Source organism: Phenylobacterium sp. (assembly GCF_041919955.1).
Taxonomy (GTDB): Bacteria; Pseudomonadota; Alphaproteobacteria; order Caulobacterales; family Caulobacteraceae; genus Phenylobacterium.
The window spans coordinates 54,163-103,145 of the sequence record NZ_JAYRSU010000016.1; the positions used below are offsets into that span (position 1 = coordinate 54,163).

47 protein-coding genes and 1 tRNA gene (1 of these 48 running past the window's edge) are annotated in these 48,983 nt (G+C 69.2%); 23 read left to right on the top strand and 25 right to left on the bottom strand.

All coding sequences use genetic code 11. From position 1 onward, the window contains the following. The 4 genes in view from ACE3T2_RS14190 to hemC are tightly spaced (at most 50 nt apart) and all read right to left on the bottom strand, a layout consistent with a single transcriptional unit that may run on beyond the window. A protein-coding gene (locus tag ACE3T2_RS14190) for a heme biosynthesis HemY N-terminal domain-containing protein (RefSeq protein WP_374658434.1) crosses the window boundary here: on the bottom strand, positions 1-1,149 show its 5' portion. 378 nt of this gene lie to the left of the window's left edge; 1,149 of the gene's 1,527 nt are visible here — the first part of the coding sequence; it begins with the start codon at positions 1,147-1,149; its stop codon lies beyond the left edge, outside the window. Then, positions 1,146-1,982, bottom strand: a complete 837-nt coding sequence (locus tag ACE3T2_RS14195) for a COG4223 family protein (protein WP_374658436.1) — start codon at positions 1,980-1,982, stop codon at positions 1,146-1,148. Before ACE3T2_RS14195 ends, ACE3T2_RS14190 begins: the two co-directional genes overlap by 4 nt. Further along, positions 1,979-2,686, bottom strand: coding sequence for a uroporphyrinogen-III synthase (locus ACE3T2_RS14200; protein WP_374658438.1), 708 nt, complete (start codon positions 2,684-2,686; stop codon positions 1,979-1,981). The genes ACE3T2_RS14195 and ACE3T2_RS14200 overlap by 4 nt, the downstream gene beginning before the upstream one ends. A gap of 50 nt (positions 2,687-2,736) precedes the next feature. Continuing rightward, a complete protein-coding gene (hemC, locus tag ACE3T2_RS14205) occupies positions 2,737-3,705 on the bottom strand; it encodes a hydroxymethylbilane synthase (RefSeq protein WP_374658440.1) in 969 nt (322 codons plus the stop codon). A gap of 82 nt (positions 3,706-3,787) precedes the next feature. Between hemC and tsaD the strand changes: the two genes are divergently transcribed. From tsaD to ACE3T2_RS14230, 5 genes are read left to right on the top strand one after another with little or no spacing between them, the layout of a single operon-like run. Next, the gene (tsaD, locus tag ACE3T2_RS14210) at positions 3,788-4,879 is read left to right on the top strand and encodes a tRNA (adenosine(37)-N6)-threonylcarbamoyltransferase complex transferase subunit TsaD (protein ID WP_374658442.1); all 1,092 of its coding nucleotides are present in this window, start codon (positions 3,788-3,790) and stop codon (positions 4,877-4,879) included. Beyond that, positions 4,876-5,865 (top strand): NAD(P)H-dependent glycerol-3-phosphate dehydrogenase, encoded by a 990-nt coding sequence (locus ACE3T2_RS14215; protein ID WP_374658444.1) that lies wholly within the window; start codon positions 4,876-4,878, stop codon positions 5,863-5,865. Before tsaD ends, ACE3T2_RS14215 begins: the two co-directional genes overlap by 4 nt. 12 nt (positions 5,866-5,877) lie before the next feature. After that, complete coding sequence (locus ACE3T2_RS14220) at positions 5,878-6,168, top strand: YciI family protein (protein WP_374658446.1); 291 nt, start codon at positions 5,878-5,880, stop codon at positions 6,166-6,168. Further along, complete coding sequence (locus ACE3T2_RS14225; RefSeq protein ID WP_374658448.1) at positions 6,168-6,533, top strand: Rieske (2Fe-2S) protein; 366 nt, start codon at positions 6,168-6,170, stop codon at positions 6,531-6,533. The genes ACE3T2_RS14220 and ACE3T2_RS14225 overlap by 1 nt, the downstream gene beginning before the upstream one ends. A 57-nt stretch (positions 6,534-6,590) precedes the next feature. Beyond that, positions 6,591-7,307: a class I SAM-dependent methyltransferase gene (locus ACE3T2_RS14230; protein WP_374658450.1), complete on the top strand. Its 717-nt coding sequence runs from the start codon at positions 6,591-6,593 to the stop codon at positions 7,305-7,307. Here ACE3T2_RS14230 and ACE3T2_RS14235 read toward each other — a convergent pair. Both ACE3T2_RS14235 and ACE3T2_RS14240 read right to left on the bottom strand, forming a co-directional pair. Beyond that, complete coding sequence (locus tag ACE3T2_RS14235) at positions 7,304-8,059, bottom strand: creatininase family protein (protein ID WP_374658452.1); 756 nt, start codon at positions 8,057-8,059, stop codon at positions 7,304-7,306. The genes ACE3T2_RS14230 and ACE3T2_RS14235 overlap by 4 nt on opposite strands. Before the next feature lie 92 nt (positions 8,060-8,151). Further along, entirely contained in the window at positions 8,152-9,729 is a 1,578-nt protein-coding gene (locus ACE3T2_RS14240) for a M28 family metallopeptidase (RefSeq protein ID WP_374658454.1), read from the bottom strand. A gap of 234 nt (positions 9,730-9,963) precedes the next feature. Here ACE3T2_RS14240 and acs point away from each other — a divergent pair, with 234 nt between their 5' ends. From acs to ACE3T2_RS14265, 5 genes are all read left to right on the top strand, one after another. Further along, entirely contained in the window at positions 9,964-11,847 is a 1,884-nt protein-coding gene (acs, locus tag ACE3T2_RS14245) for an acetate--CoA ligase (protein WP_374658535.1), read from the top strand. A 30-nt stretch (positions 11,848-11,877) separates the two neighbouring features. Continuing rightward, entirely contained in the window at positions 11,878-12,414 is a 537-nt protein-coding gene (locus ACE3T2_RS14250; protein ID WP_374658456.1) for an SRPBCC family protein, read from the top strand. A gap of 69 nt (positions 12,415-12,483) precedes the next feature. Beyond that, positions 12,484-13,464 (top strand): small ribosomal subunit Rsm22 family protein, encoded by a 981-nt coding sequence (locus tag ACE3T2_RS14255; RefSeq protein WP_374658458.1) that lies wholly within the window; start codon positions 12,484-12,486, stop codon positions 13,462-13,464. A gap of 114 nt (positions 13,465-13,578) precedes the next feature. Beyond that, positions 13,579-14,562, top strand: coding sequence for an NADP-dependent oxidoreductase (locus ACE3T2_RS14260; RefSeq protein ID WP_374658460.1), 984 nt, complete (start codon positions 13,579-13,581; stop codon positions 14,560-14,562). 244 nt (positions 14,563-14,806) lie between these two features. Beyond that, positions 14,807-17,614 (top strand): M16 family metallopeptidase, encoded by a 2,808-nt coding sequence (locus ACE3T2_RS14265; RefSeq protein WP_374658462.1) that lies wholly within the window; start codon positions 14,807-14,809, stop codon positions 17,612-17,614. A 65-nt stretch (positions 17,615-17,679) separates the two neighbouring features. Here the strand turns inward: ACE3T2_RS14265 and ACE3T2_RS14270 are convergent, their stop codons facing one another. The 4 genes from ACE3T2_RS14270 to ACE3T2_RS14285 all read right to left on the bottom strand — a co-directional run bounded on the left by ACE3T2_RS14270 (position 17,680) and on the right by ACE3T2_RS14285 (position 23,416). Next, positions 17,680-18,978, bottom strand: coding sequence for an Hsp70 family protein (locus ACE3T2_RS14270; protein ID WP_374658464.1), 1,299 nt, complete (start codon positions 18,976-18,978; stop codon positions 17,680-17,682). Positions 18,979-19,072: 94 nt separating this feature from the next. After that, positions 19,073-21,361 (bottom strand): NADP-dependent malic enzyme, encoded by a 2,289-nt coding sequence (locus ACE3T2_RS14275; RefSeq protein ID WP_374658466.1) that lies wholly within the window; start codon positions 21,359-21,361, stop codon positions 19,073-19,075. 101 nt (positions 21,362-21,462) lie between these two features. After that, positions 21,463-22,761 carry a S41 family peptidase gene (locus ACE3T2_RS14280; protein ID WP_374658469.1) on the bottom strand — a complete coding sequence of 433 codons (1,299 nt, stop codon included), beginning with the start codon at positions 22,759-22,761 and terminating at the stop codon, positions 21,463-21,465. 43 nt (positions 22,762-22,804) lie between these two features. Further along, positions 22,805-23,416: a TetR/AcrR family transcriptional regulator gene (locus tag ACE3T2_RS14285; protein ID WP_374658471.1), complete on the bottom strand. Its 612-nt coding sequence runs from the start codon at positions 23,414-23,416 to the stop codon at positions 22,805-22,807. Positions 23,417-23,487: 71 nt separating this feature from the next. Here ACE3T2_RS14285 and ACE3T2_RS14290 point away from each other — a divergent pair, with 71 nt between their 5' ends. Continuing rightward, positions 23,488-24,114 (top strand): glutathione binding-like protein, encoded by a 627-nt coding sequence (locus ACE3T2_RS14290; RefSeq protein WP_374658473.1) that lies wholly within the window; start codon positions 23,488-23,490, stop codon positions 24,112-24,114. A 21-nt stretch (positions 24,115-24,135) separates the two neighbouring features. Here the strand turns inward: ACE3T2_RS14290 and ACE3T2_RS14295 are convergent, their stop codons facing one another. The 4 genes from ACE3T2_RS14295 to ACE3T2_RS14310 all read right to left on the bottom strand — a co-directional run bounded on the left by ACE3T2_RS14295 (position 24,136) and on the right by ACE3T2_RS14310 (position 28,210). After that, on the bottom strand, positions 24,136-24,321 hold the full coding sequence (locus ACE3T2_RS14295) for a hypothetical protein (RefSeq protein WP_374658475.1): 186 nt from the start codon (positions 24,319-24,321) through the stop codon (positions 24,136-24,138). A 112-nt stretch (positions 24,322-24,433) separates the two neighbouring features. Then, entirely contained in the window at positions 24,434-25,993 is a 1,560-nt protein-coding gene (locus ACE3T2_RS14300) for a sensor histidine kinase (protein ID WP_374658477.1), read from the bottom strand. Then, the gene (locus ACE3T2_RS14305) at positions 25,990-26,688 is read right to left on the bottom strand and encodes a response regulator (protein WP_374658479.1); all 699 of its coding nucleotides are present in this window, start codon (positions 26,686-26,688) and stop codon (positions 25,990-25,992) included. Before ACE3T2_RS14305 ends, ACE3T2_RS14300 begins: the two co-directional genes overlap by 4 nt. 4 nt (positions 26,689-26,692) lie before the next feature. Beyond that, positions 26,693-28,210 (bottom strand): DUF4173 domain-containing protein, encoded by a 1,518-nt coding sequence (locus ACE3T2_RS14310; RefSeq protein ID WP_374658481.1) that lies wholly within the window; start codon positions 28,208-28,210, stop codon positions 26,693-26,695. A gap of 269 nt (positions 28,211-28,479) precedes the next feature. Between ACE3T2_RS14310 and dapB the strand changes: the two genes are divergently transcribed. From dapB to dut, 3 genes are all read left to right on the top strand, one after another. Next, positions 28,480-29,250 carry a 4-hydroxy-tetrahydrodipicolinate reductase gene (gene dapB / locus ACE3T2_RS14315; RefSeq protein WP_374658537.1) on the top strand — a complete coding sequence of 257 codons (771 nt, stop codon included), beginning with the start codon at positions 28,480-28,482 and terminating at the stop codon, positions 29,248-29,250. After that, positions 29,250-30,677, top strand: a complete 1,428-nt coding sequence (locus ACE3T2_RS14320; RefSeq protein WP_374658483.1) for an amidase family protein — start codon at positions 29,250-29,252, stop codon at positions 30,675-30,677. The genes dapB and ACE3T2_RS14320 overlap by 1 nt, the downstream gene beginning before the upstream one ends. Positions 30,678-30,890: 213 nt before the next feature. Beyond that, positions 30,891-31,343: a dUTP diphosphatase gene (gene dut, locus ACE3T2_RS14325; RefSeq protein ID WP_374658485.1), complete on the top strand. Its 453-nt coding sequence runs from the start codon at positions 30,891-30,893 to the stop codon at positions 31,341-31,343. Here the strand turns inward: dut and glcF are convergent. From glcF to ACE3T2_RS14340, 3 genes are read right to left on the bottom strand one after another with little or no spacing between them, the layout of a single operon-like run. Further along, positions 31,340-32,632: a glycolate oxidase subunit GlcF gene (gene glcF, locus ACE3T2_RS14330; protein WP_374658487.1), complete on the bottom strand. Its 1,293-nt coding sequence runs from the start codon at positions 32,630-32,632 to the stop codon at positions 31,340-31,342. The two genes, dut and glcF, sit on opposite strands and share 4 nt — an antisense overlap. Then, complete coding sequence (locus ACE3T2_RS14335) at positions 32,632-33,855, bottom strand: FAD-binding protein (RefSeq protein WP_374658489.1); 1,224 nt, start codon at positions 33,853-33,855, stop codon at positions 32,632-32,634. The genes glcF and ACE3T2_RS14335 overlap by 1 nt, the downstream gene beginning before the upstream one ends. A gap of 2 nt (positions 33,856-33,857) precedes the next feature. Then, complete coding sequence (locus ACE3T2_RS14340) at positions 33,858-35,384, bottom strand: FAD-linked oxidase C-terminal domain-containing protein (RefSeq protein ID WP_374658491.1); 1,527 nt, start codon at positions 35,382-35,384, stop codon at positions 33,858-33,860. A gap of 159 nt (positions 35,385-35,543) precedes the next feature. On the opposite strand from ACE3T2_RS14340, the gene ACE3T2_RS14345 reads away from it, so the two are divergent. Together ACE3T2_RS14345 and ACE3T2_RS14350 are read left to right on the top strand one after the other, a co-directional pair. Next, a complete protein-coding gene (locus tag ACE3T2_RS14345; protein WP_374658493.1) occupies positions 35,544-35,915 on the top strand; it encodes a cytochrome c family protein in 372 nt (123 codons plus the stop codon). A 9-nt stretch (positions 35,916-35,924) separates the two neighbouring features. Then, on the top strand, positions 35,925-36,395 hold the full coding sequence (locus ACE3T2_RS14350; protein ID WP_374658495.1) for a hypothetical protein: 471 nt from the start codon (positions 35,925-35,927) through the stop codon (positions 36,393-36,395). 77 nt (positions 36,396-36,472) lie between these two features. Here ACE3T2_RS14350 and coaBC read toward each other — a convergent pair whose 3' ends face one another. Beyond that, positions 36,473-37,681, bottom strand: coding sequence for a bifunctional phosphopantothenoylcysteine decarboxylase/phosphopantothenate--cysteine ligase CoaBC (coaBC, locus tag ACE3T2_RS14355; RefSeq protein WP_374658497.1), 1,209 nt, complete (start codon positions 37,679-37,681; stop codon positions 36,473-36,475). Between the two features lie 181 nt (positions 37,682-37,862). On the opposite strand from coaBC, the gene ACE3T2_RS14360 reads away from it, so the two are divergent. After that, positions 37,863-38,411, top strand: coding sequence for a hypothetical protein (locus ACE3T2_RS14360; RefSeq protein WP_374658499.1), 549 nt, complete (start codon positions 37,863-37,865; stop codon positions 38,409-38,411). A gap of 12 nt (positions 38,412-38,423) precedes the next feature. Here ACE3T2_RS14360 and ACE3T2_RS14365 read toward each other — a convergent pair whose 3' ends face one another. From ACE3T2_RS14365 to ACE3T2_RS14380, 4 genes are all read right to left on the bottom strand, one after another. Further along, a complete protein-coding gene (locus ACE3T2_RS14365) occupies positions 38,424-38,627 on the bottom strand; it encodes a Trm112 family protein (protein WP_374658501.1) in 204 nt (67 codons plus the stop codon). Between the two features lie 9 nt (positions 38,628-38,636). Further along, a complete protein-coding gene (locus ACE3T2_RS14370; protein WP_374658503.1) occupies positions 38,637-39,302 on the bottom strand; it encodes an LON peptidase substrate-binding domain-containing protein in 666 nt (221 codons plus the stop codon). 14 nt (positions 39,303-39,316) lie between these two features. After that, positions 39,317-40,213, bottom strand: a complete 897-nt coding sequence (locus ACE3T2_RS14375; RefSeq protein WP_374658505.1) for a tetratricopeptide repeat protein — start codon at positions 40,211-40,213, stop codon at positions 39,317-39,319. A gap of 95 nt (positions 40,214-40,308) precedes the next feature. Then, complete coding sequence (locus ACE3T2_RS14380) at positions 40,309-40,821, bottom strand: prolyl-tRNA synthetase associated domain-containing protein (RefSeq protein WP_374658507.1); 513 nt, start codon at positions 40,819-40,821, stop codon at positions 40,309-40,311. A 94-nt stretch (positions 40,822-40,915) separates the two neighbouring features. Between ACE3T2_RS14380 and ACE3T2_RS14385 the strand changes: the two genes are divergently transcribed. Continuing rightward, on the top strand, positions 40,916-41,656 hold the full coding sequence (locus tag ACE3T2_RS14385; protein ID WP_374658509.1) for a DUF6065 family protein: 741 nt from the start codon (positions 40,916-40,918) through the stop codon (positions 41,654-41,656). A gap of 175 nt (positions 41,657-41,831) precedes the next feature. Beyond that, positions 41,832-41,906, top strand: a tRNA-Gly gene (locus tag ACE3T2_RS14390). Between the two features lie 250 nt (positions 41,907-42,156). Here the strand turns inward: ACE3T2_RS14390 and ACE3T2_RS14395 are convergent. Further along, the gene (locus ACE3T2_RS14395) at positions 42,157-42,420 is read right to left on the bottom strand and encodes a helix-turn-helix domain-containing protein (protein WP_374658511.1); all 264 of its coding nucleotides are present in this window, start codon (positions 42,418-42,420) and stop codon (positions 42,157-42,159) included. A gap of 88 nt (positions 42,421-42,508) precedes the next feature. On the opposite strand from ACE3T2_RS14395, the gene ACE3T2_RS14400 reads away from it, so the two are divergent. Then, the gene (locus ACE3T2_RS14400; RefSeq protein ID WP_374658513.1) at positions 42,509-43,075 is read left to right on the top strand and encodes a hypothetical protein; all 567 of its coding nucleotides are present in this window, start codon (positions 42,509-42,511) and stop codon (positions 43,073-43,075) included. Positions 43,076-43,639: 564 nt separating this feature from the next. Here the strand turns inward: ACE3T2_RS14400 and ACE3T2_RS14405 are convergent. Together ACE3T2_RS14405 and ACE3T2_RS14410 are read right to left on the bottom strand one after the other, a co-directional pair. Beyond that, a complete protein-coding gene (locus ACE3T2_RS14405) occupies positions 43,640-44,980 on the bottom strand; it encodes a hypothetical protein (protein ID WP_374658515.1) in 1,341 nt (446 codons plus the stop codon). A 446-nt stretch (positions 44,981-45,426) separates the two neighbouring features. Then, a complete protein-coding gene (locus ACE3T2_RS14410; RefSeq protein ID WP_374658517.1) occupies positions 45,427-46,674 on the bottom strand; it encodes a tyrosine-type recombinase/integrase in 1,248 nt (415 codons plus the stop codon). A gap of 437 nt (positions 46,675-47,111) precedes the next feature. On the opposite strand from ACE3T2_RS14410, the gene ACE3T2_RS14415 reads away from it, so the two are divergent. The 3 genes from ACE3T2_RS14415 to ACE3T2_RS14425 all read left to right on the top strand — a co-directional run bounded on the left by ACE3T2_RS14415 (position 47,112) and on the right by ACE3T2_RS14425 (position 48,976). Further along, positions 47,112-47,495, top strand: coding sequence for a hypothetical protein (locus ACE3T2_RS14415; protein ID WP_374658519.1), 384 nt, complete (start codon positions 47,112-47,114; stop codon positions 47,493-47,495). Positions 47,496-47,505: 10 nt separating this feature from the next. Beyond that, complete coding sequence (locus ACE3T2_RS14420) at positions 47,506-48,324, top strand: DUF3313 domain-containing protein (protein ID WP_374658521.1); 819 nt, start codon at positions 47,506-47,508, stop codon at positions 48,322-48,324. 334 nt (positions 48,325-48,658) lie between these two features. Further along, positions 48,659-48,976, top strand: a complete 318-nt coding sequence (locus tag ACE3T2_RS14425; RefSeq protein WP_374658523.1) for a hypothetical protein — start codon at positions 48,659-48,661, stop codon at positions 48,974-48,976. The last annotated feature ends 7 nt before the right edge of the window (positions 48,977-48,983 follow it).

The following is a 48,983-nucleotide window of genomic DNA, read 5'->3' on the forward strand; positions in this document are numbered from 1 at the left end:
CTCGTCCGGCTGGCCGGCGGCGAAGGCGGCCCGCGCGAACAGGCCGGCGATCCGCGCCGTCACCGGTTCAGCCTTCAGCGCCTCGGCGGCCTCCAGGGCGGCGGCCGCGTCGCCCCGCACCAGGTCCTGTTCGACGACCAGGATGCGGCTCTCGCGCGCGCCGGGGTTGAGGCTCGCCAGCCGGCGCAGACGGTCGGCCCGCTGGCGCGGCGTCTCGTCGGTGCGCAGGTCGCGATAGGCGAGCCACAGGGCGGGGTGCGGCGCGATCTTCCAGGCGTTCTCGATGACCTGGACGGCGCGGCTGGGCTTGCCTTCGTCGGCCAGCAAACGCGCGGCCATCACCACGCCAGGGGCGAAGCCGGGCTGCAGCCGCGCCGCCTCGACGGCGAACTCCAGCGCCTGCTCGCGGCGCTTCAAGTCTGGATCGGCTTCGCCCTGGGCCGCTGAGGCGGCGAGCAGCGCGGCCCGCGCCCGGTCGGCGACGATCGGCGGCACGATCTTGCGGTCGGCCGCGCCCTTGGCGAGGTCGCGCGCCCCGGCCCAGTCGCCCGCCTCGAGCCGGGCGTCCAGCAGGGCTCGCCAGGCCCACCGCGCGGTCCGCGCCTCGTCATAGGCAGCCTGCGCCTGGGCGCTGGCGCCCTCGCGGTCGCCGCGCGCCAGCGAAAGCTGCATCAGGCCCTTTCGCCCGGCCAGCCGCATGTCGGGCAGGTTCAGCATCGCTTCGTAAGCGGCCTGGGCCGCGCCGGCGTCGCCCGCCGCCTCGGCCGCCTGAGCCGCCAGCAGCCGCGCCAGTCCGGGCGCATCGTCGGCCAGGTCCGCAGCCTTCAGGGCCAGACGACGCGCCTCGGCGCCCTCGCCGGCGGCGACGGCGACAAAGCCGCGGGTCAGCACCTCGTTGGCCTGGCGACGCCGGGTCTCAGCCCGCGCCCGCTCGGCCCGCTGCGGGGCCTCGGCCGCCCATAACAGCAGCCGCCAGGCCAGCATGCCGCACAGCGTCACGAAGAGGGTGATCAGCACGAAGGCGGCCGCCGTCATGTCGGCCCGCCAGCCCAGCCAGACCAGGGTCGCATGGCCCGGCTCGCCGGTGATGGCCAGCACGGCGGTCGCCAGGGCGGCGACCAGCAGCACGATCAGCGCCGCGCGGATCATGTCCCGGCCTGGGACAGGCGGCCCAGCTCCTCCATCGCCTGGGCGCGGACGGCGGCGATGTCGCGGTCGAGCTTGGCGCGCCGCTCAGCCCGGTCGCGCCAGGGCCCCAGCGCATCCTTGGCCGCAGCCGGCAGAGCTTCCAGGGTCTTCAGCGCCGCCGCCACGTCGCCGTCCTGCATCTGCTGCTCGGCCCGCGCCAGGCGGGCGTCGGCGGAATCGCCCGGCACCTCGCCGACCCGGCGCAGAGCCACGACGCGCGAGAGGGCATAGCCGACACGCTCCAGCACCCCGGCGCCGTCCCCCGGCGCGCGCGCGGCCGAAGCGGCCTTGGCGGCGTAGTCGGGGAAGCTCGCGGCCAGGGCCGCTCGGGTCGGCGCCCCACGCTCGGCGTCCAGCGCCAAGCTGCGCAGGTCCAGGCCCGGGGCCGCGCGCGCCAGGGCCTTCACCTCGTCTGCGAATGGACGGGAACTCTGGGCGGCGTCGGCAAGAGCTCCGGCCGCCAGCACCGCGGCGGCGGCCGTGGCCAGGCGCCCACGATCGGCTTCCAGCAGATCGACCCGGTGCTCGATGTCGGCGTCGGCGCGCTCGATCGGCGCATCGGGCGGGGCGATCGGCGCCGGCGGCTCTAAGGGTTGGACAGCGGCCAGGGGCTGCGGGCGTTCGAGCGCGCCGGGGGCCGGCTTGGCGGGATAGAGCTGCGGCCCGAACCGCGCCAGGCCGTAGCCGGCCGCCAGGCAGGCGAGGCCGAACGCCACCACCACCCATGCGCCGCGCCGCGAGGGCCGGCGTGCATACGACCCCGGATCGCGGGGCGCAGTCAGCTCGTCGCTCATGAGGCTCGATCTATCAGATTCAGCATAGCGGCTTCGAGGGGAAAGGGAGCGCTGGCGCGCGCCGCCACCTGGGCGCGCGCCAGCGGCTTCAGCACCGCCTTCGACAGGGCGAGCACCCGCAGCTGGGGCTGCGGGGAGGCCCGCAACACCGCGGCTAGCGCCTTGGCCGCCTTCGGCGAGTGGGCGAGCACGACATCCATTTCCGACAGCCGGGCGAGCTGTCGGTCGGTCAGCCGGACCGGAACCGTGTCGTAGAGCGTCAGGGTTCGCACCTCGATCTTCACGCGGGCGAGCGCCCCGGCCAGATCGCCGGCCGGCTCGGCCGCTCCAGGATGCAGCACCGCGCCGCCGATTTCGGCCCGGCGCGCGGCGATCCCCTCGGCCAGGGCGTCGACGTCGCCGTCCGCCGACAGCACCCGCTGGAAGCCTGCATCGCGCGCCGCCTGGGCGGTCGCCGCGCCGACTGCGAACACCCGCAGCGAACGGTCCGGGCAGGCCTCGGCGAAGGCGCGCAGCCCGTTGGCGCTGGTGAAGGCCAGGGCCCTGACGCCGGAAAGGTCGATCTTGACGTCGGGCAGCGGTCGCACCGTCAGCAGCGGCGCGACGAACGGTTCGTGCCCCAAGGCCCGCACCCGCGCAGCCGTAGCGTCGGCGCCGGGCTGGGCGCGGGTGATCCAGACGTTGAGCGGTCGGGCGGCGGTCATCTTCACCTGCAACCCTGGCGGCGCGCGCCGCCTCTGGCAATCGGAAGCCGCTACTGCGGCGGCAGGATCAGGTCGCCGCCGTCGCGCTTGACGGCGTCGCCCAGCGACAGGCCAAGGTCGCGCGCTGCGGCCTGCGGATCGGCCGAGGCGGCCAGCTCGGCCGAGCCCTCGTGCCGGAACCGGTGGACGCCGTCGGCCGACAGCGCCTCGACGATCAGGTGCAGCGATCCGCCCGCCAACCGCGCATGAGCGCCGATGGCGGTCTTGCACGAGCCTTCCAGCGCCACCAGCGCACCGCGCTCGGCGGCGACGGCTACGGCGGTCGGAGCGTGGCGGATCGCCTCCAGCCACGGCGCGCCGATGTCGGAAATCCGAGTCTCGATGGCCAGGGCGCCCTGGCCGGGGGCGGGCGGGCGCTCCAGCGGATCGAGCAGACTCTGCGGCAGGTCGCCCAGTCCCAGACGCTTGAGACCCGACAGCGCCAGCAGGATGCCGTCGGCCTCTCCCGCCGCCAGCTTGGCCAGGCGCGTGTCGACATTGCCGCGCAGCATGCGCACGTCGAGGTCGGGGCGCAGATGCAGCGCCTGGGCCTGCCGCCGCAGCGAGGCGGTGCCCAGGACCGCGCCCTGCGGCAGGTCTTCGATCCGTGCGACCTTGTGGCTCAGGAAGGCGTCGCGCGGATCCTCGCGCTCGGGGATCGCAGCGATGCAGAGCCCCTCGGGCAACAAGGCCGGCATGTCCTTCATCGAATGCACGGCGCAGTCGATGGCGCCCGAGGCCAACGCCTCCTCGATCTCCTTGGTGAACAGCCCCTTGCCGCCGATTTCCAGCAACCGGCGATCCTGCACCCGGTCGCCCGTGGTGGTGATCACGATCAGCGGCGCGACCGCGTCGACTTCCGCCTGGTTCGTCGGGTCCGCGCCCAGGGCGGCGGCGATCCGGCGTTGGACCATGCCCGATTGGGCCAGGGAGAGCTTGGAGCCGCGGGCTCCGATCCGGACGGGCTGTTGCGTGGGCACGACGCGCAGTCTACCTCGGCGTTGCGATAAGGAAGCCCCGGCCTATAGGACCGCGCCGGGCGCCGCAACCGTTGGGAGCCGCGTGAGCCAGACCCTGACCGTCCTCGGCCTAGAGACAAGCTGCGACGAGACTGCGGCCTCGGTCGTGCGCCTGGACGCCGACGGGGCCGTCGAGGTGCTGTCCTCGGTGATCGGAACCCAGTTCGCCCAGCACGCCCCCTATGGCGGCGTCGTGCCCGAGATCGCCGCCCGCGCACATGTCGAGACCATCGACGCCGTCGCCGCCCAGGCCATGCAGGAGGCCGGACTCGGCTATGGCGACCTCTCCGGCGTCGCGGCCACGGCGGGGCCCGGCCTGGTCGGCGGGGTGATGGTCGGGCTGTCGTTCGGCAAGGCGGTGGCGCTGTCCAGGGGCCTGCCGCTGGTGGCGGTGAACCACCTCGAGGGCCACGCCGTCTCGGCCCGGCTGACCGCCGACATTCCCTATCCATTCCTGCTGCTGCTGGTCTCCGGCGGCCATTGCCAGTTGCTGGCCGTCGAGGGGATCGGCGCCTGCCGCCGCCTGGGCTCAACCATTGACGACGCCGCCGGCGAGGCTTTCGACAAGATCGCCAAGAGCATGGGCCTGCCCTATCCCGGCGGCCCGGCCCTGGAGAAGCTGGCCGAGGGCGGCGATCCGGCCGCTTATGACCTGCCGCGCGCCCTGCTAGGCCGCCAGGGCTTCGACTTCTCGTTCTCGGGTCTGAAGACCGCCGCCGCGCGCTTCGCCGCCACGGTGACAACCGAGGCCCAGCGCCGCGACCTCGCCGCCGCCGTCCAGTCCGCCATCGCCCGCCAGCTCTCCGAACGCACCGACAAGGCCATGGCCGCCTACGCCGCCGAACATGCCGGCCAGGCGCTGCGCTTCGTGGTCGCCGGGGGCGTGGCCGCCAACAAGACCGTGCGCGCCAAGCTGCAGGAGACGGCCGCCAAGCACGGCTTCTCTTTCGACGCCCCGCCGCTCGCCTACTGCACCGACAACGCCGCCATGATCGCCCTGGCCGGCGCCGAGCGCCTGGCGCTGGGGATCAGCGACCCGCTGGACGCGGTCGCCCGCCCGCGCTGGCCGCTGGATGCGGAAGCGGCCGCCTCCAACCCCACCCACGCATTCGGCCGCAAGGGAGCCAAGGCATGAAGACCGCAGGCGTCATCGGCGGCGGAGCCTGGGGCACGGCGCTCGCCCTGGTCTGCGCCCGCGCGGGCCTTTCCACCACGCTCTGGGCGCGCGAGGCCGAGGTCGTCGCCTCGATCAATACGGCGCGCGAAAACACGACCTTCCTGCCGGGCGTGGTCTTCGACGCCCCCGTCCGCGCCACCGGCGACCTGGCCGACCTCGCCAGCGCCGATGTCGTGCTCAACGTCAGTCCCGCCCAGCACCTGCGGGCCAGCCTGGACGCCTTCCGGCCTCACGCCCGCGCCGGCGTGCCGATGGTGCTGTGCTCCAAGGGCGTCGAACAGGGCACGCTGAAGCTGATGACCGAGGTGCTGGACGAGGGCCTGCCCCAGGCGACGCCAGCGGTCCTGTCGGGGCCCAGCTTCGCCATCGATGTCGCCCGCGGCCTGCCGACCGCCGTCACCCTGGCCTGTCCGGACGAGGAGCTGGGCTTCCAGATCGCCGCGGCGCTCAGCCTGCCGACCTTCCGGCCCTATCTGGCCACCGACATGATCGGGGCGGAGATCGGCGGCTCGGTGAAGAACGTGCTGGCCATCGCCTGCGGGATTTCCGAGGGCAAGGGCCTGGGCCGCAGCGCCCACGCCGCCCTGATCACCCGCGGGTTCGCGGAAATGACCCGCATGGCCGTGGCCCTGGGCGCGGAGGCCGAGACGGTCGCCGGTCTCTGCGGCCTGGGCGATCTGGTGCTGACCTGTTCCTCGCCGCAGTCGCGCAACATGAGCGTGGGCCTGGCCCTCGGCGCCGGCCAGACCCTCGAGCAGGCCCTGGCCGGCAAGGTCTCGGTGGCCGAGGGCGTCGCCTCCGCCCCCGCCGTCGTCGCCCTGGCCCGCAAGCTCGAGGTCGAGGCCCCGATCTGCGAGGCCGTCGCCGCGATCCTGGCGGGCGAGGCCCAGGTCGACGAAGCCATCGGCCGCCTGCTCGCCCGCCCGATCCGCTCCGAACGCTAGAAGGACATCTCCGTGCCGCTCTTCGCCCTGCACTGCCTCGACAAGCCCGCCTCGCTCGATCTGCGGCTCGCCAATCGCGAGGCGCACCTGGCCTATGTCGGCGGTTTCAGGGACCACGTGCGGGTCGCCGGCCCGCTGCTGGACGGCGAAGGGAACATGGCCGGCTCGCTGCTGGTCATGGAATTCGACGACCTGACCGCCGCCAAGGCCTTCTCGGCCGACGATCCCTACAACAAGGCCGGCCTCTTCCAGCGCGTCGAGGTCACTGCCTTCAAGGCCACCCTGGGCGGCTTCTCGGCCTGATGCGCGACGGCCCCGACAATCCGGCCCGGCCCGGTCCTGGCGTGCGTCTCTGCGCCCTCACCGACCTCGCCGACCCGGGCTCGAAGGGCTTCCGCTTCCGCCAGGACGGCAAGATGTTCGCGGGCTTCGTGGTGCAGGTGGGCGGCGAGGTCCGCGGTTATGTCGACAGCTGCCCGCACGCCGGCTGGCCGCTGGCCGCCTGGGACGACCGCTACCTGACGCGCGAGGGCGACCTCATCCTCTGCGGCGGCCATGCGGCCTTGTTCCGTCCGCTCGACGGTCTGTGCGTCGCCGGCCCCTGCGCGGACGAGAGGCTCAGCCCCTGGCCCGTGCGGGTCGAAGACGGCGAGATCTTCACCGGCTGAGGTTTCCTTAATCCCCGCCAGCTAAACCATGGCGCGAGACCTAAGGAGACACCGGCCATGGCCGACGCCCTTCGCGCGCTGGCGACCTTCAACGGACGCTTCGCCCCGCAGTTCGCCCGCACCATGCTGTCGACCCCCCGCGCCGACGACGAGGTCGCGGCGTTCGCCGCCCATTGCGAGGCGCGCGGCTTCGAGTTCACCGAGACCTGGGCCGACAACAACTTCCGCTTCGTCGCCCCGATGCTGCGCGAGTTCGCCCAGAACCGCGGCCAGATCCGCTATCTCGAGATCGGCGCCTACGAGGGCAAGAACCTCGCCTTCATGGATTGGCTGCTTCCGGCCCGCCTGGACGTGACCATCATCGACCCGTGGTTCGATCCTGCCCTGAACCCCGAAGAAAAATACCTTGCGGTCGAGCCTCGCTTCCAGCGCAACGCCGCCAAGCTCGACTTCGACCGGCTGGATATCCGCAAGGGATTCTCGACCTACGAACTACCGCGCATGCTGCAGGCGGGCGAGGAATACGACCTCATCTATGTCGACGGCTCGCACACCGCCTGGGCGGTCAGCGTCGACCTCGCCTACTGCGCCAGCCTGCTGAAGATCGGCGGCATGATGGTGCTCGACGACTACTGGCACCATGAGAGCGAGATCGGCGGCCCCGGCGTGAAGCAGGCGGTCGACCACTTCCACGCGATCTTCCGCCAGTACTTCGATATCACCGCGGTCTATCGCCAGGTCGCCCTGACCAAGATCCGCGACATTCCGCGCTAGGCGCGGGCGGGGAACGGCTCGGCGGCGAAGTCCGTCACGTCATCGATCAGGCCCTTCGCGGCCAGGGCCACCAGCTCGCCGCCCTTTTCCGGCGTAGCCAGGGACGGGTCCGAGCCCATGCGACCGTCCGGATAGCGGGCGCGGAAGTCCTTGGCCTCGCGGATCGGCCCGGTTGGGGCGATCTGCGGCGCATAGTTCGCGGTCTTGATCGCCTCCGGATAGGCCCATTGGGTCACCGCGATCTCCGAGGGGGTCGCATGGCTGCCGTGGCCGGTCGGGAACTGGCGGTTGGCGAGCGCCGTGACCCCGCGCAGCTCCCACCAGTTCTTGAGCTTGCAGGCGAAGCCCCGCTCGACCCGCGCGAAGCTGGCCTCGGCGTAGAGCTCGGAGAACGCCGCCTCGATGGTGGCGACGTTGCCGCCGTGGCCGTTCAGGAAATAGATCTTCTCGAAGCCGTGCGCGGCCAGCGAGCGGCACCAGTCGCCGATCGCGGCGATGAAGGTCGAGGGCCGCAGCGAGATCGTGCCGGGAAAGCCCAGGTGATGCTGCGCCATACCGATGTTGAAGGTCGGGGCGATCAGCAGGTCCGAGCTCTTCTGCGCCTCGTGCGCGATGATCTCCGGGCAGAGCCAATCGGTGCCCAGCAGGCCGGTCGGCCCATGCTGCTCGTTCGAACCGATCGGCACGACCACCGTCTTGGAGCGCTGGAGATAGGCGTCGATCTCTTGCCAGGTCGAAAGGTGAAGCAGCATGTCGGGAATCCTACTGAGCAGATGGCGCAGGATAGCAGCGCCGTCCTACGGTTCACATCCTGCCCTCCCACAAGGGGGAGGGAAACAAGACCCTACTTCGCGAACCGCTTAAAGAAGCTCGTCTCCTTCCAGCGCGGCCTCTCCGGTTCGTCCGCGACCGCGAAGATCAACTTGCCGAGAAAGACGTTGAACTTGGCCGCCTCGGCTTTCTCGACAGGCTGGGAGAGGTCGTCGGCCAGGGCGTGATAACGGGTGGCGCGCCAGGTCTTCTCGATCTGCGCCCGCGGCGTGTCGGGCTTGAAGCCGAACTTGAAGGCCAGCGCCGGGACGCCGGCCCGGATGAAGCTGTACTGGTCGGAGCGGATGAACGAGTTGCGGTCCGGATAGGGGTCGGCCACCACCTCCAGCCCGGCGGCCTTCGAGACCTTGCGCGCGGTGTCGCCCAGGGTGCTCTCGTCGACCCCGTACATCAGCACAGAATCGAAGGTCCACAGCGGCAGGGCCATGTCCATGTTGAGGTCGGCCACCACCGAGGCCGCCGGCACGCTCGGCTTGCCGGCGAAGTATTTCGAGCCGAGCAGGCCCTTCTCCTCGCCGGTCACCAGCACGAACAGCACCGAGCGCTTCGGGCGGGCCTTGGCGGCGGCCATGTCGCGCGCGATCTCCAGCACGGAGGCGACCCCCGCGGCGTTGTCGAGCGCCCCGGCGTAATAGGGCGCGCCCTTGCCGGTGGTGTTGACGCCCAGGTGATCGAGGTGGGCGGTGACCACCACGTGCTCGGCCGCCAGCTTCGGGTCCGAGCCCGGCAGCTTGGCCACCACGTTGGCCGAGACCACTTGGCTGGTCTGCGTCGAGACCTGCGCGCGGAGCGATTGGGCGAGGTCGAAGCCCTTGATAGGTTTGGCGGCGTCGGCCAGCGCCAGCACCTCGGCGAAGGTGTGGCCCGAGCGTGCGAACAGCTTCTCGGCCTCCGCCGGATTGAAGCTGGCGGAGAAGGCCTGGCCGCGCACCTCATTCAGGGCGTCGTCGGCGGGGAACATCCCCGGCTGGCCTGAATTCTGGATCTGCCGGACCCAGGGCACATCCATCGACTTCGGATTGGCCAGGGCGATCAGCCCGACCGCGCCGGCGGCCTGCGCCGCGCGCCAGGTCTCCGAGCCGCGCGAATGGGCCTTCAGTTCCGCCGAGATGTCGCCCGGCCCGCCGTTCACATAGACCGCGATCTTGCCCTTCAGATCCTGGCCGGCGAAGTCGTCATAGCCGACCTCGGGCAGATGCAGGCCGTAGCCGATGAAGACCAGCGGCGCCTCGACCGTCTTGGGCTGAGGAATCCGCGCGCCGAACAGAATGTCCTCGCCGACCCGCAGGGTCTGCGCCTCGCCGCCCGCCACCAGGGCCGCGCTCGACTGGTTCGCCAGCACGCGCTGCTCGGTGAACGTCATGGGCTGCAGATAGCCCTTGGTCCCGGCCGGCTTCAGGCCATAGGCGCGGAACTTCTGGGCCGCGTAGTCGGCGGCGCGATCATAGCCGGACGTGCCCGTCATTCGCCCTTCGAACTGAGGCCCGGCCAGCGTCTCGACATGGGCCCACCAGCGGCTCCCGTCAGGGTCGGCCGCGAGGGCCGGGGCGGCGGAAAGAGCGGCGAGAACTATGGCGAAGGTCAAACGCATGTTGGGGAAATGACTCGGGTCCGTGATCAAAGCGCGACAATTCCTTCATACGGCCGGCCCTGCAAGCGGCACGGTCGCCGCGGCGCCTTCCCGAAGGTTAGCTTCTTCACCTTCGGCGGTTGCGCACGCGCCCTCGCGCGCGTAACTCCCGCCTCAAAGCGCTAAATAGGGAGTAGCGGCGTGAGCGAAGGCGAAGTCTTTCCGGTTCCCGAGGCCTGGGCGCAGAAAGCCCATATGAACGCGGCGGGCTATGAGGCCGCGGTCGCGCAGGTGGAGTCCGATCCCGACGCCTACTGGACCCACGTCGCCGGTCGGCTCGACTGGATCCAGCCCTTCTCCGTCGTAAAGGACGTCTCGTTCAACAAGGACGACTTCCGCATCCGCTGGTTCGCCGACGGCGTGCTGAACGTCTCGGTCAACTGCCTGGACCGCCACATCCCCACGCGCGGCGATCAGGTCGCTATCATCTGGGAAGGCGACGGCGGCGAGACCACCACGCTCACCTATCGCGAGCTGCTCGCCGAAACCTGCCGCATGGCCAATGTGCTCAAGGCCAAGGGCGTCCAGAAGGGCGACCGCGTCACCATCTACCTGCCGATGATTCCGCAGGCGGCGGTGGCCATGCTGGCCTGCGCCCGCATCGGCGCCGTCCATTCTGTGATCTTCGGCGGCTTCTCGCCGGATTCGATCGCCGGCCGCATCCAGGACTGCGACAGCCGCATCGTCATCACCGCCGACGAAGGCCTGCGCGGCGGCAAGACCGTGCCGCTGAAGCGCAACGTCGACGAGGCGCTGAAGACCTGCCCGCAAGTCAAGGACGTCATCGTCGTGCGCCGCACGAAGGGCGACGTGCCGATGGTCGAAGGCCGCGACGCCTATTTCTCGGACCTGAAGCAGGACGTCGCCGACACCTGCGAGCCCGAGCCGATGAACGCCGAGGATCCGCTGTTCATCCTCTACACCTCCGGCTCGACCGGCAAGCCGAAGGGCGTGCTGCACACCACCGGAGGCTACCTGACCTGGGCGGCCCACACCCATGAGCTGGTGTTCGACTACCGCCCCGGCGAGGTCTTCTGGTGCACGGCCGACGTGGGCTGGGTCACCGGCCACAGCTATGTCGTCTACGGCCCGCTGGCCAATGCGGCGACGTCGCTGATCTTCGAGGGCGTGCCCAACTATCCCAACCATTCTCGGTTCTGGGACGTGATCGACCGCCACAAGGTCGAGATCTTCTACACCGCTCCCACCGCCATCCGCGCCCTGATGCGCGAAGGCGACGAGTACGTCACCCGCACCAAGCGCACCTCGCTGCGCCTGCTGGGCACGGTCGGCGAGCCGATCAACCCGGAGGCCTGGCTCTGGTATCATCGCGTGGTCGGCGAGGGCCGCTGCCCGATCGTCGACACCTATTGGCAGACCGAGACCGGCGCGTGCCTCGCCTCGCCCCTGCCGGGCGCCCATGCGGCCAAGCCCGGCTCCTGCGCCAAGCCGCTGCCCGGCGTGAAGTTCCAGTTGGTCGACGCCGAGGGCGGCGTGCTCGAGGGCGCGACCTCGGGCAACCTCTGCATCACCGACAGCTGGCCCGGCCAGATGCGCACGGTATACGGCGACCATCAGCGCTTCTTCGACACCTACTTCTCGACCTATCCGGGCAAGTACTTCACCGGCGACGGCTGCCGCCGCGACGAGGACGGCTACTACTGGATCACGGGCCGCGTGGACGACGTGATCAACGTCTCGGGCCACCGCCTTGGCACCGCCGAAATCGAAAGCGCCCTGGTCGCCAACGAGCACGTGGCCGAGGCCGCCGTGGTCGGCTACCCGCACGACATCAAGGGCCAGGGCGTCTACTGCTTCGTGACCCTGAAGTCCGACACCACCCCGTCCGACATCCTGCAGGCCGAGCTCAAGGGCTGGGTCCGGCGCGAGATCGGGCCGTTCGCCGCGCCGGACGTGGTACAGTTCGCGCCTGGCCTGCCCAAGACCCGCTCGGGCAAGATCATGCGCCGCATCCTGCGCAAGATCGCCGAGAACGACCTCTCCAACCTCGGCGACACCACCACCCTCGCCGATCCGGCCGTGGTCGACGATCTGGTGAAGAACCGCCACGGCGGCTGACGCGTTGCGCATGGCGAAGGAAGCTTCGCCATGCGCTCGGCCCTGCTCGCCGCCGTTCTCGTTCTCGCGCTCGCCGCGCGCGAGGGCCTGCGCGTCGAGGTCAGCCCCGATCCCGACGGCGCCTCGGGTCTGATCCGCGGGGTCGTCGACATCCCAGCCCCGCCCCAGGCGGTCTGGGCTGTGCTGGTCGACTGCGACCTCGCCCCGCGCATGGTCCGCAGGCTCAAGAGCTGCCGCATCGTCGAACGCGACCCGGCCGGAGGCTGGGACGTGCGCGAGCATATCAGTCGAGGCGGGCTGATCCCCCCGGTCCGCAGCGTCTTCCGATCCGACTACGAGCCGCCCTGGCGCATCCGCTTCCACCGCGCCGGCGGCGACCTCAAGGTGCTGGAGGGCGAGTGGCGTCTGCTGCCGCTGGAAGGCGGCGGAACCCGCGTCTTCTACGAGAGCCGCGCCTCGGCCCCGTTCGCCGTTCCCCCGCCCCTCGCCCGAATGGTCCTGCGCCGCGACGTCCCCGACGCCCTACGCGCCCTGCGTCGGGAAGCGCTGGCGCGGGAGAGCCGCTGAATCCCCCCCGCGGGCGGGCATCTCGACGCCGCACTTTCCGGGGCCTCGCAAGGGAGCTATCCACCCCCGATGTCCTACGACCTGCCGCCGCCCCTGCGCCTCGCCGCCGACCGCCTGATGGAGGGCGTCTCGCGCAAGGACATGGCGCAGCGCGCCGGGGCCATCTCGCAGCGCTATCGCGGCGGCGGCGGATCGGCGGCGGTCGTCACCTCCCAGGCCGACGCCACGGCCTATGTCCTGACCCGCCTGCCGGCCACCTACGCGGCCTGCGCCCGCGTGTTCGCCGAAGCGGCCGGCCGCGCGCCGCATTTCGCGCCGCAGAGCCTGCTGGACGCGGGCGCGGGGCCGGGCGGCGCCGGCTGGGCGGCGCTGGAGACCTGGCCGCAGATCGCCGCCGCCAGCCTGCTCGACTCCAACCGCGCCTTCCTCGACATCGCCGAAACCCTCGCAGCCGACGCGCCCTCTCCGCTGCGGGCCGCCCAGCGCCTGCGCGCCGACCTCACCGCGCCCGGCGACTGGCCCGCCGCCGACCTGGTGGTCGCCAGCTACGCCCTGGCCGAGATCGCCCCGGCCGCCCTGGCCGGAACCGTCGAGCGGCTCTGGGCCGCGACCCGCGGCCTGCTGGTCCTGGTCGAGCCCGGGACGCCGGCCGGCTACCGGCGGCTGCTGGCGGTCCGCGACCAGTTGATCGACGCGGGCGCACGCGTGCTCGCCCCCTGCCCTCACGCCGCGCCCTGCCCGCTTTCCTCGCCCGATTGGTGCCACTTCTCCCAGCGGCTGGCGCGCTCGCGCGACCACCGCCTGGCCAAGGGCGCCGAGACGCCGTTCGAGGACGAGAAGTTCAGCTACCTCGTCCTCGCCCGCGACGGCATCGTCCCTGCCCCGCCGACGCCGCGCGTCCTGGCGCCGCCGCGCGCCGGCAAGCCCGGCGTCGAGCTGAAGCTTTGCACCCCGGCCGGCGCGCTGGAAAACCGCTTCGCCGCCCGGCGCGACAAGGCCGCCTACGCCGTGGCCCGCCGGATCGACTGGGGCGAGGCCCTTCCCGACTAGCTCGAACGGCCGTTTGAAATCTGCTGGCCTTACGGCGTTCGGCGCGCGAAAGTCACGCTTCGCGCCCGTCGCATTTCAGGGCCGAGCCATTTCAGAACGACAGGGAGGCCCATTATGCCCACGAGCCGCGAGATCCATCTGGTCAGCCGTCCGGCCGGAATGCCGACGCCCGACAACTTCGCCATGGTCGAGACGCAGGTCGGCGACGCCTCCGACGGCGAGGTGCTGGTCCAGAATCTCTACATGTCCGTCGACCCCGCCATGCGCCCCCGCCTGACCGCCGGCCAGGAGCTGGGCGAGGCGATGATGGGCGGCGCGCTCGGCCGCGTGGTGCAGTCCAAGAACCCCGACTTCGCGGTCGGCGACCTGGTCACCAGCCGCAACGGCTTCCGCGAATTCTTCGTCTCGAACGGCCAGGGCCTGGCGCGCCTCGCCGCCGACCCCGACCTGCCGGTGATCGCCTATATGCACGCCATGGGCATGACCGGCTTCACGGCCTATGGCGGCATCCTGCACATCGGCCAGCTCAAGGACGGCGAGCAGGTGTTCGTCTCCACGGCCGCGGGCGCGGTCGGCTCGATCGCCGCCCAGATCGCCAAGATCAAGGGCTGCTACGTGGTCGGCTCCACCGGATCGGCCGACAAGGCCGCCTGGCTGAAGGACGAGGTCGGGCTGGACGCGGTGATCAACTACAAGGAACAGCCGATCAGGAAGGCCCTGGAAGAAGCCACGCCCAAGGGCGTCGACGTCTATTTCGACAATGTCGGCGGCGACCACCTGGAGGCCGCCCTGCGCCGCATGAACACGCTCGGCCGCATCCCGGTCTGCGGCTTCATCTCCGGCTATAATTCCGGCCATTCGAACGTCTCGAACCTGTCGAACATCATCTATTCGCGGGTCATGCTGCGCGGCTTCGTCGGCACCGACTTCCTGCACCTGCACGACCAGTTCCTGACCGACATGGCCGGCTGGCTGAAGGCCGGGAAGATCAAGACCCAGCAGACGGTGCTCAACGGCATCGAAAACGCCCCGGCCGCGATGATCGGCCTGATGGAGGGCAGGAACGCCGGCAAGATGCTGGTGAAACTGGCGGAATAGGATTTTCCAGAGTGTCGTCCCGGTTTCGGCGCAGCCGAAGACCGGGACCTATTCGCGCCTGGGTCGGCAGAATGACGCGACGGCCGCTCGCGTCCGGCGCCATCAGGTGTTCATGGATCGCGGTCTTGCTTCGCAAACCCGGATGGCATGGGCGGCGAGCGACAGGTCCCACATGAAAATCCCGTAATCTTCCCTCGCCCCGCGCCGGTGCTAGGCTCGCCCGCTCGCAGACTGGGAAGACCGCATGTTCCGCACCACAGCCGCCGCCCTCGCGCTCACCCTGGTCCTGGGGGCCGCAGCGCCCGCCCTGGCCGCCGACGTGGTGCCGCCCATCGCCTACAAGGAACGCACCCTGGCCAACGGGCTGAAGGTCTATTCCTCGGTCGACCGCACCACCCCGAACGTGACCGTCCAGGTCTGGTACGGCGTCGGCTCCAAGGATGATCCCGTCGGCCGCTCGGGCTTCGCGCACCTCTTCGAGCACATGATGTTCAAGGCCACGCGCGACACGCCGTCCGAAACCATCGACCGCATGACCGAAGACGTGGGCGGCTTCAACAACGCGTCCACCTATGACGACTTCACCAACTACTATGAGGTCGTCCCCGCCGAGCACCTCCAGCGCTTGCTGTGGGTCGAGGCGCAGCGCCTGGGCTCGCTGGTTGTCGACGAGGCGACATTCAAGTCCGAGCGCGACGTGGTGAAGGAGGAGCTGCGCCAGTCGGTGCTCAGCCAGCCCTACGGCCGGCTGTTCTACCTCTACCTGCCCCAGGCCAGCTACCAGACCCACCCTTACAAGCGCCCCGGCATCGGCTCGATCGAGGAACTGGACGCCGCCACCATCGACGACGTGCGCGCCTTCCACGCCGCCTATTATCGCCCCGACAACGCCGCCCTGATCGTGGTCGGCAATTTCGACGAGGCGCAGCTGAACGCCTGGGTCGACAAGTACTTCGCGCCGCTGAAGACGCCCGCCGCCCCGATCAGGCGGGTGACCGCGGTCGAGCCGCCCCGCACCGCGCCCGGCGTCTACAAGGGTTACGGCCCCAATGTCCCGCTGCCGGCCATCCTGATGACCTGGCACGCCCCGGCGGCCAGCAGCCCCGACGCCCCAGCCCTGACCGTGCTGGACGCCGTGCTCTCCAGCGGTAAATCCTCGCGGCTCTACAACAGCCTGGTCTACGAAAAGCAGGTCGCCGCCGACATCTTCTCCGACGCCTCCCTGCCCCAGCAGCCGGGCATGGTGATGCTGGGCGCCATCCTGGCCGGCGGCAAGACCCTGGACGAGGGCGAAAAGGCCCTGCTCGCCGAGGTCGCCCGCCTGCGCGACGCCCCGCCGACCGAGGCCGAGCTGACCGAGGCCAAGAACGAGCTGGTCGCCCACAAGCTGCGCGAACGCGAGACGGTCGACGGCCGCGCCTTCGCTCTCGGCTACGCTCTGCGCACCGCCGGCGACGCCGCCCTCGCCAACAAGGAGCTGGCGCAGCTCCAGGCCGTCACCGCGGCCGATGTGCAGCGGGTCGCGCGCAAGTACCTGACCGACGCCGGCCGCATGACCATCCTCTACCAGGCCGACAGCGCACGCCCGGCCGGCGAGAAGGACATGACCCCCAAGCCGCCCGTCGTGGCCTCGGCCAAATATACCGGCCCGGTCGTCACCCTGGCCCCCGAAGGCGCGCGCCAGGCGCCGCCGCCGGTCGGGACCCCGGTCAAGCCGGTCCTGCCGCAGCCGGTTGAAAAGACCCTCGCCAATGGCCTCCGGGTCATCGTCGCCAAGTCCTCGGACCTGCCGCTGGTCTCGGCCTCGCTCACCGTGCGCACCGGCGCCTGGGCGGATCCTCAAGGGTTGGCCGGAGCCATGGGCATGACCGCCGGCATGCTGACCGAGGGCACCAAGACCCGCGGCGCCCAGCAGATCGCCAGCGAAGCCGAAGCCCTCGGCGCGACCCTGACGTCGGGCGGCGGCCAGGAGTCCTCGGCCGTGACCCTGAACGTCATGCCGGGCAAGCTCGCCCCGGCCATGGCCATCATGGCTGACGTCGTGAAGAACCCGGCCTTTGCAAACGAGGAGCTGGAGCGCCAGCGCAGCCAGGCCCTCGACGGTCTCTCGGTCGCCTACCAGTCACCGGGCCAGCTGGCCGGCTACGCCGCTTCGCCGGTGGTGTTCGGCGGCACGCCCTTCGGCCAGGTCGCCTCGGGCACCCCGGCCTCGATCGCCAAGATCTCGACCGCCGACCTCTCGAAACTGCATGGCCAGTATTTCCGCCCCGACAACGCCATACTAGTGCTGACCGGCGACATCACGCCCGAGGCCGGCTTCGCCCTGGCCCAGAGCGCGTTCGGCGACTGGAAGGCGCCCGCCGCCCCCGCGCCCGCCCGCGCCGAGGTCAACCCCAAGGCTGCGCCGCGCGCCGTCGCCATCGACCTGCCCGGCACCGGCCAGGCGGCGGTCACGGTCGCCAGGGCCGCCATTCCGCGGGGCGCGCCCGACTACTATGCCGGCGCGGTCGCCAACTCGGTGCTGGGCGGCGGCTATTCGGCCCGCCTGAATCAGGAGATCCGCATCAAGCGCGGCCTGTCCTACGGCGCCAGTTCGCGCCTCTCGGGCATGCGCACCACCGGCCTCTTCCGCGCGGTCGCCCAGACCAAGAACGAGTCCGCGCCCCAGGTGCTGGACCTGATCCTGGCCGAGCTGCAGCGCATGGCCCAGGCCCCGGCGAGCGCCGAAGAACTGAAGGCCCGCAAGTCTGTGCTGATCGGCGGTTTCGGCCGCGAACTGGCCACCACCGACGGCCTGGCCGGCATTCTCGGCAATCTCGCCCTCTACGACCTGCCCCTGACCGAGGTCGCCGACTACACCGGCAAGGTCGAGGGCGTCACGGCTGCCCAGGTCCAGGCGTTCTCGGCCAAAGAGTTCGCCCCGGACGGCGTCAGCGTCATCGTCGCCGGCGACGCCAAGGCCTTCACCGAAGGCCTGAAGCAGCGCCGCCCGAACCTGGAAGTCATCCCCGCCAAGGATATCGACCTGGAGGCCGCCAGCCTGAAGAAGTGAGGGTCGACAATCAGCCGATCCGTGTCATCCCGGTCTTGCTTCGCAAACCGGGATGACACGAAGAATTACGCCCCCCGCGCCCACTTGCCGAGGTCGCGCTCGCGGCCCATCAGCGCCAGGCCCGAGGCGATGGATTCCAGCTCCGCCCCGCTCTCGATCTTCGACGCGTCGAAGCGGCGGTAGAAGACGTCCCGCACCGCCGGGACCAGCGAAGAGCCCCCGGTCAGGAACACCTTGTCGATGCCCCCGGCGTTCAGCCCGGCGTCGCTCAGCGCCCGGTCGACCGCGTCCTCGATCAGGTGGAGCTCCGGGGCGATCCAGTCCTCGAACTCGGCCCGCTCGACCCGCGCGCCGATTTCGATGCTCCCGGCCTCGAAGCGGAAGTCCGCGGCGGTCTGTGAGGACAGCGCCTCCTTCAGGTCCGAGACCGCGCGGTAGAGCCGATAGCCGTAGTTCTCGTCCAGCACCTCGACCAGCCGTTCGATCTTCTCCGGCTCCACCGCCTCGCGCACCAGCTTGCGGATCTCGCGCATGTCGCGGCTGGCCCGCATCAGGGCGAGCTGGTCCCAGCGCGCGAAGGTCGAATAGTAGCGGTTTGGGATCGGCAGCACCTTGCCGAACGAGGTGTAGCTGGAGCCCTTGCCCAACGCCGGCGAGACCAGGTTGTCGATGATCCGGTAGTCGAAGGCGTCGCCCGCCACGCCCACCCCGGCGCGGCCGAGCGGGATCGAGGCGATCTCGCCGTCCTTGCGCGTGAAGCGGATGATCGAGAAGTCGCTGGTGCCGCCGCCGAAGTCGCCGACCAGCACGGTGGCGTCCTCCTTCAGCTCGCGGGCGAAGAAGAACGCCGCCCCGACCGGCTCGTAGGCGTAGAGGATCTCCTCGAAGCCCAGCCGCCGGAACCCGGTCTCGTAGCGCGCCAGCGCCAGGGCTTCGTTCGGCGAGCCGCCGGCGAAGGTCACCGGCCGTCCGACGATCACCCGCCTGGGCAGGCTCGCCATGTCGCCGCCGCCGCGCTCGCGCAGCTTCAGCAGGAAGGTGGAGAGCAGGTCCTCGAACTGGTAGCGCCGCCCGATGATCTGGGTCTCGGTGAAGCTCTCCGAGGCGGCGAAGCTCTTGAACGACTGGATGAACCGCGTCTCCAGCGGGTCTTCGACATAGGCCTCGATGGCCCAGGGCCCCGCCTCGATCTCGCGCTCGTTAGGCTGTTCGGGCGGAGCGTAGAACGACAGGGCCGAGCGGAAGGCGAACAGCTCCCGCTCAGGCGCGGGAAACTTGACCAGGTGCGCGGGGCCGTCCACGCCTGCAAGCGCGACGACCGTGTTGGTCGTGCCGAAATCGATGCCGATGCATAGCTCGGACATGGGCCGCGCTCCTGGGGTTCGGGGATGGGACGGGAAGACCGCCCGCACCCCCGAGGCGCAGGCGGCCCTTAGTTCAGAGGTGTGAGCACGCGGCTCACGCCTGGGCCTCCATGACGTCCTGTTCGTAGGCGGCGAGCGTCGCCATCTGCAGCACGCGGGAGACCGAGGCCGAGAGCGGCGCGATCTGCACAGACTTCGAAAGACCCAGCAGCAGCGGTCCGATCACGGTCGCGCCGCCCAGCGCCTGGACAAGCTGGGTCGAGATCGCCGCCGAGTGAATGGCCGGCATGATCAGCACGTTGGCCGGGCCGGTCAGTCGCATGAACGGATAGTTGACCCGCTTGGAAGGGTCGAGCGCCAGCTCCGGCGGCATTTCGCCCTCGTACTCGAAGTCGACGTCCATCATGTCCAGCATGGCCACCGCGTCGCGCACCTTCTCCGATCGCACGCCCATCGGGTTGCCGAAGGTCGAGTAGGACATGAAGGCCACCCGCGGCACATAGCCCAGGGTCTTGACCGTCCGGGCCGCCTCCATGGCGATCTCGACGAGCTCCTCGGCCTCGGGCATCTCGGTGACGTTGGTGTCGGCGATGAACAGGGTGTGGCCCTTGGCCAGCACCACGCTCATGCCCATGATCCGGCCGTCCGGGGCCGGGTCGATCACCCGCAGCACCTCTTCCAGCACCTGGTCGTAGGAGCGGGTCACGCCGGTCACCATGCCGTCGGCATAGCCCAGCGCCACCATCGAGGCGGCGAAGGAGTTGCGGTCCTGGTTGATCAGCCGCTGGACGTCGCGCTTCAGATAGCCCTGGCGCGACAGCCGTTCGTAGAGGAAGTCGACGAACTCGGGATTGTGGCGCGAGACCCGGGCGTTGATGATCTCGAGCTTGGTCTCGGCCGGGTCCAGCCCCACCTCGACCATGTTCTCCTTCACCAGTTCGTCGCGGCCCACCAGCACCGCGTGGCCCAGGCCCGCGGACTCGAAGGCGTGGGCGGCGCGGATCACCGTCGGCTCCTCGCCCTCGGCAAAGACGATGCGCTTCTTCGGGCCCTTCAGCACCGCCCCCTGCAGCTTCTGCAGGAAGGCCGCCGTCGGGTCGAGGCGCTGGGCCAGCGAGTCGCGATAGGCGTCCATGTCGGTGATCGGCCGGCGGGCGACGCCGGTGTCCATCGCCGCCTGGGCGACGAACGGCGGGATGTACGAGATCAGCCGCGGGTCGAACGGGGTCGGGATGATGTACTGCGGCCCGAACTTCAGCTGCATGCCGTGATAGGCCGCCGCCACCTCGTCCGGCACGTCCTCGCGCGCCAGCTCGGCCAGGGCGCGGGCGCAGGCGATCTTCATCTCCATGTTCACGCGGCGCGCACGCACGTCCATGGCGCCGCGGAAGATGTAGGGGAAGCCGAGGACGTTGTTCACCTGGTTCGGATAGTCCGAGCGGCCGGTGGCGACGATGGCGTCGGGACGCACGGCGTGAACCTCTTCCGGGGTGATCTCCGGGTCGGGGTTGGCCATGGCGAAGATCAGCGGCTTGGGCGCCATCGCCTTGACCATCTCCTGGCTCAGCGCCCCCTTCACCGACAGGCCGATGAAGACGTCGGCGCCGTCCAGGGCCTCGGCCAGCGTCCGCGCGTCGGTCTCGACGGCGTGGGCGCTCTTCCACTGGTTCATGTCGTTGGCGCGGCCGCGATAGATCACGCCCTTGGAGTCGCAGGCGATCACGTTCTCGGGCGAGACGCCCATGGCCTTGATCAGTTCGATGGTGGCGATGCCCGCCGCCCCCGCGCCGTTCAGCACCACCTTGACCTTGGAGATGTCGCGGCCGGTGATGTGGCAGGCGTTGATCAGGCCGGCGGCCGAAATGATCGCCGTGCCGTGCTGGTCGTCATGGAACACCGGGATGTCGAGCAGCTCCTGCAGCTCGGTCTCGATGCGGAAGCACTCGGGCGCCTTGATGTCCTCGAGATTGATGCCGCCGAAGGTGACCCCGATGTTCTTGACCACCGTGATGATCTCGTCGGGATCGGTGGCGCTGACCTCGATGTCGATCGAGTCGACGTCGGCGAAGCGCTTGAAGAGGACGCTCTTGCCCTCCATCACCGGCTTGGAGGCCAGGGCGCCGAGGTTGCCAAGGCCCAGGATCGCGGTGCCGTTCGAGATCACCGCCACCAGATTGCCCTTGGACGTGTAGTCGTAGGCCGCCTCGGCGTCCTCGGCGATCTTCAGGACCGGTACGGCGACCCCCGGCGAATAGGCAAGCGACAGATCCCGCTGGGTGGCCATCGGCTTGGTCGGCGCAATGGCGATCTTCCCGGGGGTCGGGTGCTTGTGGAAGCTCAGCGCCTCCTCGTCGGTGAAGGTGCGTTTCTCGGCGTCGCTCATAGGCGCGGCGTTTCCTCTCGGCCCTTATGGGGCCTGACTAAGCTTGAAAGGGAGCCACCCTATAAAGCCGCAGCGCGGCGTGACAACCGCTGAGCGCCCTCCTAGCGTCCTGCCGCCGCGGCGCCGTTGCGCATCTGCCGCGTCTCCGAACCGTCCGGCGACAGGAAAATCAACGCGCCGGACTCGAAGCGAATGCGCCGCGACGGCGCGCCTTCGACGAAAAACAGGCCCGCCTCGTCCAGCGGCGACAGCAGGCTTGGCGGACGCCGACCGCTGCGCAGGGTTAGCCTTTCGCCGTCCATCGCCGCCTGGAACGGGCCGTACTTGCCGGCATAGGCAGCCAGCCGCTCGCGCCGGATCTTCGGGTGCGCGCCCAGCGCATCCAGCGCCCAGCGGTTCTCGGTCAGGGCCGGCTCGCCCAGGTCCGCCGAAGCCAGCTTCGCCAGCGCCAGCTGCTGAGCCTTGGCAAGGGCCTCGCCCACCGGAACGGCGACGTCGGGGACCACCCCGGTCCCCTCCCAGTTCTTGCCGGTGATCGGGTTGATCGGCGTGCCGCCCGAAATGAACACCGAAAGCCCGTCGCCCAGTTCGGCCGGTCCGCCCGGATTGGCTCCGCCGCCCGAGGCCTCGCCGACCACCGTCGCCCGTTTCGCAGATTGCAGGGTGTAGGCGAAGCTTTCGGCCGCCGAGGCGGTGCGCCCGCTGGTCAGCACGTAGAGCGGAACCGCCAACCGGCGCTCGGCCTTGATCGGGACGGTCGGCGCCTCGTCGCTGTCGGGTTCGCCGCGGGTCTTGAAGGTGTTGTAGATTTTCGCCCCGTCCGGTGTGAAATGCCCAACCAGATAGCCGACCATCGCCGGCGAGCCGCCGCCGTTGTCGCGCAGGTCGAAGATCACCGCATCCGTCCCGGCGACGAGGGCCAGAGCCGCGTCCGCCGCTTCTCGCGGCGCCTGGTCGCCGGTCGGTTCGAAATGGGCGAAGCCGCGCATGTCGATATAGCCGATGTTCCCCGGCAGGATGCGGACGGCCGCGAAGCCGTAGCCGCCGCGGCGCGCCAGGAAGCTCGGCAGTCCCGAGCCTGCGCTGCGCGGACTGGCGTCACCGGCGGGCGGCGTCCAGCTGACGGCGAAGTGCCGGTCCTGCGGCTGCAGGCGCTGGGTAAGGGTCGCGGCGAAGTCGCGAGGGTCGCTCAGCTTGTCATAGGCGCCTCTCTTCGCCTCGGCGCGCAGCTCGGCGGCGATCCTGTGGGCCCGCGCCTCGTCGAAGAACTGGCTGTCGATCGCCTTGGCCAGGGCCTCGACCTTGGCGCGCGGCGCAATCTTCGGCGGCGCCTGGGCGAAGGCGGACGTGGCGGACAGGACCAGGGCGGCCAGGCCGGCGGCGGCGGCGATGCGGCTCATCTTCGAATCTCCCGTTCGCCGAACCCTGTCCGGCCGAGCTTGGCTAATTTTGGGCCGGCCGGCAGATCAGATCGATTCCGGTCTGGTAGATCGCCCTCAGCGCCGCCTCGCCCGCCCCGGCCCGGGCCCGTACCGCCATGGTGTGCATGATCCCGGTCGCGATCGGCGCCAGCCCCGCAGGCTCGCTCGAGAGTTCGCCCGCCGAGCGTTCGAACCGGGCGCGGAAGGCGTCGTCCAGCTCCCCGAACGCGCGGTCCAGAACCGCCCGCACCTCTGGCTCGGCCACCGATTCCGTGACCGCAGTGCCGATCAGGAAACAGCCCTGCTGACCCTGCGCGCCGGCGCGATAGACCTCGCTCGACCTCGCATAGACGATCTCCAGCACCTTGCGCAGCGGCAGGTCGAGGGCCAGCGCCCCGGTCAGGCTGGCGACCATTTCGCGCCGGGACTGCTCCAGGGCGGCGAGGTACAGCGCCCGCTTGTCGCCGAACGCGCCATAGAGGCTGGGGCGATTCAGGCCCGTGGCGGCGCAGAGATCGTCCAGCGACGTCGCTGAATAGCCGTTCTTCCAGAACGTGTCGCGCACGCGTCCCAGCGCGGCCTCGGGATCGAAGCTGCGCGGGCGTCCGCGTTTGGGCGTCTCTTTTTGTACCACTTCGCAAGAAATCCTTGACGGCCGCCTATTTTGTATCGGACGGTAAGAAAATCAAATCCCCGGAGGACGCCATGGATCTCTATTTCTCCCCGCTCGCCTGCTCGCTCTCCACCCGTATCGCCGTCTACGAGGCGGACGCCGAATCCAAGGTCCGCCTGAACCGGGTGGACAGCAAGACCAAGACCATCGACGGCGGCGGCGACTATCGCGCCATCAACGCCCAGGGCCTGGTCCCGGCCGTCCGCACCGACGATGGCGAGGTGATCACCGAAAACGCCGCGGTGCTGCAGTACCTCGCCGACGCCTTCCCGGAAAAGGCCCTGGCCCCCGCTCCCGGCTCGGCCGAGCGCTATCGCCTGCAGCAGTGGCTGAGCTTCGTCGGGACCGAGCTGCACAAGTCGACCTTCAACCCGCTGCTTTCGCCCGCCGCCAACGACGGCGCCAAGGCCTTCGCACGCGAGGGCGCCGGCGCAAAGCTCGCCTATCTGAACGACCATTTGACCGGCCGCGACTACCTGATCGACCGCTTCAGCGTCGCCGACGCCTATGCGGCAGCCGTGCTGAACTGGGCGCAGTTCACGGGGATCGACCTCGCGCCCTATCCGGCCATCGTCGCCTATCGCGAACGCCTCGCCGCTCGTCCGGCCGTGGCGCGGGCGATGAAGGAGGAGTTCGCGCTTTATCAAGCCGCGGCCTGACGGATCGCAGCAGGCGGCGGGTCAGAACCGTCGCCTGCGGATGCGGCGCAGGGCCGAGACCGCGGCCGCGGCGAAGGCGCCGCTGCGCTCGGCGTTGGCCTCGCTGAAGGCCGGGCCGCTGGCCGCGATGGCCCCGTCGGTCCGCAGCGTCCAGCGCCAGCGCTCGCCGCCCTGCTCGATCACCACCTCGTAGTTCGCGTCCGGCATGACAACCTCCCTGCGTCGTCGTCGGGGGGATGCTCTCCCATGCGCATGAAGCCGGTTCTGGGCGGCCCGCGCAGGGCCGGCGCGATTGTCGTGCAGATCTTGTGCAGACGGCTCAGGCCGCGGGCAGGGTCACCACGAACCGCGCCGGCGGCTCCGCCTGCGCCAGGTCGATGGTCGCGTGGTTTGCGGCCAGCAGCGAGCGGGCGATGGAAAGGCCGAGTCCCGTCCCGCCCTCCATCCGCCGCGTGGTGAAGAACGGCTCGAACAATCGCTCCGGTTCGGCCACGCCCGGGCCGTCGTCACTGGCCTCCAGCAGCACGCGCCCGCCCTGCGCCCGCGCCGACAGCCTTGCCCGCCGCGCCCCAGCCTGGCGGCTGTTCTGCAGCAGCACCCCCAGCACCGCCTCCAGGGTCGCCGCGGGCGCGGCGACCGGCGGCAGGCCTGGCGCGACCGCGACCTCGACCGTGAAGGTTTCACCCTGCATGGCGTCGGCCGCCTGGCGCAACACCGCCTCCAGGTCGGTGGCGACCCCGGCCTCGGGGCGCGCCATGTCCGCCCGCGCCAGGTCGAGGAGGCGGGTGACCAGCTGCGACAGCCGCGCGGCGTCGGCGGCGATGTTGTCGAGAAAGCGCCGCCGCTCCTGGGCGGTCATCGCATCGCCGTGGTCCTGCAGCAGCTCGACCGCCCCGGTGACGCCCGCCAGCGGTGTTTTGAACTCGTGGCTGACCGCGGCGGCGAAGTCGCGGAGATAGCCCGAGCGGCGCTCGATCGCGCCGGCCATGGCTCGGAAGTCCTCGTACAGCGACTGGATCTCGACCGCCGCTGTCGTCGGCGTCTCGGGAACCTCGCCGCCAGCGCCGACGGCCACGTTGCGCGAAGCCTCGCTCAGCGCCTCGATCGGTCGCGTCACCCCGCGCGAGACCAGGCCGGTCATGATAATCAGTATACTGAATATACCGGCGACTCCGAGCGCGATCTTGCCGCGGTCCTCGTAGATTCCCCGAAACAGCGCCCGCGGCGAACGCGACAGCAGCACCACCCCCACCACCCGTTCACCCGACATCACCGGCCGGGCGTGATGCAGCCGCACGCCCGAGGCGCGGCTCAGCCATTCCAGCCGGTAGCGCGGGTGATAGTCGCCATTGCGCCGCAGCACCGTGCGCGGCTCTCCGGCGAGGGCCGCCCTCACCTCCGGCAGGGCGCCCAGCGACCCGCCGCCGCCGGCGATGTTTCCCCGCCCGTCCAGCAGCAGCACCGATGACAGCGTCGTCTGCACCGTGCGGTCGATCACCGGCTGGAGCCGCGCAGCCGCCACGGCGGCCGCTGGATCGGGATCCGCGGCCCGTGTCGGACGCGGACGCTCCTCCAGCACCGGGCCGGCCTGCAGGTCGATGGTGGTCGGCTCCGGATCGTAGTAGCCCGGCGCGCGGCGGTTCTGCACCGCCAGCGGCGGGGCGCCGGGCCAGTCCTGCTCGGCCATCGCCGCCAGGGCCGCGCCCTGCGCCACCAGCTCGGCCTCGGTCTGGCGCACCAGCGTGTTCTCGTAGACGCGAAGGAAGATCGCCGACAGCCCCGGCATCGCGGCGGCGAAGAACAGCACCGTGAACAGGATCACCCGCAGCCGCAGGCGCGGCCAGCGCCGCTTGGCGAAAGCCTTCACGGCTCCGATCAAGGCCTGCCGCCCAGGCAGGGTCCGAGCCGGTAGCCGATTCCGGCTCGGGTCTCGATCACGTCGTGCGCGCCCACGCCCGCGAACTTGCCGCGCAGGTTGCGCACGTGGCTGTCGACCGTGCGGTCGGTGACCGCAAAGCCCGGCCCGCGCAGGTGGTCGATGATGGCGTCGCGGCTGAACACCCGGTTGGGCGCTGCGGCCAAGGTGCGGAGGATTCCGAACTCCGTCACCGTCAGGGCGAGCGGCGCGCCGTCCCAGGCCGCCTGCCAGGCCTCGACGTCGAGGCTAAGCCGCCCATGCGCGGCCTGGCCCGGTGGGGTCGGGGCCGGCGCGGGCCGCGCCCGGCGCAGGATTGCGGTGACCCGCGCCGTCACCTCGCGAGGACTGAACGGCTTGACCACATAGTCGTCGGCGCCCAGCTCGATCCCCAGCACCCGGTCGATCTCCTCGTCGCGCGAGGACAGGAACAGGATCGGCAGGTCGCTGGCCGCCCGCACCTGACGGCAGACGTCCAGCCCGCTCATCCGCGGCATATTGATGTCCAGCACCAGCAGGTCGGGCCGCGCGGCGGCCACCTGGGCCAGGGCCGCCTCGCCATCCTCGGCCTGCGCCGTCTCGAAGCCCGCCTTCTCCAGGGCGAAGGCGAGCAGCTGGCGGATGTGCGGGTCGTCGTCGGCGATCAGGATCTTGGCCATCGGCTCATGATCCGGCTTGCGGGGTCGGCGTCAATCTCGGCGGCGGCGTGACCGTGTCCCAATCGCAGGACCGGTCCCAGGCGAGCGCGCCGCCGGCGCCCATCGCCCGCGCGGCCTCCAGCCGCCGCTGGCCGCGCCAGGTCCAGGTCCGCCAGTCGGCCTGCCGGATCTGCAGCTCCTTCAGCGCCGCCGCCCGGGCCGCACTGACCGCCAGGGCCAGCTTCTCCGGCTTGCCGGGCAGCGCCTCCAGCCGCGCCAGCGGCAGCAACGCCGCCGGACCGAGCTCGCGCAGATGACAGAGGTCGAGCCGCGGGGCGTCCGCGCGCCCGGTGACCTCGCGCGCATGGCGCACGTTCCAGGCCGCGGCGATCGCGCCGATGTCGACGACCGCGACGGCGGTGAGCACCGCCGCCATCGCCGCCGTATTGGCGCCGATCAGCCAGCTCGCGCTCTTGCCGGCGATCAGCCGCACGCAGATCAGCACCAGCCCGACCCCGACCAGGCCCATCCAGGCCAGGGCCGAGATCCGCAGCTGCGTCAGGCCATAGGCCTCGACATAGTCGACGGTCCGCAGGGCGCTGGAGGCCACCAGCATCAGGTTCTGCACGACCCAGCCGATCACCAGCCAGCGCACCGCGCGGCTCTCCGCCGCCCCCGGCCGCAGGAAGGCCAGCACGAAGGCCCCCGCCAACAGGGCGGTGACGATCAGCAGATAGGCGCCGCGGTGCGCATAGTCGGCGAAGGTCACTCCCGCCGGCAGCGGCGCGCCGCTCCAGAGGAAGGCGGCGTCCAGCCCGTTCTGCAGGGCGAAGAGCAGATTGAACACCACCAGCGACGCCATCACCGAGGTCGAGGCCGCACCCGGCGCCCGAGGCCGGCTTGCGATCACGATCCGCCGCCGCGCGCCCCGCGGCCGCATCAGCGCCCAGGCGCCGATGGCGACAAACAGCCAGAAGACCAGCCGGCCGGGAGAGAACGGCGGCAGTCGCCAACCTTCCACCGCCGTCTCGATCAGCGGATTGGCCATGACGAACAGGCTGAGGAACATCGCCCCGCCGGCTAGCGGCAGCATCGCGCCGACCGCCAGCCGCCGCACCGCACCGGGCCGCCCGCCCCGCGCCGAGACCTTCCGCAGGTCCTGGATCGGGGCCGCGACCGCCGTCAGGGCGGCGCGCACGAAGCGCAGCATCCAGGCCAGGACGTCGCCCTCGCTGCTCGCCCGCGGCGACAGCACCGCCACGCCGGTCGCGGCCAGGAACATCGCCGAGGCGATCACGCCCGGCCGGTCGGCCAGCAACAGGCCGAAGGCCGCGGCCGCCGTGAAGGCGGCGAGCGCCCGCCGGTCGCGCCTCGCCTCAGGATGGACCAGCGCCGCCGCCGAAAGGGCCGCAAAGCAGAAGAGGGCGATATTGATCCCGACCGCCCGGTCGAACAGCAGGGCGTCGGCTGCGGCGGTCAGAGCGGCCGCGAGGGCGACCTTTGTCCAGATGGCGCGGCGCCAGTCGAAGGGGATGCGGGTCATGCGGCAGGCTCCGGTGTGAAGCGCCAAGTCCTGCGCGGGACGCTTCGAGCCCTGCGGGACCTGCGGTCAAGACGCAGACCCCATCGCGTGCAGAACCGGTGCAGAGCGCCCGCCTTGACCGCAGGGCTGTAGCAGCGAACCCCTTCTCCCCTTGCGGGAGAAGGAAAGCCGCCTCCACGACCCCATCGTCATATGCGACGGCCTTGACCGGGGCGGCCCGCCCGGGAGACTAGACGGGCGAGTTCACGTTCCCTCCCGGAGAGTTTCCCCTGACCGCCCCCATCGACATCGCCGTGGCCGGCGCGCTCGGCCGCATGGGCCAGGCCGTGGCCAAGGCGCTCGGCGAACGCCCCGACATGCGCCTGGCCGCCCGCTTCGACCGCCCCGGCGCGAGCGGCGAGGGCCTGGTCTCGATGGACGAGGCGCTGGCCGTCTCCCGTGCGGTCATCGACTTCACCACGCCGGCCGCGTCCGTAGCGCTGGCCCAGGCGGCGGCGGCGCGCGGCGCGCCTGCCCTGGTCATCGGCTCGACCGGCGCCTCGCCGGAGCAGGTCGCGGCGATCGAGGACGCCGCCAAGTCCGTGCCGATCGTCTTCGCCGGCAACTATTCGCTGGGCGTGAACATGCTGATGGGCCTCGTCGCCCAGGCGGCCCGCGCCCTGCACGCCGACGCCTACGACATCGAGGTCACCGAATCCCACCACAAGCGCAAGGTGGACGCTCCCTCGGGCACCGCCCTGATGCTGGGCGAGGCCGCCGCTCGCGGTCGCCAGGTCGCTCTGGCCGACGTCGCCCAGCGGGTCCGCGACGGCGTCACCGGGCCGCGCCCGACCGGCGAGATCGGCTTCTCGGTGATCCGCGGCGGCGGGATCATCGGCGAGCATTCGGTAATCTTCGCGGCCGAGGATGAGATCCTGACCCTCAGCCACTCGGCGCGGGACCGCGGCCTCTTCGCCCGCGGCGCGGTCGAGGCGGCCCGCTGGGTCATAGGCCAGCCCCCCGGCCTCTACGACATGCAGGACGTTCTGGGATTGAAATGATGGCCGATCTCCTCGCCCGCGACGCCACCGCTCAGCTGCTGGCGCTGAAGGCCAAGGAGATTTCCGCCGTCGAGCTCCTGAAGCTCGCCCTCGCCCGCCACGAACAGACCCATGCGCGGCTGAACGCCGTCGTGGCCGCCGACCTCGACCGGGCGCTCGACTATGCGCGGGCCGCCGACGATCTGCGGGCCAAGGGGACCGGCGGACCGCTGACCGGCCTGCCCATGACCGTCAAGGACACCTTCGACGTCATCGGCATGGCCGCCTCGTCCGGGATCGAGGCGCTGCGCCGCCGCAAGCCGGAAGACGCCGGCGCCGTAGCCGCCGCGCGCGCGGCCGGCGCGGTGATCTGGGGCAAGACCAATGTCCCGGTGATGGCCGCGGACTGGCAGAGTTTCAATCCGCTCTACGGCGCGACGAACAACCCGTGGGACCTCGCCCGTGTCCCCGGCGGGTCGTCGGGCGGGGCGGCTGCGGCTCTCGCGGCCGGCGTCACCGCCCTGGAGATCGGCTCCGACATCGGCGGCTCCCTGCGCGTGCCAGCCAGCTTCTGCGGCGTCTTCTCGCACAAGCCGAGCTGGGGCCTGGTCAGCCAGACCGGCCACATCCCGCCCTCGCCCGGAACCCACGCCGAACGCGACCTCAACGTGGTCGGCCCCATGGCTCGCTCCGCCCGCGACCTGCGGCTGCTGCTCTCGATCCTGGCCGAGGGCGTGCCCGCCAGGGCGGACATCGCCGACCTCAAGAAGCTGAAGCTCGGCCTCTGGCTGGACGGCTTCCCGCTCGATCCCGAGGTGCGGGCGGTCATCGAAGACCTCGCCGGTCGTCTGCGCGCGGCGGGCGCCGAGGTGCGGCCGATTTCCGCCCCCGTTCCGCTCGACCAGCTGATGGAGAGCTACCAGGTGCTGCTGGGTTCGGTCGTCGCTACCGACATGCCGGCCTCGGCCCAGGCCGGCATGCGCCGGATGCGGGGCCTGGCGGCGCTGGCGCGCGCATTCGGGGCGGGCCGCGAGTCCTGGGCCGGTCTGGTGCGCGCCTACACCGCCACCCATGCCGAGTGGATCGCCGCCGACGAGGTGCGCGCGCGCCTGCGCGCCACCGTCGAGGACGGCCTCGGGGCCTTCGACGCCATCCTCGCCCCGATCACACCCACCACCGCCTTCCCGCACGACCACCGGCCCTTCGCCTCGCGCAGGCTGAAATTCTCGGACGGCGCGGCGATCCCCTATCCCGCCATGCTGAACTGGATCGCGCTCGCCACCGCCTGCCACCTGCCGGCCACCGCGATCCCGGCGGGCCTCTCCACTGGCGGCTTGCCCGTCGGCGTCCAGATCATCGGCGCTCACGGGTCCGATTCCCGCACCCTCGCCATCGCCCAGGCCATCGACGAGAACCTCGGCGGCTTCATCGCCCCGCCGCCTGCATAGGGACGGCTCTCACCCAGTCATCCCGATTTGCGAAGCAAGACCGGGACCTACGAACACCTGGCGGCTCCCGACGCCGCTCGGCCGCGCCCCAGCTTAGGCTACGCCGAAACCGGGACGACGCCCGAAAGCTCTTGAGGCAGGGGATCAAAGCGCCTTGAGCCGCTCCTCCGCCTCTGGCATTCCCGCCCCAGACTTCCGAAGGGGCGACGCACCATGACCATGACCGCCAGGTTCAAGCGCTGGGACGGCAATCGCGACCTGCCCGTGCCGGCCTACGCCACCGCCGGCGCGGCGGGCTTCGACTTCCGCGCCGCCACGCCCGAGGGCGAAACCGTCACCATCGCGCCCGGCGCCCGCAAGCTGATCCCCACCGGTTTCGCCGTCGCCCTTCCGGTTGGTTACGAGATGCAGATCCGCCCACGCTCGGGTCTGGCCGCCAAGAACGGCGTCTCCATCGTCAACGCGCCCGGCACCGTCGACTGCGACTATCGCGGCGAGATCCTGGTCTGCCTGATCAATCTCGGCGCAGAGGACTTTCACGTTCGCCGCGGCGACCGCATCGCCCAGGGCATCATCGCCGCCGCCCCCCAATGGGAGCTGGTCGAGGTCGAAGAGCTGGACGACACCGCGCGGGGCGCGGGCGGCCACGGCTCGACCGGCGTCTAGCGCGATTTCAGGGCGGCGGGCTCAGGTCCGCCGCTCGCCCAGTCGAGCAGCTCGACCGTGTGCACGACTGGAAGCTGCGTTCCGCCCGCGATCTGGGTCAGGCAGCCGATGTTGCCGGCGGCGATGACGTCGGGCGCCGTCGCCTCGAGGTTTCCCACCTTTCGGTCCCGCAGCCGCCCCGCCAGCTCGGGCTGCAGCAGGTTGTAGGTCCCCGCCGAGCCGCAGCAGATGTGCGCCTCCGTCGGCTCGGCGAGCGTGAAACCTGCCGATTGCAGCAAGTGCTTGGGAACATTGCCGATCTTCTGGCCATGCTGCAGCGAGCAAGCCGAATGATAGGCGATCTTCAGCGGTCGGGGCGCTGACGCCTCGATCGGGCCAAGCATCTGAAGAACCTCGGAAATGTCCTTCGCCAGGCCCGCGACCCGCGCCGCCTTGCCCGCCCATTCGGCAGATTGCTGGAAGAGGACGCCGTAATCCTTCACGGTCGTCCCGCATCCCGAGGCGGTGACGACGATGGCGTCCAGCCCCTCGCCCTCGATCTCGCGCGTCCAGGCGGCGAGGTTGGCGGCGCCCAGGGCATGGGCGCGCTCCGCCTTGCCCATGTGATGCGGCAGGGCCCCGCAGCAGCCAGAGCCGTTCGCCACCACGACCTCGACCCCCAGCCGTGTCAGCAGCCGGATGGCCGCTTCGTTGATCTGCGGCGCCAGCACCGGCTGCGCGCAGCCGGCCAGCATCGCCACCCGCATCCGCCGCTCGCCTTGGGCTTTGAAAACCTTCGGCTTTTCGGCCGGATCGGGCGGCGGAAGGCGATCCGGCGCCATCGCCGCCATGATCTTCAGCCGGCCCGGCAGCAGGCCGCTCAGCGGCCGCCCGATCTGCGCCGCGCGCAGCGCCAGGCGGAAGGCGCCGCGGTTCGGCAGCAGCCAGGCCAACAGCGACCTCAAGAAACGCTCCGGCCACGGACGAATGTGGTTCGCCTCGATATGCGCCCGGGCGTGATCGACCAGGTGCATGTAGTCCACGCCCGACGGACAGGTCGTCGTGCAGGCCAGGCAAGAGAGGCAGCGGTCGACATGCTTGACCGTCTTGGGCGACGGCGGCCCGCCCTTTTCGAGCATCTCCTTCATCAGGTAGATGCGCCCCCTCGGGCTGTCGAGCTCGTCGCCCAGCAGCAGATAGGTCGGGCAGGTGGCGGTGCAGAAGCCGCAGTGCACGCAGGTGCGGATGATCTTCTCCGACGCGGCGACGTCGGGATCGGCCAGCTGCTCGGGGCGGAAGTTGGTCTGCATCAGGCGTGCATCCGACCGGGGTTGAAGATCCCTTGCGGATCGAACTGGCGGCGCACCCGCTCGCTCAGGGCCGCGACCGCCGCAGACGGCGGCTGGAACGGGGCGATGGTGGCCCGCACCTCGGGCGCCGCGCGCATCAGGGTCGCATGGCCGTCGCCGCCCGCGACCGCCGCCAGCACGGCCCGCACCTGCGGCGCATGGGCGTCCGGCGCCGCCGGCAACTCCAGCCAGACCCCGCCGCCAGCCCAGTCGTAGAGGCAGCGCCCCGAGAGCTCGTCGGCCAGGCGGCGGCCAACGCCGGCGCCGAGGGTCGGCGGGACCGAAAGCTTCCAGACCTGCGCCTCGCCCCCGGGCAGCACCCGCGCGTCTGCGATCTCCGCCCACGCGAGGCGACAGGCGTCCTGGTCCAGCACCGCCTGCCGCCCGAGGTCGGCCAGCATCTCCGCCAGGTGCGCGGTCCGCGCGGTCACCGAGGGCTTCACTCCCTCGACCCGCAGCAGGGTGGTCGAGGCGCCGGCCGCGGCGATCTCGGCGACCTTCGAGCCATGGGCGATGTCGGCGGGCAGGTGTGCGGCCGACGAGACCTGGGCCGGGCAGCCCATGGCCCGCGCCATGGCGGCTATCGCCGCTTCGTCCGACAGGCCGCGGATCACCAGGGTCTGAGAGGTGGGCGGCGCGGGCAGCACCTTCAGGGTCAGCTCGGTCGCGGCGAACAGCGTGCCGAAACTGCCGGCCGCCAGTTTGGGCAGGTCGAAGCCGGTGACGTTCTTGACCACCCGCCCGCCGGCCGCAAACGCCTCGCCGAAGCCGTTGACGCCCTTGATCCCCAGGCTGTGGTCGCGCGGCGCCCCGGCGGTCAGGCGCCGCGGTCCGCCACGGCCGGTCATCACCGTCCCGCCGATGGTGCCTGCATAAGCGGGCAGACCCCAGAGCGGCCCGAAGTCCGGGGGCTCGAAGGCCAGGCACTGGCCGTGCGCGGCAAGCAGCTCGCCGATCTCGGCCATGCCCGTCCCTGGCCGCACCGCCAGGATCAGCTCCTCCGGCTGGTAGGCGACGATCCCGGAAAGGCCGGAAAGGTCCAGCACCACGTCGGCCGCCACCGGCCGGCCGAGCGCGCGGCGCGTCGCGCGGCCGACCAGTTCCAGGGTCTTGCCTGCCGCCAAGGCGTCTCTCACCGCCTCCAGCGCCTGGTCGGCGTTCGCCGGGCTCCAAGTCTCGCTCAAGGTCAGAACCGCTCCAGCTCGGGGAAGCGGAGCTTGCCGCCGTGGATATGGACGCGGCCCAGCTCGGCGCAGCGGCAAAGCTTGGGGAACACCTTGCCCGGATTGAGCAGGCCGTCCTCGTCGAAGGCGCACTTCAGCCGCTGCTGCTGGTCCAGGTCCGCCGGCCCGAACTGCACCTCCATCAGGTCGCGCTTCTCGACCCCCACCCCGTGCTCGCCGGTCAGCACCCCGCCGACCTCGACGCAGAGGGTCAGGATGTCCGCGCCCAGCTTCTCGGCCAGGTCCAGCTCGCCCGGCTTGTCGGCGTCGTAGAGGATCAGCGGGTGCAGGTTGCCGTCGCCGGCATGGAAGACGTTGGCGATGCGCAGGCCGCAGCCTTCGGCCAGCTCATTCATCCGTGTAAGGACTTTTGGCAAGGCCGCCCGCGGGATCGTGCCGTCCATGCAGTAGTAGTCCGCCGCGATCCGGCCCACGGCCGGGAACGCGGCCTTGCGCCCCGCCCAGAAGCCGAGCCGCTCGGCCTCGTTGGTCGAGATGCGCAGATAGCTCGCCCCGCAGCGCTCGCCGATCTCGCGCACTATCTCGATCAGGTGATCGACCTCGGCCGGCGGCCCGTCCAGCTCGACGATCAGCAGCGCCTCGACGTCCAGCGGATAGCCGACCTTCACGAAGGCCTCGGCCGCGGCGATGGCAAGGCGGTCCATCATCTCCATGCCGGCCGGGATGATCCCGGCGGCGATCACCGCGGCGACGCAGGCGCCCGCCGCCTCGACGTCGGCGAACCCCATCAGCAGGGCGCGCTGGCTCTCGGGAGCCTGCAGGATGCGGACCGTGACCTCGGTCACCACGCCCAGCAGGCCCTCGGAGCCGCAGACCACGCCCAGCAGGTCGAGGCCCTCCGGGTCCAGGTGCTTGCCGCCCAGGCGCAGCACCGTTCCGTCGGCCAGCACCATCTCCACCCCGAGCAGGTTGTTGGTGGTCATGCCGTATTTCAGGCAGTGCACCCCGCCGGAGTTCTCCGCCACGTTGCCGCCGATCGAGCAGGCGATCTGACTGGAGGGATCGGGCGCGTAATAGAAGCCGCGCCCGGCCGCCGCCTGGGTGACCGCCAGGTTCGTCACCCCCGGCTGCACCACCGCGCAACGGTTGTCGTAGTCGACCTCCAGCACCCGGTTGAACTTTCCCATGCCGAGGATGATCCCGTCGGCCAGGGGCAGCGAGCCGCCTGAGAGCGAGGTCCCCGCCCCGCGCGGCACCACTTTCAGCCCCTCGCGATGGCAGTAGGCGAGGACCCGGCTGACCTGGTCCACCGTTTCGGGAAGCACCACGATCATCGGCCGCTGGCGATAGGCGGTCAGGCCGTCGCACTCATAGGCGGCCAACTCGGCGTCGTCGCCGATCACCCCTTCGCCGGGAACGATGGCCCGGAGCGCCGAGAGGAACTCGGACCGGCGGGCCAGCAAGGCCGGGTCGGGCGGCGGCATCTGCATATCGGCTTCGACATAGCGCGCGCACGCCGCGAACGCCAATCACCCGCACGCCCTGGTGAGGGTTTTGCTCCGGCTCGCGTCTTGGGAGTCGCATACGGGCGCCCAAGGTGGTTTGAGTGCAAACTTTCTTCAAAGAGTCTCTTGTTCACGGACGCGTCATGTCGGAGTTCTTAGCCTCGCTTGAAGAGGAGGAACTTCATGCTGCGTCTCATCGCTCGATCCATCGCCCTGGCCGCCTGCGCCGCCGCCCTGGCCACGCCCGCCTTCGCCCAGGCCCCGGGCGGCGAGTCGCTCTTCAAGCAGCAATGCGGCGTCTGCCACTCCATCGCACCGGCGCCCGGCAAGATGGGCCCGCCGCTGAAGGGCGTGGTCGGACGCAAGGCCGGGACCCTGCCGGGCTATGCCTATTCGACGGCCATGAAGGGCTCAGGCATCACCTGGGACGCCGCCAAGCTGGAAACCTACCTGGCCAAGCCGACGACGGTCGTTCCCGGCACCAAGATGATGATCGGCGCCGCCAATCCGGCTCAGCGCACCGCGATCATCGCCTATCTCGCCACTCAGAAGTAGCAGGTCAACATGAGCGCGGTTGAGCTTCGCTGGAACGCCGGCGAGGCCGCCGCGCTGGACGCGGGCGGCTCGCCCACCGACTATCACGCCCTCGGCGCCTTCGCCGAGACCTGGGCGTTTCTCGAGTTGTTCCTGGGCCGCTGCGCCGAAACGGTAGGCGTCACGCCCCTGGGCGACGCCTTGGACCGCGCCGCGGCCCTGGCCCTGGCTGTCCAGGCGGCGCCGGAATTCGCGCCCCTGGCCGGCAAGACCTCGACCCTCGCCCATGAGGTGGGGGAACTCGCCGCGCGTCGCCAGGCGGTGCTGGAAGACCTCGCGCGCGCCAGCCTGCGGCGAATGGGGCTGGAGATCCAGAACGCCCCGCCGCCGGCCAGCCCGGCGCGCGCGCTCGACGCCCTGCACATGAGCGCCTGCGACCTCGTCCGCCGCTGCGTGATCCTGCTGGGCCAGCTCAAGGCCCGCCGCGGCGGATCGGCCTAGAGCACTTTCCGCCGAAGCGGATGCCGGGTCGGCGAAAAAATGCTCCAAGTTCAAAGAGTCTTGAACATGATCCGGTTCTATCGAACCCGATCGTGTTCTAGCGCCTGGGCCATGCGCAGGGCGAGCTTGCGGGCGACTTCCGACTTGGCGGTGCGGTCCCAGCGTTCGATCCCGTCTGCGGTGACGATGCTGACCGCGTTGTCGTCGCCGCCCATGGTGCCGGCGACGCTGACGTCGTTGGCGACGATCCAGTCGCACCCCTTTCTGGCCAGCTTGGCCTGGGCGTAGGCCTCGACGTCATTGGTCTCGGCCGCGAAGCCGATCACCAGGGCGGGCCGCTGCTGATGGCGCGACAGAGTCGCCAGGATGTCGGGGTTCTCGACCAGGGTGATGGCCGGCGGGCCATCCGCCCCCTTCTTCATCTTGGAGCCGGCGGCGGTTTGCGGCCGCCAGTCCGAGACCGCGGCCACGCAGACGGCGATGTCGGCGGGCAGGGCCGCTTCGCAGGCAGCCAGCATCTCCCGCGCCGTCTCGATGTCGACGCGCTTCACCCCCACCGGGGTCGGCACGGCCACCGGACCGGCCACCAGCGTCACCTCGGCGCCCAGGTCTGCCAGGGCCTTGGCGATCGAAAAGCCCTGCTTGCCGCTGGAGCGGTTGGTCAGCACGCGCACAGGGTCGATCGGCTCGGCGGTCGGGCCGGCGGTGACGATGGCCCGTTTGCCGGCTAGCGGCCGCGCTGCGGGTCCCTCCAGAGCCGCCAGGATCGCCTCGAAGATCGCCGGCGGCTCGGCCATGCGCCCGAAGCCGAACTCGCCGCAGGCCATGGCCCCTTCGTCCGGCCCGACGAACAGTACGCCGTCGGCCTTCAGGGTCGCCAGGTTGCGACGCGTGGCCGGGTGCTCCCACATCCGCACGTTCATGGCCGGCGCCATCAGCACCGGCTTGTCGGTCGCCAGCAGGGTCGTCGAGGCGAGGTCGCCCGAGAGGCCGTGCGCGGCCTTGGCCATCAGGTCGGCCGTCGCCGGCGCGACCACCACCAGGTCGGCCGAGCGCGACAGCTCGATATGCCCCATCTCCGCCTCGTCGGTCAGGGAGAAGAGCTCGGAATAGACCTTGTCCTCGGCGAGCGCCGACAGCGACAGCGGCGTCACGAACTCGGCGCCCGCCTTGGTCAGGATGGGCCGCACCCCGATCCGGGCCTTGCGCAGCAGCCGGACCAGTTCGAGCGACTTGTAGGCGGCGATCCCGCCTCCGACGACCAGGAGAATCCGCTTGTCCGACAAGGCTTTTGCCCCCTTCGTTCCGGCCGCTCGTCATAGAGCCCTTTGCCTTTAGGTGGAAACACCTAAAGCGCCGGAAAAGGGCCCCGCCAAGCCGTCGGGGCTGCGGAAAGCAAAGCTCTGGACAAACGCCGGTATTCGTTCTTAATTTGTTCTGCAACCTGGCCGCGCAAGGAGAAACCGAGTGGCGCCGTACAGACATGTGTTCAGCCTGGGCCTCGCCCTTGTCCTGGTCGCCGCCTGCGAGCGGCCCTCCGCCGTCGCGCCCAGGGAGCAGGCCCAGGCGGCCCCGCCGGCCGCGCAGGGGTTCCGTGACGCGGCCCCTGCACGCACGGCCGATCTCAACCGCGAGCCGGTGCGCGAACTGGATGGGCGGCCGATCTGGTCGGCCAGCCGCCGCGGCACGGCCGAGGAGAACGCCCAGCGCGCCTTCGACCGCAACGGCGCGGCCTTCGGGGCCAAAAATCTCGACGACTTCATCCGCAAGGCTCACGCCTTCGTCGAAAACCCGCCGCCAGGGGTGGAGAAACTGACCCGCCGCAATGGCGACGTCCTTTTGTACGACGCCAAGACCAATGTCTTTGCGGTCGCGACCAAGGACGGCGCGCCGCGGACGATCTTCAAGCCTGACGAGGGCGCGGCCTATTGGCAGGAGCAGAAGGACCGCGAGGCCCGGCGCCAGACTGCCCGCAGCGAGCGCGGCGGCCGCGACACCCGCGACAGCGAAGGCTAGGCGCGGCTGGCCCTAGCCGAGGGCGCGAGCCTCTTCCGGCAGCATGATCGGCACGCCGTCGCGGATCGGATAGGCCAGCTTGGCGCCGTGACTGATCAGCTCGCCGGCCTGGCGGTCATAGACCAGGGGGCCGTGGGTCACCGGACAGACCAGGATCTCCAGCAGGCGCGGATCGACCTCGGCGGTCAGGGCGAGAGGGGTGAAGGCGTCGCTCATGGCGCCCTTCTACTGGATCGATTGCGGCCCGTCATCGTCCGCACCGAGGCCATCGATCTCCAGCAGCGCGGTCAGGGCGTCGCAGCGTTCGGCCACCGTACGCGCCTCCAGCAGCGCCTGCTTCTCCGGCGGGTCGAAGGGCAGGCCCATGGCCAGGCTGGTGACAAGGCTCTCCAGCGGCGCTGTTTCGGCGGTCTCCCAGTCGATGTCGAGCTCGCGGCGATTCAGGTAGCGCTTGAGCGCGCCGGCGAAGCGGCGGCGGTCGAAGGCCGGGATCTCGGCGGCCTCCACCGACAGGTCGTCGGCGAAGCTGTCGAACTGGGCGCGCACCTGACGATAGGGCGTGGTGACCGACAGTTCCTCTTTCACCAGGAAACGGCAGACCCCGGTCAGGGTGATCAGATAGCGGCCGTCCGAGGTCTCGGAGAAGCTGGTCACCCGGCCTGCGCAGCCCACGGCGGCCAGGTTGGGCCGCGTGCGGTCGCCGCCGCTGCGCGTCTGGACCATGCCGATCATACGATCGCCGGCCATCACGTCGTCGATCATGTTGAGATACCGCGGCTCGAAAATCTGCAGCGGCAGGTCTCCGGTCGGCAACAGCAACGCCCCGTCCAGCGGAAACACCGGAATCACCTGGGGCAGGTCGGAAACTCTGCGAAAGACGGCGGCCGGCATGACACGCCTCCCTCTCATGAGAACAGAATGGATGACAGCCGCCGCCGCCCCGCGCGGGTGATGTCGGAACCCGCCCCCGCGGCCTCGAAGATGGTCAGCAGCTGCTTGCGCGCCGCCTCGTCGTTCCAGCCGCGGTCGGCCTCGATGATCTTCAGCAGATGGTCGGCCGCCTCGCCCCACGCGCCGCGGGCGGCCATGGCTTTGGCGATCTCGAACCGCGCCTCGTGGTCGGCGGCGTCCTTGGCCAGGCGCTGCTCGAACTCGCCGACCTCGCCGGGACCCTCCTCAGCCAGGGCGAGCGCCGCGCGCACGCTGTCCAGGTCGGCGTCCTTGGCGCCTTCGGGCGCCATGGCGGCGACCTCGGCCGCCCGCTCGGCGTCGCCGCCGGCCAGGTAGCAGCGGGCGAGACCTCCGATGGCCTTCACGTTGTCCGGTTCGGCCTGCAGCACCTGGGCGTACGCCTGGGCCGCGCCGCCGATGTCGCCGACCTCCAGCGACTCCTTGGCCATGGCCAGCAGGTCGTCCACGGCGTTGGCCGGCGCCTGGCCGGCGATGCGGTCGACGAACTGCTTCACCTGGCTGTCGGGCAGGGCGCCCATGAATCCGTCCACCGGGCGCCCGCCGACGAAGGCGAACACGGCCGGGATCGACTGCACGCGAAGCTGACCGGCGAACTGCGGGTTGCTGTCGATGTCGATCTTGACCAGCTTCACCTTGCCCTTGGCGGCCAGCACGTTCTTCTCGATCGACGGGCCCAGCTGGCGGCACGGGCCGCACCAGGTCGCCCAGAAATCGACGATGACCGGCGTCTCCTTGGACGCTTCGATGACGTCGGCGATGAAGCTTGCGTCCGTGCCGTCCTTGATCAGGTCGCCGGCGGCTTGGGGCTGGGTTTCGCCGATCAGGCTCATGTCGATCTTCCAAAAGATAGGTGACGCCGGGGCTTAACGCGCCCGCGCGCTAAAATGGTCCCTTCCCGCCTCCGCTTCAACGGCCCTATGGCCGCTCAGGCGTCCTCGACCACGGCCATGGCCGAGAAATCGACCACGATCGGTGCGACGCCCAGGGCCGAGAGGAACTTCGCGAAGCCCTCGCGCGACACGCCGGTGGTGGCGGTGTTGGTCAAGGGATGGAAATTGATCCGCTCGGCCTGCGCCAGCCGCCGGTCGAGCACGAAGGTCAGGCGGCGCTCGGCGTCGTTGATCAGGCCGAAGGCCGTGACCGAGCCCGGCGCGACCCCCAGGGTCGCCTCCATCAGCTCCGCCGGGCCGAAGGACAGCCGCGCCGAGCCGATCACCGTATGCAGGCGCTTCAGGTCGATCACGGTGTCGTCCTGGGCCGAGATCAGCCACAGCCGGCCCTTGGCGTCCTTCAGGAACAGGTTCTTGGTATGGGCGCCGGGAATGTCGTCCTTGATCCCCTCCCCTTCCCCCACGCGGAACACCGCCGGGTGGTCGGTCGTGTCGTGCGCGATCCCATGCGCGTCGAAGAAGGCGATCAGGTCGGGGCGGGTCTTCATGGCGCCTGCTTAGCCCAAGGTTCGCTCTGGCCGCTAGCGGGCCGGCGTTCAGCTGGGTTAGAGCAGTTGCGTTGAGCCAGTCCGGAGAGAACCCATGGAGCTCGAGTGCTATCCGACCGCCGAGCGGCCGCCTGAAATCGTCCCCGGCCGGCCCCAGCGGGCCTGGATGGACAGGTTCGCCGAGCGCCATCCCTATCGATGCCTGCCCCTGACCATGGCCAACACCACCGGATGGGAGATCCTCTCGCCCATGGCCTTCACCGCCGAATGGAACGGCGGGGTGATGCAGGAGGACATCAAGCTCTTCCCCGACCGGCCGCACCCGGACTTCCACAACTTCGTGAAGAGCCACTTCAGCCACGGGGTCATGACCTTCCACCCCGGCTATCTTTTCCGCACGCCGCCGGGCTGGTCGATGGTCGCCCAGGGGCCGCCGAACCATATCAAGGACGGCATCCAGCCGCTGGCGGGCCTGGTCGAGACCGAGTGGTTGCCCTTCCCCTTCACCATGAACTGGATCTTCACCCGGCCCGGCCGCGTGCGGTTCGAGAAGGGCGAGCCCTTCTGCTTCATCACCCTGACCAAGGACCGCGAGCTCGCCGAATTCCAGCCGGTGATCCGCGGCATGGACCGCAATCCCGAGCTGCGCGGCCAGTACGACACCTGGGAGAAGCACCGCAGCGAGTTCAACAAGCGCATCTTCCGCGCCGATCCCGACGCGACCAAGGAAGCCTGGCAGCGCTACTACTTCCGTGGCGAGTTCCCGGAAGAAGTGGCCGAGGCGCCGAAGGACCACGTGAACAAGCGCCGCCTGAAGGGCCCGAAGTTCGGCTGACGGCGCATTTTTGAGGCCTTCAGATGGAGAAAACCGAGTTGATTCAAGGTGTCACGATCGAACGCCATTCGATGAGCCTGAATTTCTTTCCGCAGGTGTTGCCAACGTGCGGGCGCTCTGCCATAAGCCCGCTCTCGATTTTCGGGCGGCACGGAACACCAAGTCGCTTCGGAGTGCGGGCGTAGCTCAGGGGTAGAGCACAACCTTGCCAAGGTTGGGGTCGAGAGTTCGAATCTCTTCGCCCGCTCCAGATTTCTCTCAAGGAAATCTGAGCGTTATAAAGTGGACGGGAGTGGGTAGCGTCGAAAGGCGAAGCCCCTCCCCACCGCATCCCCACCATCGCGACGATAAATCGCCAACTCCAGACACCCTCGGGGTGGGGGGTAGGGTGAAATCGGCATCGACATAGGCGTAGCTCCGGCCGCCTCCGTCGCTACACAAAAAATCAGACTAGCGTTTATCGAGCCGCCGATTGCGGTGGCCATAAGCCGAGCTGTGGTTCAAGTGCCACGCGGTCGTCCAGCCCGAAGCGGCTTCGGCCTTTCTACCCCTTCCGGCATCTCATCAAAGAGCGCTCCTACACGGACGCCAAGCGCGTTCGCGATCCGGTCAAGCAAGTCCACGGTGATGTTGACGTTCCCGTGCTCCAACTCGCGCAAATGACCTCGATTGACGCCACTCGCCTCAGCCAACCGGGCTTGAGACAAGCCGCGTTCCGTCCGTAGCCGCCTCAGGTTCCATGCGATGAGCGTTCGCCCCGTCATCGCAGGAGGAAGAACGTGCGAATGCTCGTGTTAATAGAGCAGTTATATCAGCCCTATTATGCTGCTGCCGAACACAAGGAGAGCTTTGATGTCATTGGCTCAGTTCGGCGGCTATCGAGCATTCATGTCCGCGGCCTCCACGGGACGCCTGCGGATCATTTCTGCGGTGATCGCGTGTTCGGCTTTGGCGGCGTGCGCAACGCCCTATCAAGAGATGGGGCTTCTCGGTGGGGTGCAGGCGAGTCGGATCGACGAAACGACCGTCCAAATCTCCGCTCGCGGCAACGGCTATACGAATGCCGAAACAATCACTCGTCACGCCTTACGAAAGGCCGCTGAAGAGACGGTCGCAGCCGGATACGACGGCTTCTATATCGCGTCTGCTCAAGACCGCACTCGCCACATGACCCAATATACATCGGGAAGCGCGACGACGAACTTCTCAGGCACTGTGATGGGCACCGGAAGCAACACCGCGTTCCTTATGGGCACGGGCACCACCCATTACAGCCCGCCCCAAGCGACCACCGTCGTGAAGCCGGGCGAAGCGGTCATCATCAAGATGTTCAGGGGGGCGAAGCCGAGCGATGCACCGGGTGTCTATGACGCGCATGAGCTTCTGCGATTCCTGGCTCCGCCACAGCCTGCCAAATGAGGTAATCGCATGGCGTTGCTAATCGCAACTATTATTACACTAGCTTCCATAAGCTATGTTGTGAACTGTACAGAAATTGGAAGGTTGTGGAAGCGTGGATTACATTTATTGTGTCTTGTCACGATAAATGCCACCATTTGTACGTTATTCGTATTCATTGCGTCCGGCATTATCTATCTTGGCGTAAGCATGTTGTGCGGCGCTGTAGATAATTGGTTTTCCACGATTGCGGCAATCGTTGCGCTGGTATTTGTGCCGCTTCTGTTTCCAGCAGGGTTTGAAGAAATGTATTCCCACTGGAAGTATAGGTCAAAATCCCCTCTGAATGCTGATAGAAACTTGGAGACCCAAGCATAACAACATAAACGCGCGTTCAGGCTCCTCTAGTCTCGACCGCTACCCTCCTAGCCCCCGCCCCGAAGGCCCCACCTCCGAGCCGGCCCAAACGCTGCCTATGGTCCGTCCAGATTGGTGAGGTCAGACTGATCAAGACCCTCCCACGGATCGATCCGAAAGGTTGAGATGATAAGGCGATAGTCTTACAGGCTCCCTTATATGAGGACTTCAGGGTGATACCTTGATTACAGGATCAAATCCAAAGGTAAGACGGTAAAGCATACTCATAGTAGCACTGGCTCTAAATCCATCTCTCCTGCGAATTAAGAATGAATCGTGGATAGGTAAGGATACAACGTTCTGCTCCCTTAGCTTCGTGATGATTGCCAAAGCTATGTCGGAATCGCACCGCTGAAGCCGTAGCCCCGCCCCTGTGCCGAACGCATCCGCGATTGAGGCGTGCTTTTCCTCAATTATCCGTCGCACCTCAGCCCGCTTGAAACCGGGACGGAACGACAGCCCAGCGGGGAGCCGTATCATCTCGGGTCTTTTTCCGTTTCGATCATTGATGAGGGCCTGGGTCATTGCCTTGACGCCCGCCCGGAAGTGGCCAGGGGCCAGCCCCCTTTTGGCTTCGTATGCGGCGACGGCATCCAGAAGATAAGGGTCGCCCTGATAGTCCAGGCCCCGCTCATGGTAGAGCATTCGGATTGCGCAGCCCGAAAAGTCCAACTCGACCGTGGGCTCGCCATTGATCGTTATCTTCCGGCGCAATGCCTTCGGGGTATTGATCCACCATCCCCCATACAGCCGGCCCCCTTGGCCGAATGAGCCGTTGTTGAACTGACGATAGAGGTCCGTCTGGATCAGCTCGGGCCGATAGAGCGATACGGACTCGCCCTCGCGGTTCTCATTCCAACGGCGGACCCATTCGGCTTCCTCCTCAAGGGTAAGTGCTAGACCGATATCCTGTTCAACCAGGAACGCATTGTATGCCCGCAGACGGCTGGTCCAGTGGAGCGTTTCCGCTGTGTGCCCAAAATCCACCAATGGGGTCTGAGCGTCGCCCTTACGGAGCCTTACAAGGCGCTGTAGGGGCAATTGGATGGTAAGGCTGTGGTGGGTCGCCCCGCACGCCTGAGCGACCCCACAGAGCTTCTCTGTGACGCTATAGGTTGAGGCTGCGCTTCCCAATTTGCCACAGCGGGCATTGAGGAGGCCCGCCTCGGCCAGGAGGTCCACCGTGCGGGCCATAGCCTTGCCGGAGAGCCAAGCCGGACCGTCCCCGTAGCTGTCGGCTCTGCGGAAATAGGCGACAAATGAGGGGCGCCGGAAATAGCGACAGCGGAGCCCGTTGGCGAGAACCCGCCGGACAGCGGCTTGATGGTTACGTTCATCGGCCTGACGTCTCTTGCGGCTCCGTGTCTCCACGGCAGCGATGAGCGCCAGGGCCTCCTTTGTTAAGGCTTCACCTTCTGGGTCGCGAAGATCAACCGCCTCATCGAACCAAGTCCCCTTCGGGGTCTCGACGTCTGCCGCATCGGCCTGAGCGCATCGTGAAGCGGGCATGGCGGGGAACGAATCTGCCCCCCTCCACGTCAACGTGTGACTGTGCTCCACCTCTAGCGAGCCCCTAGCCGGAGGGTGGCAATAAACGCCTCGACCTCTTCGGCGACGTACCGCGCGCAGGAGCCGATATAGCGGGGCTCCAAAGGGAAGATGTGGGGTAGTCCATGCGCCCGCTTGTGGCGTTGGCCCCGAACCCAGGAAGGGGAAAGATTCAATCGTCGAGCAATGTCTTTGTCAGTGTAGAACGCGGGTTCTACCAATTACGCTTCTCCTCTTGCGACACGAAGCATCACTTCCGCCCGAAGAAGGCTTCGGCGGGGCTTCCATGTTCAATTTCCGGGGAAGGTAAAATATGGGGAAAGTAAAATTGTCCCGATATAATATCTTAGTCACGTGGCGCGCTAAGGTCAAGGCTGCTGCAACGCTGATCTACTAGGTTGCCTTGTCTATCCTCTCTCTTCGCCCCCTTGGCCATTCTCGCCCTTTGCAAGGCGAGTGCTAAATGCCTTGGCAGCCTCCATGTCCCCCAGGTTGACCGCATAGTGCCTAGCCAACATGGCGGTACCGGAATGGCCTAACCTGCCTGCAACCGTTCGGGCATCGATGTTGTGCCTGATGAGGATCGTGGCGTGGGTGCGGCGTAGGTCGTGCAGGCGAACATCTTGTAGGCCGGTCGCCTTCCACAGGGCCGTGAGGGACCGCTTGAGCGTCGTCATTGAGATCGGGAACAATCGGTTGTCCCCTTCCGCACGATCCAGCTTCACCAGGGCGTCCAGGATCGAGACCATTTCCGTCGTGCATGTCACGAAGCGGGGTTTGCCAGTCTTGGTGCTTACGACCTCGACGACCGTGGTTTCGTCATCGACCTTCCGCACATGGCCCCAGGTCAGGCCGTGAATCTCCGCCCGTCGCATGCCGGATTCGTAGGCCCAAACGACGTAGTGGCGCAGCCATCCCCTGATCTGCTGGGGCCTGCGCTCCTTGTTCGCTTCCTGCTCCAGCTCGATCTTGTCCGCCGCTTTTAGGATGTCCTGCCATTCCTCCTCGGTCACGAAACGCTGCCGGGGCTCAATCCCCTTGATGCGGTCGGCCCGTTCGCTTGGATTCCGCTCTATGATCCCGCTGCGGACGGCGTCGTTGACAATCGCGTTGAATGTCGCGAGTTGCCGCTGAACCGTCGCTGGTTTCAATTTGAAGTGCTGTTTTCCGATCCAGCGATTCACGTCTGCTGCTGTGATTGCGTTGAGAGCCTTTTTGCCGAAGGCCGGGTTAAGCGCCGAGACGACATGCCCATTGGTGACGCCGTAGCCTTTGAGGGTGGGCTTTTTCCGCTCAAGCCAGGCTGTGGCGTATTTGGCGAACGTCTCGACCTCCACGGCCTCCAGCGGCTCCCCACGGTCGGCCAAGCCTTGAAGGCGGTCACGCTCAGCAATCAACTGAGGCCAATCCCACGACGCCCTCTTGCCGAGTTTATGCTCGACCGATCCGCCAGCCGCGATTGAACGGCCCCGGTATGCGCCACCACGCGGAAATCTAACCTTCACCCAGACGGTGGCGCTGGTTGCGCCTTTGAAGATGCCGATACCGTCGCAATAGGCTGGGCGTTTGGTCATGAGGCCGGGCAGAGACGCTTCAAACTCCTCGAATTTGGCATAGCGTCTGGGGCGACCGATTGGCCGCTTCGTGTCTGTCATGCTTCTTGTCTCAAGCTGCTTGGGGTGGGGCTCGCGCCGGATTCATCGGTGGGGAATTCATAGAGAGATGGCGATACTGTAGTGGCAAGCGGGGGTTATGCCACCCCACCGCATCCCCACGCAGGACGGTGCTAAATCGGTATATCGTCTAAAAACCCTATTAACACAGTTGATTGTGGATCGCGGAGAACCCGGCAACGGCAATAACGTTAAAGGCGGCCTGAAACAGGCTTGACCATCCTTGCCAAGGTTGGGGTCGTGAGTTCGAATCTCATCGCCCGCTCCAATCGAAAATCGTGACCCAGCAGGGGCCGCCGCAAGGCGGCCCTTTTGCTTTTCCGCTGTCACAAGACCTCGCCCGGGCCTCGCGCCGGGCTCGACGCCCGCTCCATGATCGCGGCGGTCCATGGCCCGACCCGAAACCACGGAACTTCGCCATGGATCACGCACGCCTGCCGCTCGCCAGCGCCGCCCTCGTCCTCGCCTTCGCCCTGCCCGCCCGCGCCGACGCGCCCAAGCTCGAAGGCGACTGGCGCGCGGTCGACGGCTCTTCCCTGGTGCGGATCGCCCCCTGCCGCAACGCCGCGGGCTTCTGCGCCACGGTGCTCGAGGAAAGGCCCGCCCCCGGCGAGCCCAGCAGCGTCGGCAAGGTCGTCGTCCGCAACCTGGCCACCGACGGCAAGGCCTGGAAGGGCCTTTACAGCGACGGGACGCGCGACCTGCCCGCCACGGTGCGGCCGGTTGGCGAGCATCTGGAGTTCAAGGTCTGCCTGGGGCCGCTTTGCGACACCGCACGCTTCGCACGCGTCGCGGCGCGTTGAGGAGGCGGCCATGCACACGATCCGCCCGCTGCAAACGGCCGCCTTCGTCTCCCTGGCCGGCCTTGCGGCCTGCACCGCCACGCCGCGCCACAGCGGCCTGCTGAGCGACTACAGCCGCCTTGGCGCGCTGGAAGGCCGTCAGACCAGGCACGCCGAGAACCGCCCCGTCGCGCCGCCGGCGGAGAACCAGCCGCTCTTCATCGAGACCATCGACTTTGCGCCCGACGTCGAGGCGGCCGCCAAGCTCTCCGACAAGGAAAGCCGGCTGGTGCTCAACCAGTTCTCGCGCAAGCTCTGCACCGGCCTCTCCAGGCGCTTCGCCATCGCCTCGGAGCCCGGCCCCCAGGCCTATCGACTGAAGGCCCACGTGACCGAACTGCGCCCCACCAGCCGCGCGGCCGCGGCGATCTCCACCCCGCTCGACCTCGCCTCGCCGATCGGCGCGCGCCTCCCGGTCGGCCTGGGCGCCTTCGGTGCGGAAATCGAGATGCTCGCGCCGGACGGCCAGCAGATCGCCGCCCTGGTCTGGCGGCGCGACGCCGACTTCACCAGCACCGGCGCCAGCATCTCGCGCATCAACGACGCCTATGACCTGGCCGGCGACGCCGCCTCGGACTTCAGCGAACTGTTCGAGGCCAAGGACGCCAAGCGCGCGGCGACCCGCATCGCCACGGGCCTGGCGCCCGACGTCGGCCTGAAGCGCGGCGACGACGCCTGCCAGGTTTACGGGCGGGCGCAGGACGCCCTGCGGACCGCGGCGGGCTTCCTGCCGGCGCCGAAAATGCCGCCCGAATGGACCGACAAGGGCGCCCCGCAAGCCAAGGACTAGGGCGGGAGTTCGCCCGGTGACCGACGCCCCCTCTTCTGAAGCCCGCGCCATGCAAGTTGCGCGCGGCGGCCCACCTGAGGTAAAGTTCCCCGTGATGAACCTCGTTTTCGACCCCTGCAGCCGCACCAGAGCGCCGATCGCGCGCGCCGCCGCCTGCGCGTCGAAAACCACCATGATGATTATTACCACCCCCACCTCTGGGACGGGGCGAACGCGCGCGACTTAAAAAAACCGCCGACGGATCGCAAGATCAGGAACCCCGCTCCCGAACAGGCAGCGGGGTTTTTTGTTGCGCGCTTCGTCGGTCCTCACCTGCCGAAAGGACTGAACGCCGATGGAAGACCTCGAACTCCCCGACAATCCCGCCAGCGCCGGGCTGGCCGCCCGCCGGTTCGCCGATGCGCTGGCCTCCGAGGCGCTGTTCGAACAGACCGCGCGGCTGGAAGCCACCCTCGCCCCCGGCGCGGGGCTGGAGGCCCTGTTCGCCGTCGAGCAGGCCCTGGACCTCGCCTGGCCCGCCGCCGCCCCGGCCTGCGAACTGATCTGGGCGACGGAGGAGGCGCGCGAAGTGCTGTCTCTACGCGCCTTCGACGAGGCCGGCCGCCTGCTGCTGGCCCAGGCCTATCGCGGCGAGGGCCTCAAACATGGTTGAGGCCCTC

Bases quoted from the DNA above. Each gene is read 5' to 3' on its own strand.
- ACE3T2_RS14270 (WP_374658464.1), bottom strand. From the start codon at position 18,978: ATGTCCGAGCTATGCATCGGCATCGATTTCGGCACGACCAACACGGTC.
- ACE3T2_RS14365 (WP_374658501.1), bottom strand. From the start codon at position 38,627: ATGAGCGACGCCTTCACCCCTCTCGCCCTGACCGCCGAGGTCGATCCG.
- ACE3T2_RS14400 (WP_374658513.1), top strand. From the start codon at position 42,509: ATGTCATTGGCTCAGTTCGGCGGCTATCGAGCATTCATGTCCGCGGCC.
- ACE3T2_RS14250 (WP_374658456.1), top strand. From the start codon at position 11,878: ATGCGCTCGGCCCTGCTCGCCGCCGTTCTCGTTCTCGCGCTCGCCGCG.
- ACE3T2_RS14230 (WP_374658450.1), top strand. From the start codon at position 6,591: ATGGCCGACGCCCTTCGCGCGCTGGCGACCTTCAACGGACGCTTCGCC.
- acs (WP_374658535.1), top strand. From the start codon at position 9,964: ATGAACGCGGCGGGCTATGAGGCCGCGGTCGCGCAGGTGGAGTCCGAT.
- ACE3T2_RS14410 (WP_374658517.1), bottom strand. From the start codon at position 46,674: ATGACAGACACGAAGCGGCCAATCGGTCGCCCCAGACGCTATGCCAAA.
- ACE3T2_RS14280 (WP_374658469.1), bottom strand. From the start codon at position 22,761: ATGAGCCGCATCGCCGCCGCCGCCGGCCTGGCCGCCCTGGTCCTGTCC.
- ACE3T2_RS14370 (WP_374658503.1), bottom strand. From the start codon at position 39,302: ATGCCGGCCGCCGTCTTTCGCAGAGTTTCCGACCTGCCCCAGGTGATT.
- ACE3T2_RS14295 (WP_374658475.1), bottom strand. From the start codon at position 24,321: ATGCCGGACGCGAACTACGAGGTGGTGATCGAGCAGGGCGGCGAGCGC.
- ACE3T2_RS14240 (WP_374658454.1), bottom strand. From the start codon at position 9,729: ATGCGTTTGACCTTCGCCATAGTTCTCGCCGCTCTTTCCGCCGCCCCG.
- ACE3T2_RS14395 (WP_374658511.1), bottom strand. From the start codon at position 42,420: ATGACGGGGCGAACGCTCATCGCATGGAACCTGAGGCGGCTACGGACG.
- ACE3T2_RS14200 (WP_374658438.1), bottom strand. From the start codon at position 2,686: ATGACCGCCGCCCGACCGCTCAACGTCTGGATCACCCGCGCCCAGCCC.
- ACE3T2_RS14195 (WP_374658436.1), bottom strand. From the start codon at position 1,982: ATGAGCGACGAGCTGACTGCGCCCCGCGATCCGGGGTCGTATGCACGC.
- ACE3T2_RS14420 (WP_374658521.1), top strand. From the start codon at position 47,506: ATGCACACGATCCGCCCGCTGCAAACGGCCGCCTTCGTCTCCCTGGCC.
- ACE3T2_RS14350 (WP_374658495.1), top strand. From the start codon at position 35,925: ATGAGCGCGGTTGAGCTTCGCTGGAACGCCGGCGAGGCCGCCGCGCTG.
- ACE3T2_RS14215 (WP_374658444.1), top strand. From the start codon at position 4,876: ATGAAGACCGCAGGCGTCATCGGCGGCGGAGCCTGGGGCACGGCGCTC.
- ACE3T2_RS14305 (WP_374658479.1), bottom strand. From the start codon at position 26,688: ATGGCCAAGATCCTGATCGCCGACGACGACCCGCACATCCGCCAGCTG.
- ACE3T2_RS14310 (WP_374658481.1), bottom strand. From the start codon at position 28,210: ATGACCCGCATCCCCTTCGACTGGCGCCGCGCCATCTGGACAAAGGTC.
- ACE3T2_RS14380 (WP_374658507.1), bottom strand. From the start codon at position 40,821: ATGAAGACCCGCCCCGACCTGATCGCCTTCTTCGACGCGCATGGGATC.
- ACE3T2_RS14320 (WP_374658483.1), top strand. From the start codon at position 29,250: ATGGCCGATCTCCTCGCCCGCGACGCCACCGCTCAGCTGCTGGCGCTG.
- dut (WP_374658485.1), top strand. From the start codon at position 30,891: ATGACCATGACCGCCAGGTTCAAGCGCTGGGACGGCAATCGCGACCTG.
- ACE3T2_RS14275 (WP_374658466.1), bottom strand. From the start codon at position 21,361: ATGAGCGACGCCGAGAAACGCACCTTCACCGACGAGGAGGCGCTGAGC.
- ACE3T2_RS14255 (WP_374658458.1), top strand. From the start codon at position 12,484: ATGTCCTACGACCTGCCGCCGCCCCTGCGCCTCGCCGCCGACCGCCTG.
- ACE3T2_RS14235 (WP_374658452.1), bottom strand. From the start codon at position 8,059: ATGCTGCTTCACCTTTCGACCTGGCAAGAGATCGACGCCTATCTCCAG.
- ACE3T2_RS14225 (WP_374658448.1), top strand. From the start codon at position 6,168: ATGCGCGACGGCCCCGACAATCCGGCCCGGCCCGGTCCTGGCGTGCGT.
- ACE3T2_RS14405 (WP_374658515.1), bottom strand. From the start codon at position 44,980: ATGCCCGCTTCACGATGCGCTCAGGCCGATGCGGCAGACGTCGAGACC.
- ACE3T2_RS14260 (WP_374658460.1), top strand. From the start codon at position 13,579: ATGCCCACGAGCCGCGAGATCCATCTGGTCAGCCGTCCGGCCGGAATG.
- ACE3T2_RS14425 (WP_374658523.1), top strand. From the start codon at position 48,659: ATGGAAGACCTCGAACTCCCCGACAATCCCGCCAGCGCCGGGCTGGCC.
- ACE3T2_RS14385 (WP_374658509.1), top strand. From the start codon at position 40,916: ATGGAGCTCGAGTGCTATCCGACCGCCGAGCGGCCGCCTGAAATCGTC.
- ACE3T2_RS14265 (WP_374658462.1), top strand. From the start codon at position 14,807: ATGTTCCGCACCACAGCCGCCGCCCTCGCGCTCACCCTGGTCCTGGGG.
- ACE3T2_RS14415 (WP_374658519.1), top strand. From the start codon at position 47,112: ATGGATCACGCACGCCTGCCGCTCGCCAGCGCCGCCCTCGTCCTCGCC.
- ACE3T2_RS14290 (WP_374658473.1), top strand. From the start codon at position 23,488: ATGGATCTCTATTTCTCCCCGCTCGCCTGCTCGCTCTCCACCCGTATC.
- ACE3T2_RS14375 (WP_374658505.1), bottom strand. From the start codon at position 40,213: ATGAGCCTGATCGGCGAAACCCAGCCCCAAGCCGCCGGCGACCTGATC.
- ACE3T2_RS14345 (WP_374658493.1), top strand. From the start codon at position 35,544: ATGCTGCGTCTCATCGCTCGATCCATCGCCCTGGCCGCCTGCGCCGCC.
- glcF (WP_374658487.1), bottom strand. From the start codon at position 32,632: ATGCAGACCAACTTCCGCCCCGAGCAGCTGGCCGATCCCGACGTCGCC.